Source organism: Klebsiella sp. BIGb0149, assembly GCF_004362605.1.
In the GTDB taxonomy this organism is placed as follows: domain Bacteria; phylum Pseudomonadota; class Gammaproteobacteria; order Enterobacterales; family Enterobacteriaceae; genus Klebsiella; species Klebsiella terrigena.
The window spans coordinates 1-52,388 of record NZ_SNYG01000004.1 but is presented as its reverse complement, the minus strand read 5'-3'; the positions used below and the strand labels follow the sequence as shown (position 1 = coordinate 52,388).

Genomic DNA, 52,388 nt, shown 5'->3' with positions numbered 1-52,388 from the left:
TTATCAAGCTGCTCGGCCATCAGCATTGGCGCAAATTCGATAACGTGGGTTTCAACGCCGAGGTTTTTCAGCGCGCCTGCGGCTTCGAGGCCCAGCAGGCCGCCGCCGATGACGGCGCCGCGTTTGCTGCGGCGGGCGCAGGATTCGATAGCGTTGAGATCTTCAATCGTACGGTAAACGAAGCAGTCCTGAGTTTCCGCGCCTTTAATCGGCGGGATCCACGGATAGGAGCCGGTTGCCATCACCAGTTTGTCGTAAAATACGGTGCGTCCCGCGCTGGAGTGAATGACCTTCTCCTGGCGGTTAATCGTAATCGCGCGCTCGCCGATAAGGACGTTAACGCCGTGCTTCTCGTAAAATCCTTCACGAACCAGCGAAAGTTCTTCCGCGGTATGATGGGAGAAGTAAGATGACAGGTGGACGCGGTCGTAAGCGATACGGGGTTCTTCGCAGAACACGGTAATGTCAAACTCTCCGGCAGGCGCCTTATCAAGAAGCTCTTCGATAAAGCGATGGCCAACCATGCCGTTACCGATAATAGCGATTCTGACTTTGCTCATTTTTGCCTCGATTTCTTTTCTAATACCGCCTACCTTAACGATTCAGCCGGTACACTTATTGATGCAAATCAAATTCAATCCCGCCTACCACTTAATGGGTATTATCATGATTTATTTGGGTTTTTATAAGTTATGGAAAACTCAGGCCTTTCCTTTTTGTTGATTTTATGTACAAAAATGACAGGAGAACGCGGGGGCGAGCTGAGTGAAAATTAAGCAATGTTAACGGGAGCCATCAAGATGACAGCAGCACCACTTTGGTTGATTCAGAACGTGCGCCTGCCTGGCCGCGACGGGCTATGGCAGATAGCAATAGATAAAGGCTGTTTTGGCGATATTACCCCGATGGGCGACGCGCGCGGCGAGAGTCTTGAAGTGCTCAACGCCCGCGGTGGGCTGGCCATTCCGCCGTTTATTGAACCGCATATTCATCTGGATACGACGCAAACTGCCGGTGAGCCGAGCTGGAATCAATCCGGGACGCTGTTCGAGGGTATTGAGCGTTGGGCGGAGCGCAAGGCGCTGCTGAGCCATGAGGACGTCAAAGCCCGGGCGTGGAAAACCCTGAAGTGGCAAATTGCCAACGGCATACAGTTTGTGCGCACGCATGTCGATGTTTCAGACCCGACGCTGACCGCCTTAAAAGCGATGCTGGAAGTGAAGCAGGAGGTAGCCCCGTGGGTAGATTTGCAGATAGTCGCCTTCCCACAGGAGGGGATTTTATCCTACCCCAATGGGGAGGCCCTGCTGGAAGAGGCGCTGCGTCTCGGCGCCGACGTGGTGGGGGCTATTCCCCACTTTGAATTTACCCGCGAGTACGGCGTTGAGTCCCTGCATATCGCCTTTCGCCTGGCGCAGAAGTATCAGCGTCCGCTGGATATCCACTGCGATGAAATCGATGATGAGCAGTCACGCTTTGTCGAAACGGTCGCGGCCCTGGCGTTAAAAGAGGGGATTGGCCCGCGGGTTACGGCCAGCCATACCACCGCCATGCACTCCTATAATGGCGCCTACACCTCGCGGCTGTTTCGCCTGCTGAAGCTCTCGGGAATTAACTTTGTCGCCAACCCGCTGGTGAATATCCACCTGCAGGGGCGCTTCGACGATTACCCCAAGCGGCGCGGTATTACCCGGGTAAAAGAGCTGATAGCCGCAGGGATCAACGTGTGCTTTGGTCACGACGACGTTTTCGACCCGTGGTATCCGCTGGGCACCGGCAATATGCTGCAGGTACTGCATATGGGACTGCACGTCTGTCAGCTGATGGGCTACCAGCAGATTAACGACGGCCTGAAGCTGATTACCGACAACAGCGCCCGCACCTTTGGTCTGAGCGACTACGGCATTAGCACGGGCAATACCGCTAACCTGATTATTCTGCCTGCGGAAAACGGTTTTGAAGCCGTGCGCTGTCAGGTGCCGGTACGCTGGTCGATTCGTCAGGGGCGGGTTATTGCCACCACGCAGCTGGCGCAGACCTGGATACAGACCGATAGAGGCGGGGAGGAGCTGTTCTTTACCCGCAATAGCCCCTCTGCGGATGCAAAGGGGCCAAAGGGCTAGCGTGGCTTAGTGTGACCCCGCCTGCGCGCCGTGCTGGCGGTGGCGGGAGACGAAGCCGAGGATAATGCACATCACGAATACCACGGCATAGAGGCCGTTAGCGGTTTGCAGCGCTGCCTGCGGGCCGCTGGCGGCAACGATAGGACCGGTGACCACGAAGGTCAGCATCGTCCCGATGGTGCCGCAGGTGAGCACAAAGTTAACCAGCTTCGGCGAGGAGACTTTGGTCTGCTGCGAACCCAGGGTAATCAGCGAGGTGTAGATAGCGCTGGAGAAGAAGCCAAGGGTCAGGATAAACCACGGCATATGCTCCGGCGAACCGTTAATAAACAGGTACATCAGCACCGTTGCCAGGCCCGCCAGAACGGTAAGAATGCGCTGCAGGTCGAAGAAACGCAGAATGAAGCTGAATGACCACATACCGATCATGTACGACATCCAGAAATCGCTCACCAGCTTACCCGCGTCGCCAAGGCTCATGCCCAGGCCCTTGGCATACTCCGGCACCCAGGAGATAAAGCCCAGCTGGCCAAGGATATAGCACAGCGCGGCGATGGACAGAAACAGTACGCCGATACCCCATTTCTCTTTGACGACCGGCTGACTGTCCTGCTGTGCTTTATGGCCCAGCACCGGGAATTCACAGCCGAAGGTCAGGACGAAGATGGCGACGTAAACCAGACCAATGCAGACATATACCCAGTACCACTCGATGCTGCGCGCCAGCAGATAGGCGGCAACCATCGGGAAAATCATTCCCGCCATGCTGAAGAAGGAGTCGGTAAATAGCAGGCGCGCGCCGCGCTGGCGGCCTTCATACATATGGGTTATCAGGAAGGTGCCGATCGACATGGTGATCCCGCTGACCAGACCGAGCACAAACATCGACGCGGAGAACAGCGTCAGGCTGTGGCCAAAGATCAGCCCGATTACCGCCAGTACCATCAGGATAAAGCCAAACCGCAGCTGCGTTTTCAGCGGTACGATTTCCATCAGCCAGGCGTTGAGGAAGATAGAGATCAGGATCCCGGCATTGAGGAAAGTGAAGGTGTTGCTCATACTCGAAACGGGCACATGGAAGTAATCGGCGATATTGCCCATCACCATCCCGGTGACGATCACCAGCGCCCCGGTCAGGGCGTAGGAGAAGAAGCTGATCCATGTGAGCTTGATACGATTGCTGTTAGTCATGACTGGCCTGTGAATAGAAATGTAAAGCGCGTTGACTCTGCGCCAGGGCGGACAGATTTTATTCGTTCGGGTGATGTAAGCAAACGTTTATTATGAAATGTAGATCTTTTTGCATAGATTAGTGTGATGCAGATCGCTTTTATAGATTTGGCCGAGCGAAGTGCGCCTCGTTACAACTGTTTCAGCTACGTAAAATTAGGTAAAAGGCTGGCCCAGGATGCAAAGGCTCTTTAGAATCAATGCACTTGCTTTTTTTCAGCTCCGTTAAGGAATCTCGATGCTCAAATCAACTCTGGCGGCGGTGGTTGCCGTTTTCGCTATTTCCGCTTTCTCCCCGGCTATGGCAGCAAAGGGCGATCCTCATGTCTTGCTGACGACTTCTGCGGGAAATATTGAGCTGGAGTTAAATAGCCAGAAAGCACCGATTTCCGTCGATAACTTCCTGAAGTACGTGAACAGCGGCTTCTACAATAACACCACTTTTCACCGCGTAATTCCTGGCTTTATGGTGCAGGGCGGCGGCTTCAGCGAGCAGATGCAGCAAAAGCAGCCGAACCCGCCAATCAAAAACGAAGCGGATAACGGCCTGCGTAACACCCGCGGCACCATCGCGATGGCGCGCACCGCCGATCAGGACAGCGCGACCAGCCAGTTCTTCATCAACATCGCCGACAACGCCTTCCTCGATCACGGACAGCGCGATTTTGGCTACGCGGTGTTTGGTAAAGTCGTCAAAGGAATGGACGTCGCCGACAAGATTTCCCAGGTCCAGACGCATAACGTTGGGCCGTACCAGAATGTACCGTCCAAACCCGTTGTGATCCTCTCCGCGAAGGTTCTGCCTTAATCTCTCCCGCGCGCGGGCGGCCTACGCTCGCGCCGTTGTTTCCGCCTTTCTGCGTGACCCGAAATTGCTGCTTATACTTGTGGCACAGGGGACGACAAGAGAGGCGAGCATGCGTTCACTCACCGATAAGCAGAAATCCCGGCTCTGGGAACAGACTCGAAACGTGAATTTTCAGGCCAGCCGTCGGCTGGAAGGCGCCGCTGTACCTTTGGTGACGCTAAGCGCTGATGAAGCGCTGGCGCGCCTTGCTGAGCTGAGGGGGCGTCATGAGCAGTAAATTTGGCAACGACCGCGATCCCTATCTCTACCCCGTGCTCGACGTATTGCGCAATCTTCCCGGTATTCGCCAGGCCCGGCGGCTCGAGCAGGTCATGCTGGAGATAACCTCCCTACGCGCGGCAACGATTCCCCTGGGGCCGCGCGGGCGCGGGCTGCCCTATCTCTGCGCGATTCACCATCAGCTTTACCAGGATATTTTTGCCTGGGCCGGACGGTTCAGGGAAATTGATATCTATCAGGGAGATACGCCTTTTTGTCATTTCGCCTGGATTGAAAAGGAGGGCAACGCGCTGATGCGGGCTCTGGAAGAGGAGAGCTATCTTAGCGGCCTCGACCGCAGCGCTTTTACTGCGCGCCTTAGCTGGTACTACGGTGAAATCAATGTGCTGCACCCTTTTCGCCTCGGCAGCGGGCTGGCGCAGCGTATTTTCTTTGAGCAGCTGGCGATTCATGCCGGCTTTATCCTCGACTGGCGCGATATCGATCCCGAGGCGTGGAGCCGGGCTAATCAGCTGGGGGCCATGGGCGATCCGCAGCCGCTGGAAGCGATCTTTGCCAAAGTGGTAAGCGAAGCGTGAGGTTCTGAGTAGAATAGCCCGGTTTTGTTTTTTCCGGAGCCGCTATGATCCTGCTTATCGACAACTATGATTCTTTCACCTGGAATTTGTACCAGTATTTTTGCGAGCTGGGAGCCGAAGTGCTGGTTAAGCGTAACGATGAGCTGACGCTGGAGGAGATCGCGGCGCTGGCGCCGGAGAAAATCGTTATCTCACCAGGCCCCTGCACGCCGGATGAATCGGGGATTTCCCTGGCCGTCATCGGGCATTATGCCGGAAAGGTACCGCTGCTGGGCGTGTGCCTGGGGCATCAGGCTATCGCCCAGGTCTTCGGGGCGACCATCGTCCGCGCCGCCAAAGTCATGCACGGAAAAACCTCCCCCATCAGCCACGACGGACGCGGCGTGTTTCAGGGGTTAAACAACCCCCTCACCGTGACCCGCTATCACTCCCTGGTCATTGACCCGGATACCCTGCCTGACTGCTTCGCAGTGACGGCCCGCAGCGAGAGCGGAGAGATTATGGCCATTCGCCATCGTGAGTGGGATCTCGAGGGGGTGCAGTTTCACCCGGAAAGCATCCTTAGCGAGCAGGGGCATCAGCTACTGGCAAACTTCCTCAAGCGGTGATTTGTAGTTGCCATTGACTGATTTTTTATGCATATTTTGTGATTATAATATCACTATCATCATGGCATAACGAAGAAGGATGGCATCACATGGCAACTGAGCAACCGGCAATTACCCGCGCCACGTTCGATGAGGTTATTTTGCCGATTTATGCACCGGCAGAGTTTATTCCGGTAAAAGGTAAAGGTAGCCGCGTATGGGATCAGCAGGGCAAGGAGTACGTTGATTTTGCGGGCGGTATTGCCGTCACCGCGCTCGGTCATTGCCATCCGGCGCTGGTTGCAGCGCTGCATGAGCAGGGGGAAACGCTGTGGCACACCAGCAACGTTTTCACCAACGAACCGGCGCTGCGCCTGGGCCGCAAGCTGGTCGATGCTACCTTCGCCGATCGCGTGGTGTTTATGAACTCCGGCACTGAAGCCAACGAAACCGCCTTCAAGCTGGCGCGTAACTACACGATCACCCGCCATAGTCCCTATAAAACCAAAATTATCGCCTTCCATAACGCTTTCCACGGCCGTTCGCTGTTCACGGTCTCCGTTGGCGGGCAGCCAAAATACTCTGATGGCTTCGGGCCAAAACCGGCGGATATCGTTCACGTGCCGTTCAACGACCTGCACGCGGTGAAGGCGGTAATGGACGATCACACCTGCGCGGTGGTGGTTGAGCCGATTCAGGGCGAAGGCGGCGTGATGGCCGCGACCCCGGAGTTCCTCAAAGGCCTGCGTGAACTTTGCGATCGGCATCAGGCGCTGCTGGTGTTTGATGAAGTGCAGTGCGGAATGGGGCGCACCGGCTCGCTGTTCGCCTATATGCATTACGGCGTGACGCCGGATATCCTGACCAGCGCGAAAGCGCTCGGCGGCGGTTTCCCGATTAGCGCCATGCTGACCACCCATGATATCGCCAGCGCGTTCCATGCCGGCTCCCACGGTTCGACCTACGGGGGAAATCCGCTCGCCTGCGCCGTCGCCGGCGCGGCGTTTGATTTGATTAATACGCCTGAGGTACTGGACGGCGTCAACGCGAAGCGCGAGCGCTTTGTGCAGCATCTGCAGCAGATTGACGCTCGCTTCGATCTGTTTAGCGATATTCGCGGTATGGGGCTGCTGATCGGCGCTGAGCTGAAGCCTCAGCATCACGGCCGGGCGCGTGATTTCCTGTATGCCGCGGCGGAGGCGGGCGTTATGGTGCTCAATGCCGGGCCTGACGTGATGCGCTTTGTGCCTTCGCTGGTCATTGACGAGAGCGATATTGATGAAGGAATGGCGCGCTTCGCACAGGCGGTACAGCGCGTACTTAGCGCTTAGTTGCGCGTAGCCAGATGCCGTGATGCGGGCGCTGACGCCATGCCACCGATGAGATGGTGTGCATGGTGTTCAGATGATCGAGGATCCGCTGCAGGTGCTGCTCCATGGTGCTCAGCGGGCCGCGGGGCACGTCCGCATCCTGCGACTCCATGATATTCACCTCGCCGGCGCTACCCGGCCCGTCGGTATCCAGCCGCTGCTGGCAGCGCTGCAGCGCAATCTCACAGGATTCAAGATAGCGCCGGGCCAGATCCGGCGTCAGCATATTGTGCTCGCGGGCCAGCGTGGTCATGGCGTTGATATGCTCGACAATAAACTGGCTATGGGTGACCCACAGCTTCATATCGTCAAGGTATTGCGAGTTAAAGCCGGGCTCCTGCATCGCCTGATTCAGCGAGTTATACAGCGAGTTGTGCGCCTGGTTGACGCGCATCCGCCGATAGGCCAGCGCCGGCGCCTGGTGATCGTCGCTGAGAATGAGGCGGATGGCTTCCTGGTCCGCCTCCAGCGCGTCGTGGGCGTTTTTACGCAGCAGCCCGCTCTGCCACTGCGGCCACAGCCATACCATTCCGCCGAAGGCAATCAGGCACCCGATAAGCGTATCGATAAGCCTGGCGACAATAAACTGCTCGCCGTTGAGCGTCAGCAGCTGCAGGGTATAAACCGCCGTGACGGTAAAGCCCACCATCGCCCAGCCGTAGCTCTTGCGAATAATCAGATAGCTCAACAGCGTAATAATCAGCATCGCGGTCAGCGTATAGCCCTCCGGGACGTGGAAGTGCAGCGTCAGTCCGGCAATCACCAGGCCGGCAAGGGTCCCCGCCGCGCGGTGGACGATGCGGACCCGCGTCGCGCCGTAGCCGTTCTGGGTGACGAAAAGCACCGTCATCAGGATCCAGTAGGGTTTAGGCAGGTTTAGCGCGCTGCCCATCAGGCTCGCAGCGGTGAGCATCACGCAGATCCGGGCGGCGCTGCGTAAAGCCGGCGATTTGTAAGAGAGATAGTTTTTCAGCGCAGGCAGCAGCGGCAGGCGCCGTTCCTTATCGGCCATCAGGTTACGCGGGTACAGCGGGCGCTGGGTGCGCAGCACCCGGGCAAGGCGGCTGAAGTGCCATGCGCAGAATTGCCCGACCGGGTTGTCGGGGTGCTGAGAGGCAATCTTCTCCAGGGCGCCGATCTGCTTATCCATGTTAAAGCGCTGCGGATAGCGGTGGTACAGGATGTCATCCGCCAGCACCCTTAGCCGGGCGGCGACGGTTTGCGCATTCCAGCGGATTACCGCTTCCGCGTGGCTGCGTTCGACCAGCTTCTGCACCTCTTCCGGCTGATGCAGGCTGACGGAAATATGCTCCTGCAGATCGAGGGCCACCTGAAACGCCCGCAGCAGGCGCTTATGATCGTTACGCTGATTGGCCGCCAGCATATGCATCTGCTGGTAGCACTGGGTGATCAGGTCGACGACCTTTTGCTGACGGGTAAGCAGCGGAGGCAGCGAGGTTGCCGGGTCGATATGCTGGGTCAGCAGGCTGTATTTGGCTTCGCAATAGTTGGCCAGCTCCCGGTAGAGCAGGCTGAGCGATTCGCGCAGCGGCTGCTCGCGCCACAGCCAAAACCAGAACCAGTTGAAAAGCCCGTACCACAGCGTGCCGAGCGCGTAGATCAGCAGCGGCTCCCAGACCGGCATATTGCCGGCGAGGCTCAGGGTAAAGATGGCGGCAATCAGCGAGGCGGGCAGCAGCCTCGCGTGCAGCGAGCTGATTTCTGCCGTGACGCCAAGGAGAAGGGTCAGGCCGCTGAGAATTAAAGGCAGCGGGATATCCTGCTGGAGAAGGAGCTGAACGATCAGGCTGCAGCCTGCAAAGAGCGAGCCGCCGATAATCAGGCGTTTAAAGAAGCGCTTATGCGGCGTATCAAGGCCGGCGACGTTGCAGCATGCGGGAACCAGCGAGAACAGCAGGCCCTGCTGCAGATGGCCGAGAAGGAGGCCAATTGCGACCGGCAAACACAGCACCAGCGTTTGCCGCAGTGCGTAGTTGACTTCCGGGTGGTAAATCAGCCTGCGCCACATAGAGGGAAAACAAAAACGGCGTATTGCGGGAGCAACACGCCGTTTTATCAGCTTAGCGCGTGCCGTAGACGACGATAGTTTTACCGTGTGCGGAGATCAGATTTTGATCTTCCAGCATCTTCAGAATACGGCCAACGGTTTCACGTGAACAGCCGACGATCTGACCGATTTCCTGACGGGTAATTTTGATTTGCATACCGTCCGGGTGGGTCATGGCGTCAGGCTGTTTTGCCAGGTTCAGCAACGTCTGGGCGATACGGCCGGTGACGTCGAGGAAGGCAAGGTTACCGACTTTCTCAGAGGTAACCTGCAGACGGCGGGCCATCTGCGACGAGAGACGCATCAGAATATCCGGGTTTACCTGGATCAGCTGACGGAATTTTTTATAGGAGATTTCGGCCACTTCACATGCGGTTTTCGCACGTACCCAGGCGCTACGCTCCTGGCCTTCTTCGAACAAGCCTAATTCACCGATGAAATCGCCCTGGTTGAGGTAAGAGAGAATCATCTCTTTGCCTTCTTCATCCTTGATGAGCACAGCCACAGAGCCTTTGACGATGTAGTACAACGTTTCTGCTTTTTCACCCTGGTGGATCAGCGTGCTTTTAGATGGGTACTTATGAATGTGGCAATGAGACAAGAACCATTCGAGGGTAGGGTCTGTTTGCGGTTTGCCAAGCACCATGCGCGGTTATCCTCTGTTATAAGCTATCTCCGGGTGCCGACACTACACGGCATCCGGGCATGCAATCGTATTGTTTCCCTATGCCTGGGAAGCTGGCTGGTGATTTTTCTTCAGCCTGTAATGTGAATTCCTCTGCATACATGCAGTACATCAATGTAATACTGTAGCATCCTGACTGTTTTAGCATAGCTTTTGCCGCGTGTCTCCTGGTGTCTCGCTTCAGCATGATGCAGGTCGCCTTCCGTTGCGAGATTTGTTATGTGCGCGTAATCTGTCAGGAAAATTGCAACCTTGGAGTTAAATTTTATGCAAGCTCGTGTGAAATGGGTGGAAGGGTTAACCTTCATCGGTGAGTCGGCCTCCGGCCACCAGATTTTGATGGACGGTAACTCCGGGGATAAAGCGCCGAGCCCGATGGAAATGGTGCTGATGGCCGCCGGCGGCTGTAGTGCCATCGACGTGGTCTCAATTTTGCAGAAAGGACGTCACGATGTGACCAACTGTGAGGTGAAGCTGACCTCAGAGCGTCGGGAAGAGGCGCCGCGCCTGTTTACCCACATCAACCTGCATTTTATCGTCACCGGCCGCGAGCTGAAGGATGCGGCCGTTTCACGGGCGGTGGACCTGTCGGCGGAGAAATACTGCTCGGTGGCGCTGATGCTGCAAAAAGCGGTAAATATCACGCATTCGTACGAGGTTATCGAGGGCTAAGCCGAAAGGCCAGCCCGTCGCCCCGGTTTGCGTCGCGCAGCCGGGGTGTTTACCGGCTTAACCGATCTTTTTCCCCGCCATCAGCCGTTCAACCAGCGGCGCCATGATCAGCTCCATCGCCAGCCCCATTTTGCCGCCCGGTACCACCAGCGTATTGATATGCGAGATAAACGACCCTTGCAGCATCGCCAGCAGCCACGGGAAGTCGATATCCTGCAGGTTGCGGAAGTGGATCACCACAAAGCTTTCATCCAGCGAGGGAATACCTTTCGCGGCGAAGGGGTTCGACGTATCAACGGTGGGAACCCGCTGGAAGTTGATATGGGTACGCGAGAACTGCGGGGTGATGAAATTAATATAATCTTCCATTGAGCGGACGACCGAATCCATCACCGCTTCGCGGGAGTGCCCGCGCTCGCTGGTATCGCGGATGAGCTTCTGGATCCACTCCAGGTTGACGATGGGTACGACGCCCACCAGCAGGTCGACATTGTGCGCCACGTTGTGCTGCGGGGTGACAACGCCGCCGTGCAGCCCTTCGTAAAACAGGACGTCGGTCGGCTCCGGCAGCGGCTGCCAGGGCGTGAAGGTGCCCGGTACCTGATTCCACGGCACGGCCTCGTCATAGGTATGCAGATATTTTCTCGACTGGCCGGTTCCGCTGCGTCCGTATTCGAGAAAGGTGTTTTCCAGCAGGCCGAAGTCGTTCGCTTCCGGACCAAAATAGCTGATGTGCTTCCCCTGATCCCGCGCTTTGCGGATCGCCATGTCCATTTCCGGGCGGGTATAGCGATGGAAGCTATCGCCCTCGACTTCGGCGGCACGCAGGTTCAGCTGGGCGAAGATTTTGCGAAAGGCGAGGCTGGTGGTGGTGGTTCCCGCGCCGCTGGAGCCCGTGACGGCAATCACCGGATGTTTGGCAGACATATCAACTCCCAGATTAAACGATGGTGTGGCGCCGCCTTAGCCGTGGAACTGCTTGCGGGGCATGATGTTGACCGTCTCGTGCAGCTCTGACCACACCAGTACGGCCTCTCCGCTTTTCAACTGCTGTTTTACATCGGCAACCTTATCGGCCAGCGAGCGTTCATGTTCACCATAATCGGTGCCTTCGCGCAACACAAAGGTTTCAATCAGGTTATCCAGCGTTTCGGGATCCAGATCCTGCCAGGGAATAATCATTTTTTTCCTTCCAGCCAGCGCGTTAGCCAGTCCGGGATCCGTCTTTCCAGCCACATCTCCGGCCTGCGCAGCGTGCCGCCGACAAACCCGACGTGCCCGCCCTGTTCGGTCAGCTGGTACTCGACGTTGGCCGGCAGCTGCTCCTGCGGCGGAATGGAATGATGGTCCATGAACGGATCGTCTTTCGCGTGAATGATCAGCGTGGGTTTCGTGATATCGCTCAGGCGCGGCATCGCGCTGCACTGACGATAGTAGTCCAGCGCATCGGCAAAGCCGTGAATTTTGGCGGTGATGGTATCGTCAAACTCGCGAATGCGCCGCATGCCTTTGAGCTGGCGTAAATCAACCGGCAGTGAGCCCGGGTAGGCTTTCAGCTTGCGCGCGGCGTTCGCTTTTAACAGGTTAAGCAGATAGCGCTGGTAGACGCGGGAGAAGCCTTTATCCATATGGTAGCTGCAGGCTTCCAGCATGAACGGAGCCGACACGATGACCGCCGCGTCGAGCGGGACGCTGTCGCCCTCGTTTGCCAGCAGGCAGCCGAGCATATTGCCGCCCAGCGAATAGCCGACGGCGGCGGTAGGCGCGGGACCAAATTCGCGCTGCAGCCAGCGCAGGAACCAGGTGCCGTCTTCCGTCTCTCCGGAGTGGTAGATGCGGTTATTACGGTTAGGCTCGCCGCTACAGCCGCGGAAATGCATCACCACGCCGAGCCAGCCGCGCTGCATTGCCGCGTGGATCAGACCGTGAGCGTAAGGGCTGTGCAGGCTTCCTTCCAGACCGTGAAAAACCACCAGCCGCGGCTTATGGCGGGCTGATTCGGGATCTTCGCTCCAGGCCAAATCGATAAAATCACCGTCGGGGAGTTCAAGGCGCTGCCAGTGTGGAGTAAAGCCCAGTTTGCGGCGGATCAGTCGCGGCAGCATGGTTTGCAGATGACGATTGCCCACGCCGCGCATCGGGTGAAACTCGCGCGAGTCGTCTTCGGGGGGCGTCATTTCTGTAGGGGTGATTTCAACCATAGCACCAGAGCAATTAATAATCTTATAAACACTATACCGCGCATGCAGTGCGCAGGTTAGCCAATATGTGGTCTTGTGGCCAGCCGGTGGAGATTACGCGAAAAAGAGCGGGTGCTATAGGGCCTTTTGCGGCATGAAGAGTGGCCCCGAAAGCTCACTGCCACTGAACCGTCGAGGCCGCGCGCTCGGCCCGCAGGGCTTAGCCTTCCTGCAGCATCTGCTCCAGCTGTTCCTGCGCCTCCAGCCAGGCCATTTCGTACTCTTCCAAACCTGATTTAGCGCTGGCCTGCTGCTGCAGGCAGGCGGTCAGGTCCGCTTTGCGGGATGCGTCATACAGGCTGCTGTCGCCTAATTTCTCTTCCGCCTGCGCGAGCTGGGCGTTGAGCTTATCCATCTCTTTCTCAAGACGGGTAATCTCTTTGCGCAATGGCTGAGTCAGGGTGCGCAGCTCCGCTTCCCGGCGCTTCTGGTCCTTTCGGGACTGGGCGCTGTTGCCGTTATCTTTGATCGCGTCGGACGACTGGCTCTCCTGCTTCTGCGAGTCGCTCAGCCACTGCTGGTAATCTTCCAGATCGCCGTCGAACTGCTCAACCTTGCCGTCGTGGACCAGATAGAGATCGTCGGTGGTCGAACGGATCAGGTGGCGATCGTGCGATACCACCACCAGCGCGCCTTCGAAATCAATCAGCGCTTCGGTTAAAGCCTGGCGCATATCGAGGTCAAGGTGGTTAGTCGGTTCATCGAGCAGCAGAAGATTAGGGCGCTGCCAGACGATCAGCGCCAGCACCAGGCGCGCTTTTTCGCCGCCGGAGAAGCGCTGGGTTGCTTCGTTGACCTTATCGCTCTGGAAACCGAAGCCGCCGAGATAGTCGCGCAGCTTCTGCTCCAGCTCCTGCGGCGCCAGGCGAGCCAGGTGCTGCAGCGGCGATTCATCCGCCCGCAGAAACTCCAGCTGATGCTGAGCGAAGTAGCCCAGCTTAATCCCTTTTGCCAGCCCCACTTCGCCCTGCAGCGGCTGCAGCTCGCCGGCCAGCAGCTTGATGAGCGTCGATTTACCGGCGCCGTTGCGCCCCAGCAGGCCGATGCGCGAGCCGGGAACCAAATTCAGCTTGATCGAGTCGAGGATAATGCGTTCACCGTAGCCAGCGCTGACTTTTTCCATTTTCAGCAGCGGGTTGGGCAGGCTTTCCGGCGCGCGGAAGCTAAAGTGGAACGGGTTATCGACGTGGGCCGGGGCGATAAGCTCCATGCGCTCCAGCATTTTAATGCGGCTCTGGGCCTGCTTCGCCTTGGTGGCCTTGGCGCGGAAGCGATCGATATAGCTTTGCAGATGGGCGACGCGCAGCTGCTGGCTTTCATACATCGACTGCTGCTGCGACAGACGGGTGGCGCGCTGTATTTCGAACGAGCTGTAGTTGCCGGTGTACTCGAACATATTTTGCTGTTCGATATGTATAATTTTATCGACGATAGGATCGAGAAAATCGCGATCGTGCGAGATAAGGATCAGCGTGCCGGTATAGCTTTTGAGCCACTTTTCCAGCCAGATCACCGCATCGAGATCGAGGTGGTTAGTCGGTTCATCCAGCAGCAGCAGGTCGGAGCGGCAAATCAGCGCCTGCGCCAGGTTGAGGCGCATGCGCCAGCCGCCGGAGAAGTCGCTCACCGGGCGCTCCAGCTGTTCGTTGCTGAAGCCCAGGCCGTGCAGCAGGCTCGAGGCGCGTGAGCGGATGGTCCAGGCGTCAATGGCGTCCAGCTTGCCGTGTACCGTCGCAATGGCGTGACCGTCGTTGCGCTCGTTGGCCTGATTTAAATCAGCCTCGAGCTGGCGATATTCCCGATCGCCGTCAATAACATAATCAATGGCCGGCTGCGCCAGAGCAGGGGTTTCCTGATTAACCCACGCCAGCTGCCAGTTGCCCGGAAAGGTCATACTGCCGCCGTCGGCGCTAATCTCGTTTTTCAAAAGCGATAGCAGCGTGGATTTACCGCAGCCGTTTTTGCCCACCAGACCGACCTTTTGGCCAGGATTGATGGTAGCGGTGGCGTTGTCCAGCAGGACGCGTACGCCGCGACGAATTTGTAACGAGGAGAAAACAATCATAAGGCGCCGTATGTTCAGACTATGTTAATTTGTCATTATGATAATGTAATGTGGTAGCAAATAGCTCCACCGGGCCGCAATGGTAGCCCAAAATGAAGACGATACACAAAGTCATTCTGGTTGCGTTGAGGCGCAGCCGTTGTTCAGGCCACTACAAGACGTTGGGAGGGGAATGATGTCTCAGACAGCGAAGGTTTTGCTGCTGTATGCCCACCCAGAATCTCAGGATTCCGTGGCCAACCGGGTTTTGCTTGAACCGGCCTTACAGCTGCCGAACGTCACCGTGCACGATCTTTACGCACACTATCCCGATTTTTTTATCGATATTGCCTGGGAGCAGGATCTCCTGCGTCAGCATGAGGTGATTGTTTTCCAGCATCCGCTCTATACGTGGAGCTGCCCGGCGCTGCTAAAAGAGTGGCTGGACAGAGTGCTGAGCCGCGGTTTTGCCAGCGGCGCCGGGGGAAATCAGCTGGCGGGAAAGTACTGGCGTAGCGTGATCACCACCGGCGAGCCGGAAAGCGCCTACCGTCGCGACGCTAACCGCTATCCAATGAACGATATTCTGCGTCCTTTCGAACTGACTGCCGGCATGTGCCGGATGCACTGGATGAGCCCGATTATTGTCTACTGGGCCCGCCGGCAATCGCCCGCCGATCTGAAAAGCCATGCGCGCGCCTATCGTGACTGGTTGGCCAACCCCATCGCGACAGGAGGAGTAATCAATGGCGGGAGCTGATCTGCTTTTGGCTGGCGTGCTGTTTCTGTTCGCCGCCGTCGTCGCGGTACCGCTGGCCGCCCGGCTGGGCATTGGCGCGGTACTTGGCTATCTGCTCGCCGGGATCGCCATTGGCCCGTGGGGGCTGGGGTTCATCAGCGACGTCGATGAAATTCTTCATTTCTCCGAGCTGGGCGTGGTGTTCCTGATGTTTATCATCGGGCTCGAGCTCAACCCGTCGAAGCTCTGGCGCCTGAGAAGCTCCATCTTTGGCGTTGGCGCGGCCCAGGTTTTGTGCAGCGCGGCAATCCTCGGCGGTCTGCTGATGGTCACCGGATTCACGTGGCAGGCGGCGATTGTCGGCGGGATTGGCTTAGCGATGTCCTCTACGGCGATGGCGCTGCAGCTGATGCGCGAGAAGGGGATGAGCCGCAGTGAGTCCGGACAGCTGGGGTTCTCCGTTCTGCTGTTTCAGGACCTGGCGGTGATCCCCGCGCTGGCGCTGGTGCCGCTGCTGGCCGGCTCCGGCGACGATCGCTTTGATTGGGTGACGATAGGGATGAAGGTGCTGGCCTTTGCCGGCATGCTGATCGGCGGCCGCTTTTTGCTGCGGCCGGTGTTCCGCTTTATCGCTGCCTCCGGCGTGCGGGAGGTTTTTACCGCCGCGACGCTGCTGCTGGTGCTGGGTTCGGCGCTGTTTATGGATGCACTCGGCCTGTCGATGGCGCTGGGGACCTTTATCGCCGGGGTGCTGCTGGCAGAAAGCGAATATCGCCACGAGCTGGAAATCGCCATTGAGCCTTTTAAAGGTCTTCTGCTCGGCCTGTTTTTTATCTCCGTTGGCATGGCGCTGAATCTGGGCGTTCTCTACACCCATCTGCTGTGGGTTGCCGCCAGCGTCGCGGCGCTGGTGATGGTGAAAGCTCTCGTGCTGTACGTTCTGGCGCGGGTGTACGGCCTTCGCAGCTCGGAGCGGATGCAGTTTGCCGGAGTTCTGAGCCAGGGCGGGGAGTTTGCCTTCGTGCTGTTCTCGTTACCGGCTTCGCTGCGGCTGTTCGAAAATGATCAGATGGCGCTGCTGCTGGTCACGGTTACGCTGTCGATGATGACCACGCCGCTGCTGATGACCCTGATTGATTCCGTGCTCTCCCGACGCTTTAACCAGCCGGAGGAAGAGGACGAAGCGCCGTGGGTTGAGGATGATAAACCGCAGGTGATTATCGTCGGCTTCGGCCGCTTTGGTCAGGTTATTGGCCGTCTGCTGATGGCCAACAAAATGCGCATTACCGTGCTTGAGCGCGACATTAGCGCGGTGAACCTGATGCGTAAATATGGCTATAAGGTTTACTTCGGCGATGCGACGCAGCTGGAGCTGCTGCGCTCGGCGGGCGCGGAAGATGCGCAGTCAATCGTGATTACCTGCAACGAGCCGGAAGATACCATGAAGCTGGTTGAGATGTGCCAGCAGCATTTCCCGCATCTGCATATTCTGGCGCGAGCGCGGGGCCGCGTAGAGGCCCATGAGCTGCTGCAGGCCGGCGTGGCGCAGTTCTCGCGCGAAACCTTCTCCAGCGCGCTGGAGCTGGGGCGCAAGGCGCTGGTCAGCGTCGGAATGCATCCGCATCAGGCGCAGCGCGCGCAGCTGCACTTCCGTCGTCTGGATATGCGAATGCTGCGAGAGTTAATGCCGGTACATACTGATACTCTGCAGATATCGCGCGTGCGGGAAGCCCGGCGGGAGCTGGAGGAGATTTTTCAGCGTGAAATGCAGAAAGAGAGCAGACAGCTTGACGGCTGGGATGAGTTTGAATAAAGGGTAAATCATTATGGCAGTGCGTAAACGTTTTATCGCCGGGGCAAAATGCCCGGCGTGCCAGGCCCAGGATTCTCTGGCAATGTGGCGGGAAAATAATGTCGATATTGTTGAGTGTGTTAAGTGCGGACACCAGATGCGCGAGGCGGATAAAGAGGCCCGCGAGCACGTACGTAAAGACGAACAAGTGATCGGCATTTTTCATCCGGACTAGCGTTATCTGTCGCCTTTTTTTAAGCTAGAGGGTACACGGCTGCAGAATTCCGCTACAATCTGCGCCACTATTCTTCCCATGCTCAGGAGATATCATGAAAGTAGCAAAAGACCTGGTGGTCAGCCTGGCCTATCAGGTACGTACAGAAGACGGTGTGTTGGTTGATGAGTCTCCGGTAAGCGCGCCGCTGGACTACCTGCATGGTCACGGTTCCCTGATTTCCGGCCTGGAAACTGCGCTGGATGGTCATGAAGTGGGCGACAAATTTGACGTTGCTGTCGGCGCGAACGATGCGTACGGCCAGTACGACGAAAACCTGGTTCAGCGCGTTCCTAAAGACGTCTTCATGGGCGTTGATGAGCTGCAGGTTGGCATGCGTTTCCTGGCGGAAACCGATCAGGGTCCGGTACCGGTTGAAATTACCGAAGTTGACGACGAGCACGTAGTTGTTGACGGTAACCACATGCTGGCTGGCCAAAACCTGAAGTTCAACGTTGAAGTTGTGGCGATTCGTGAAGCGACGGCTGAAGAGCTGGAACACGGTCACGTGCACGGCGCGAATGGTCACGATCACGACCATGACCACGATCATGACGGATGCTGCGGTGGCCACGGTCACAGCCATGACCACGACCACGGTCACGAACATGGCAAAGGCGGCTGTGGCGGTAACGGCGGCTGCGGCTGTCACTAAGAGCTGTCGTCTTACAAGCCGCAGGCGCGTTGGCTAGCGCTGCCGGCGATAAAAAGCGGGGAAACCCGCTTTTTTTACGCCTTAATAATGTGGAGGCGGCGTCTCTTCAGACTGCGATGCGATATACGATGACTGCGTCGCCTTCAGCTTTTCTACCATCAGACGCATATGTTCACGCATCTTTGCCATTTCGATCTCATGGGCGGTAACGGTCTTGTTGAGGTCTTCAATGGTGATTTCCTGATACGCCAGCCGGCTTTCCAGCTCCGCCAGGCGAGTCTCCAGTTTGCTATCGTGCATGAGTAACCTCTTCTGTCTTATCTCGCGGGCGGATTCTACTGAATTTTCAGCATTCGTGCAGCATCGTAACGCCGGACAGGAAACTAATTCATACAAAAATAGTCTGAAAAGAGGCGATATTCAGGTACGTCCGTATGTAGATTTGTCCTGCAACGTTCTATAGTACATTTTTTGCTTTTTACGCTAACCCTGGGGTGAGATGCCCCGGCCCTGGAGAAATGGATGAAATCACTGTTTAAAGTAACGCTGCTGGCGACCACAATGGCCGTCGCGCTGAATGCACCGCTGACCTTTGCTGCGGATACCGCTGCAAAGACGGCACCTGCAACGGAAAGCAAATCGGCATTTAAAAATGACGATCAGAAATCTGCTTATGCGCTGGGTGCATCGCTGGGACGTTACATGGAAAACTCCCTGAAAGAACAAGAAAAACTGGGCATTAAACTGGATAAAGATCAGCTGATCGCTGGGGTGCAGGACGCATTTGCCGATAAGAGCAAACTCTCCGATCAGGAAATCGAACAGACTCTGCAAGCATTTGAAACTCGTGTGAAAACTGCTGCTCAGCAAAAAATGGAAAAAGATGCATCTGAGAACGATGCTAAAGGCAAAGCCTATCGCGACACCTTCGCTAAAGAGAAGGGCGTGAAAACCTCTAAATCTGGCCTGCTGTATAAAGTCGAGAAAGCCGGTACCGGTGACGCGCCGAAAGACAGCGATACCGTGGTTGTGAACTACAAAGGGACGCTGATCGACGGTAAAGAGTTCGATAACTCCTACACCCGCGGTGAGCCGCTCTCTTTCCGTCTGGACGGCGTGATCCCGGGCTGGACTGAAGGCCTGAAGAACATTAAGAAAGGCGGTAAAATCCAGCTGGTTATCCCACCGGATCTGGCATACGGCAAAACCGGCGTTCCGGGTATCCCGGCTAACTCTACCCTGGTCTTCGACGTAGAGCTGCTGGATATCAAACCGGCTCCGAAAGCGGATGCGAAGCCTGAAGCTGCCGCTGACGCAAAAGCGGATGCAGCGAGCGCAGACGCTAAGAAGTAATGGAATTGACGCCGCCGCCCTCAAAGGCGGCGGCTTTTTTATTTGGGGCAGATATAATTAAAACTGGAAAGTGCCTCAAGCGCTGTATTACTTTAGATAGCTTAATCTTATTAATGACGATGAGCCTGCCCTGACAAGCTACACCTCATCCTTCAAGCTGCCTCTGAGCTGGCTGCATTTGCTGACTCCAGCCTCTTACTGGATTCGGTCCTGGGTATCGATAAGAGATAACCTTGTCTCTTACAAGAGCCAGCCTTCGGCTGGTCAAATTCGCTGCTGACGAATTTGTCTCAGATTTGCCGCCTTGGCGTACCTTGAACGGTTTTGTGTAAAAAATGACAGGCTCCTGAAAAGGAGTGCTTTTTTTCATGTCCAGGTCGCTTTTAACCAACGAAACCAGCGAGCTTGACCTGCTGGATCAACGTCCTTTCGACCAGACCGACTTCGATATCCTAAAATCCTATGAAGCGGTGGTGGACGGGTTAGCGATGCTCATTGGTTCCCACTGTGAAATCGTGCTGCATTCTTTACAGGATCTGAAATGTTCCGCCATTCGCATCGCCAACGGTGAACATACCGGTCGTCAAATCGGCTCGCCAATCACTGACCTGGCGCTGCGTATGCTGCACGATATGACTGGAGCTGATAGCAGCGTTTCCAAATGCTATTTTACTCGCGCTAAAAGCGGAGTGCTGATGAAGTCGGTGACGATTGCGATACGCAACCGTGAGCACCGGGTTATCGGCCTTTTGTGCATTAACATGAACCTCGATGTCCCGTTCTCCCAGATCATGAGCACCTTTATTCCGCCGGAAACGCCGGAAGTGAACTCGCAGGTCAACTTTGCCTCATCGGTTGACGATCTGGTCGCGCAAACCCTCGAGTTTACGATTGAAGAAGTAAATGCCGATCGCAACGTTTCCAATAACGCCAAAAATCGTCAGATCGTCCTGAATCTTTACGAGAAAGGGATCTTTGATATCAAGGATGCTATTAACCAGGTTGCCGATCGCCTGAATATCTCGAAGCACACGGTGTATCTCTATATCCGCCAGTTCAAAAGCGGTGATTTCCAGGGTCTGGATAAGTAATGCGTTTTGCCATTACGGTGACGGGCCCGGCCTACGGTACGCAGCAGGCCAGCAGCGCCTGGCAGTTTGCGCAGGCCGTGCTGGAGGAGGGGCATGAGCTGATTTGCGTCTTTTTCTATCGCGAAGGCGTCTATAACGCGAATCACCTGACCGCTCCCGCCAACGATGAGTTTGACCTCGTGCGGGCATGGCAAAAATTACACGAAGCGCATGCTGTTTCGCTGCATATCTGCGTTGCGGCGGCGCTGAGACGCGGGGTGACGGACGAGCATGAGGCGCAGCAGCTTGGTTTGTCCGCGCATAATCTGCAACCCGGATTCACGCTCAGCGGCCTTGGGGCGCTGGCGGAAGCTGCATTAACCTGCGATCGGATGGTGCAGTTCTGATGAAACGCGTTGCCTTTGTTTTTTCCTCCGCGCCTCATGGCTCCGCGTCTGGCCGGGAAGGCCTGGATGCCCTGCTGGCTACCTCAGCGCTGACCGATGAGCTCGGCGTTTTCTTTATCGGCGACGGCGTGTTTCAGCTGCTGCCGGAGCAGCGGCCAGGGGCCATTCTGGCCCGCGACTATATCGCAACCTTTAAGCTGCTCTCTCTGTATGATATCGAACAGTGCTGGATGTGCGCCGCTTCTGCCCGCGAGCGCGGTCTGTCGCCCTCCACGCAGTGGGTCATAGACGGCGAGTGGCTGGAGCCAGAGGCGCTGCGTGCCCGGCTCGATGATTTCAACGTGATTCTGCGCTTCTGAGGCCACTATGCTCCACACTCTTAGCGTTTCCCCATGGCATACCGATCTGGCAGCGATGCTGCGTCTGGTAAAGGATGGCGACGATCTGCTGCTGCTTTCCGATGGCGTCATCGCGGCAGCCGCCGGCGGGCGCTACCTTGAAATCCTGCTTTCCGCCCCCATAACCATCCATGCGCTGCAGGATGATATTGAAGCCCGCGGCCTGACGGGGCAAATTGCGGGCAGTGTCATCAGGGTTGGCTATACTGATTTCGTCAGACTGGCGCTCAAACACCCTGGACAGTTGGCCTGGTAATGGCAGGATTGTTGTATATTTCTTGACACCTTTTCGGCACCGCCCTAGAATTCTGCGTCCTCATATTATCTGAGGCGATTTATTACATGTTTACGAAGCAAAAGCTAAAACCAGGAGCTATTTAATGGCAACAATTAACCAGCTGGTACGCAAACCACGCGCACGCAAAGTTGCAAAGAGCAACGTGCCTGCACTGGAAGCCTGCCCGCAGAAACGTGGCGTATGTACTCGCGTATATACTACCACTCCTAAAAAACCAAACTCCGCACTGCGTAAAGTATGCCGTGTGCGTTTGACCAACGGTTTTGAAGTGACTTCCTACATCGGTGGTGAAGGTCACAACCTGCAGGAACACTCCGTGATCCTGATCCGTGGCGGTCGTGTAAAAGACCTTCCGGGTGTTCGTTACCACACCGTTCGTGGTGCGCTTGACTGCTCCGGCGTTAAAGACCGTAAGCAATCTCGCTCCAAATATGGCGTGAAACGTCCTAAGGCTTAATGGTTCTCCGTTAAGTAAGGCCAAACTGTTTTACCTTAATGTCAAACTAAACTCTTAGAGTTTTGGACAATCCTGAATTAACAACGGAGTATTCCCATGCCACGTCGTCGCGTCATTGGTCAGCGTAAAATTCTTCCGGATCCTAAGTTCGGATCAGAACTGCTGGCAAAATTTGTAAATATCCTGATGGTAGATGGTAAAAAATCTACTGCAGAAGCTATCGTATACAGCGCGCTGGAGACCCTGGCTCAGCGTTCTGGTAAAAATGAACTGGAAGCTTTCGAAGTCGCTCTCGACAACGTTCGCCCGACTGTAGAAGTTAAGTCCCGCCGCGTTGGTGGTTCTACTTATCAGGTTCCAGTTGAAGTCCGTCCGGTTCGTCGTAATGCCCTGGCAATGCGTTGGATCGTTGAAGCTGCTCGTAAACGTGGTGATAAATCCATGGCTCTGCGTCTGGCGAACGAACTTTCTGATGCTGCAGACAACAAAGGTACTGCAGTTAAGAAACGTGAAGACGTACACCGCATGGCAGAAGCCAACAAGGCGTTCGCTCACTACCGTTGGTAATCCCTTCGGAGTCATAGTCACCAGACGGGCGCTTCAGGTAAGTCGCCCGTTTTGGATAACTTAACTGAACGCCTAAAGAAACAAACGAGGAATCAAATGGCTCGTAAAACACCCATTGAGCGCTACCGTAACATTGGTATCAGCGCTCATATCGATGCCGGTAAGACAACAACTACCGAACGTGTTCTGTTCTACACTGGTGTAAACCACAAAATCGGTGAAGTTCATGATGGCGCAGCCACCATGGACTGGATGGAGCAGGAGCAGGAACGTGGTATTACCATCACGTCCGCTGCGACTACCTGTTTCTGGTCAGGAATGGCTAAACAGTTCGAACCACACCACATCAACATCATCGACACCCCAGGGCACGTTGACTTCACTATCGAAGTAGAACGTTCCATGCGTGTTCTTGATGGTGCGGTAATGGTTTACTGTGCTGTTGGTGGTGTTCAGCCACAGTCTGAAACCGTATGGCGTCAGGCAAACAAATATAAAGTTCCACGTATCGCGTTCGTTAACAAAATGGACCGTATGGGTGCTAACTTCCTGAAAGTTGTTGATCAGATTGAAAAGCGTCTGGGCGCGAATCCGGTCCCTCTGCAGCTGGCTATCGGCGCAGAAGAGAAATTCACCGGTGTTGTTGACCTGGTGAAAATGAAAGCTATCAACTGGAACGAAGCCGATCAGGGCGTGACCTTCGAATACGAAGAGATCCCAGCTGATATGCAGGAACTGGCTGAAGAATGGCGCCAGAAACTGGTTGAAGCCGCTGCTGAAGGTTCTGACGAACTGATGGAGAAATTCTTTGGTGGCGAAGAGCTGACTGAAGAAGAGATCAAAACTTCTCTGCGTAAGCGCGTACTTAACAACGAAATTATCCTGGTTACCTGTGGTTCTGCATTCAAGAACAAAGGTGTTCAGGCGATGCTGGATGCGGTTGTTGAATACCTGCCAGCGCCGACTGATGTTACTGCGATTAACGGTATCCTGGACGACGGTAAAGACACTCCGGCAGTTCGTCACTCTGATGACAACGAGCCGTTTGCTGCGCTGGCGTTCAAAATTGCTACCGACCCGTTTGTTGGTAACCTGACCTTCTTCCGCGTTTACTCTGGCGTTGTTAACTCTGGCGACACCGTGTTCAACCCGGTGAAATCAGCACGTGAACGTCTGGGCCGTATCGTACAGATGCACGCCAACAAACGTGAAGAGATCAAAGAAGTTCGTGCGGGCGACATTGCTGCAGCGATTGGTCTGAAAGAAGTGACTACCGGTGACACCCTGTGTGACCAGGATAATGTGATTATCCTGGAGCGTATGGAGTTCCCGGAGCCGGTAATCTCGATCGCCGTTGAACCGAAAACCAAAGCTGACCAGGAAAAAATGGGTCTGGCTCTGGGCCGTCTGGCTAAAGAAGACCCGTCATTCCGCGTATGGACTGACGAAGAAACTAACCAGACTATTATCGCCGGTATGGGTGAGCTGCACCTCGACATCATCGTTGACCGTATGAAACGTGAATTCAACGTTGAAGCGAACGTCGGTAAACCTCAGGTTGCTTACCGCGAAGCGATTCGCTCTAAAGTTACCGATATCGAAGGTAAACATGCTAAGCAGTCTGGTGGTCGCGGTCAGTATGGTCACGTTGTGATCGACATGTACCCACTGGAGCCGGGCTCAAATCCGAAAGGATACGAGTTCATCAACGACATCAAAGGTGGTGTAATTCCTGGCGAATACATCCCTGCCGTTGATAAAGGTATTCAGGAACAGCTGAAAGCTGGTCCGCTGGCAGGTTACCCGGTAGTTGATCTCGGCGTGCGTCTGCACTTCGGTTCTTACCATGACGTTGACTCCTCCGAGCTGGCGTTTAAACTGGCCGCTTCTATTGCCTTCAAAGATGGCTTTAAGAAAGCGAAACCAGTTCTGCTTGAGCCGATCATGAAGGTTGAAGTAGAGACTCCGGAAGAGAACACTGGTGACGTCATCGGTGACCTTAGCCGTCGTCGTGGTATGCTGCGTGGTCAAGAATCCAACGTTACTGGCGTTGTGATTCACGCTGAAGTTCCGCTGTCTGAAATGTTCGGATATGCAACTCAGCTGCGTTCTCTGACCAAAGGTCGTGCTTCTTACTCCATGGAGTTCCTGAAGTATGATGACGCACCGAACAACGTTGCTCAGGCCGTAATCGAAGCCCGTGGTAAATAAGCCGTAGGGTTAAACCAAAATCCCGTGCTCTCTCCTGAAGGGGAGAGCGCTATAGTAAGGAATATAGCCGTGTCTAAAGAAAAATTTGAACGTACAAAACCGCACGTCAACGTCGGTACTATCGGCCACGTTGACCATGGTAAAACTACTCTGACCGCTGCAATCACTACCGTTCTGGCTAAAACCTACGGTGGTTCTGCTCGTGCATTCGACCAGATCGATAACGCACCGGAAGAAAAAGCTCGTGGTATCACCATCAACACTTCCCACGTTGAATATGACACCCCGACTCGCCACTACGCACACGTAGACTGCCCGGGCCACGCCGACTATGTTAAAAACATGATCACCGGTGCTGCTCAGATGGATGGCGCGATCCTGGTTGTTGCTGCGACTGACGGCCCGATGCCGCAGACTCGTGAGCACATCCTGCTGGGTCGTCAGGTAGGCGTTCCGTACATCATCGTGTTCCTGAACAAATGCGACATGGTTGATGACGAAGAGCTGCTGGAACTGGTAGAGATGGAAGTTCGTGAACTGCTGTCTCAGTACGATTTCCCGGGCGATGACACTCCGATCATCCGTGGTTCTGCTCTGAAAGCGCTGGAAGGCGAAGCAGAGTGGGAAGCTAAGATCGTTGAACTGGCTGGCTACCTGGATTCTTACATCCCGGAACCAGAACGTGCTATCGACAAGCCGTTCCTGCTGCCTATCGAAGACGTATTCTCCATCTCCGGCCGTGGTACTGTTGTTACCGGTCGTGTAGAGCGCGGTATCGTTAAAGTTGGCGAAGAAGTTGAAATCGTTGGTATCAAAGAGACTGCTAAGTCTACCTGTACCGGCGTTGAAATGTTCCGCAAACTGCTGGACGAAGGCCGTGCTGGTGAGAACGTTGGCGTTCTGCTGCGTGGTATCAAACGTGAAGAAATCGAACGTGGTCAGGTACTGGCTAAGCCGGGTTCTATCAAGCCGCACACCAAATTCGAATCTGAAGTTTACATCCTGTCCAAAGATGAAGGCGGCCGTCATACTCCGTTCTTCAAAGGCTACCGTCCGCAGTTCTACTTCCGTACAACTGACGTGACTGGCACCATCGAACTGCCGGAAGGCGTAGAGATGGTAATGCCGGGCGACAACATCAAAATGGTTGTTACCCTGATCCACCCGATCGCGATGGACGACGGTCTGCGTTTCGCAATCCGTGAAGGCGGCCGTACTGTAGGTGCGGGCGTTGTTGCTAAAGTTCTGAGCTAATCCTTTAGTTCTGAATTAAAAAGGGCGCTTCGGCGCCCTTTTTGCTGTCCGCCATTTAGACCCGCTAAGCACGAGAAAGACTAATATAAAAAAGTGCCTTATCGGATCTATTATATAGAGAGACTATTGTAATCATAACTATTCTCATTTACACTTTGTGCATAAATTGAACGGGAGTGAATATGTACGTTTGTCTGTGTAATGGTGTAAACGATAAAAAAATTCGTCAGGCCGTGCGTCAATTTCACCCTCAATCTTTTCAGCAGTTGCGTAAGTTTATTCCCGTTGGAAATCAATGCGGTAAATGCGTCCGCGCCGCACGTGAGATCATGGAAGATGAATTAACACGCATGCCGGAATATAAAGAGATCGCCTGAGACCTCCGGCTTTTCTTTGACATCTATATAGTGCGAACTACGCTTCAATGAGTGGAAGCGGAGGGACTATATAATGAAAGGTGATGTCAAAGTCATAAGTTATCTCAATAAATTATTGGGAAATGAGCTTGTCGCAATAAATCAGTACTTTCTCCATGCCAGGATGTTCAAGAACTGGGGCCTGATGCGCCTCAACGATGTCGAATACCATGAATCGATTGATGAAATGAAGCACGCCGATAAATATATCGAGCGTATTTTGTTTCTTGAAGGACTGCCCAATCTACAGGATCTCGGTAAGCTGGGTATCGGTGAAGACGTTGAGGAGATGCTGCAGTCCGATTTAAGGCTGGAGCTGGAAGGCGCCAAAGATTTACGCGAGGCTATCGCCTATGCCGACAGCGTCCACGACTATGTCAGTCGCGATATGCTGATTGAAATCCTTGCCGATGAGGAAGGCCATATTGACTGGCTGGAAACCGAGCTGGACCTGATCGGCAAAATTGGCCTGCAGAATTATCTCCAGTCACAGATTAAAGTTGCTGACTAAAAGCGTTTGCCATCCACAGTAGAAACCCGCTGCAGCCAAAAAAGGGCCAAACGGCAGCGGGTTGTTCATAACCTCCCGGCGATTCAAGATAACGACGCGCAGTAGCAGCGTGGCGCAGGCGATGAGCGTCGCCATGAATACCAGCTGCGGCAGCGACTGCCAGCCGTGCCAGGCGCCGAGAGCGGCAAGAAATTTCACGTCGCCATAGCCTAACCCCTCATACCCGCGAACCCCTCTGTAAACCCAGTAGACTAAAGCAAAGACCAGATACCCCGCGATGGCACCCCAGACGGCATTTTCCAGGCCCGACGGCATCAGACAAAGATAAAACAGCAGTCCAAGCCAGAGCAGGGGACAGGTCAAACGGTCGGGAAGCAGCCCATACCGCAGGTCGTGCCAGCAGAGCGCCAGAGAAAACCCGCAGTAGAAAAGCAGGAAGGGGAGTGTCATGTACATGCGATATCCCGACGGATGAGTTGTTTACGTCGATTCTGACCAGGCAAGGTATTAACGGCAAAGCGCGATGGCTGGCTTTACGCGCGGCAATCCACGCAGTTTGCTATTTTTCAGCCGACAACAGAGCTTTCTCCAGCAGCCTCGCAAATATAAATGATGATTTTCTACGCAGCCCTTGTGTTGGGGCCGATTTTGCGTATAATGCGCGGGCCTGTCAAAATTGGCAGGCCGGTTCGATATGAACCCTGATAGAGCTTTTAGCTATCAAACAATGTTCCCAATCGGGGAACTATGTAAGAACGGTTACACTCTCCCATCAATCGTAATGGGTATGAGGAGTAATCATTTCGTCTATAAATAATTGGAGCTCTGGTCTCATGCAGAACCAAAGAATCCGTATCCGTCTTAAAGCGTTTGATCATCGTCTGATCGATCAATCAACCGCGGAAATCGTCGAGACTGCTAAGCGCACTGGTGCGCAGGTCCGTGGTCCGATCCCGCTGCCGACCCGCAAAGAGCGCTTTACCGTTCTGATCTCTCCGCACGTCAACAAAGATGCGCGCGATCAGTACGAGATTCGCACTCACAAGCGTCTGGTTGACATCGTTGAGCCAACTGAGAAAACCGTTGATGCTCTGATGCGTCTGGATCTGGCTGCCGGTGTAGACGTGCAGATCAGCCTGGGTTAATCAGGTCATCGAGCGATTGAGAGGTTGAAACAATGATTGGTTTAGTCGGTAAAAAAGTGGGTATGACCCGCATCTTCACTGAAGATGGCGTTTCTATCCCAGTAACCGTAATCGAAGTTGAAGCAAACCGTGTTGCACAGGTTAAAGACCTGGCTAACGACGGTTACCGCGCAATTCAGGTTACCACCGGTGCTAAAAAAGCTAACCGTGTAACCAAGCCGGAAGCTGGTCACTTCGCTAAAGCTGGCGTTGAAGCTGGCCGCGGCCTGTGGGAATTCCGTCTTGCTGACGGCGAAGAATTCACCGTAGGTCAGAGCATTAGCGTTGAACTGTTTGCTGACGTTAAAAAAGTTGACGTAACCGGTACCTCTAAAGGTAAAGGTTTTGCTGGTACCGTTAAGCGCTGGAACTTCCGTACCCAGGATGCTACGCACGGTAACTCCTTGTCTCACCGCGTTCCGGGTTCTATCGGTCAGAACCAGACTCCGGGCAAAGTGTTCAAAGGCAAGAAAATGGCAGGTCAGCTGGGCAACGAACGTGTCACTGTTCAGAGCCTGGACGTAGTACGTGTTGACGCTGAGCGCAACCTGCTGCTGGTTAAAGGCGCGGTCCCGGGTGCTACCGGTAGCGACCTGATCGTTAAACCAGCTGTGAAGGCGTAAGGGGATAGCAATGGAATTAGTATTGAAAGACGCGCAGAGCGCGCTGACTGTTTCCGAAACTACCTTCGGTCGTGATTTCAACGAAGCGCTGGTTCACCAGGTTGTAGTTGCTTATGCAGCTGGTGCTCGTCAGGGTACTCGTGCTCAGAAGACTCGTGCTGAAGTAACTGGTTCAGGCAAAAAGCCGTGGCGCCAGAAAGGTACCGGCCGTGCGCGTTCAGGTTCTATTAAGAGCCCGATCTGGCGTTCCGGTGGCGTAACCTTCGCTGCTCGCCCGCAGGACCACAGTCAAAAAGTTAACAAAAAGATGTACCGCGGCGCGCTGAAAAGCATTCTGTCCGAACTGGTACGTCAGGATCGTCTGATCGTTGTCGAGACGTTCTCTGTAGAAGCGCCTAAAACTAAGCTGCTGGCACAGAAACTGAAAGACATGGCTCTGGAAGATGTGCTGATCATCACCGGTGAGCTGGACGAGAACCTGTTCCTGGCTGCGCGCAACCTGCACAAGGTTGACGTACGCGATGCAACTGGTATCGACCCGGTTAGCCTGATCGCCTTCGACAAAGTCGTAATGACTGCTGATGCTGTTAAGCAAGTTGAGGAGATGCTGGCATGATTCGTGAAGAACGTCTGCTGAAGGTGCTGCGTGCACCGCACGTTTCTGAAAAAGCGTCTGCTGCGATGGAAAAAACAAACACCATCGTTCTCAAAGTTGCTAAAGACGCGACTAAAGCAGAAATCAAAGCTGCTGTGCAGAAACTGTTTGAAGTCGAAGTCGAAGTCGTTAACACCCTGGTAGTTAAAGGGAAAGTTAAACGTCACGGACAGCGTATCGGTCGTCGTAGCGACTGGAAAAAAGCTTACGTCACCCTGAAGGAAGGCCAGAATCTGGACTTCGTTGGCGGCGCTGAGTAAGTCGGAGGAGTAATACAATGGCAGTTGTTAAATGTAAACCGACATCTCCGGGTCGTCGCCACGTTGTTAAAGTGGTTAACCCTGAGCTGCACAAGGGCAAACCTTTTGCTCCGTTGCTGGAAAAAAACAGCAAATCCGGTGGTCGTAACAACAATGGCCGTATCACCACCCGTCATATCGGTGGTGGCCACAAGCAGGCTTACCGTATTGTTGACTTCAAACGCAACAAAGATGGTATCCCGGCAGTTGTTGAGCGTCTTGAGTACGATCCGAACCGTTCCGCGAACATCGCGCTGGTTCTGTACAAAGATGGCGAGCGCCGTTACATCCTGGCCCCTAAAGGCCTGAAAGCTGGCGACCAGATTCAGTCTGGCGTTGATGCTGCAATCAAAGCAGGCAACACCCTGCCGATGCGCAATATCCCGGTTGGTTCTACCGTTCATAACGTAGAAATGAAACCAGGTAAAGGCGGTCAGCTGGCACGTTCCGCTGGTACTTACGTTCAGATCGTTGCTCGTGACGGTGCTTATGTCACCCTGCGTCTGCGTTCTGGTGAAATGCGTAAAGTCGAAGCAGACTGCCGCGCTACTCTGGGCGAAGTTGGCAATGCTGAGCATATGCTGCGCGTTCTGGGTAAAGCAGGTGCTGCACGCTGGCGTGGTATTCGTCCTACCGTTCGCGGTACTGCGATGAACCCAGTCGACCACCCACATGGTGGTGGTGAAGGTCGTAACTTTGGTAAGCACCCGGTTTCCCCGTGGGGCCTGCAGACCAAAGGTAAGAAGACCCGCAGCAACAAGCGTACTGATAAATTCATCGTACGTCGCCGTAGCAAATAATTTTAGAGGATAAGCCATGCCACGTTCTCTCAAGAAAGGTCCTTTTATTGACCTGCACTTGCTGAAGAAGGTAGAGAAAGCGGTGGAAAGCGGAGACAAGAAGCCCCTGCGCACTTGGTCCCGTCGTTCAACGATCTTTCCTAACATGATCGGTTTGACCATCGCTGTCCATAATGGTCGTCAGCACGTTCCAGTATTTGTTTCCGACGAAATGGTTGGTCACAAACTGGGTGAATTCGCACCGACTCGTACTTATCGCGGCCATGCTGCTGATAAAAAAGCGAAGAAGAAATAAGGTAGGAGGAAGAGATGGAAACTTTAGCTCAACATCGCCATGCTCGTTCTTCTGCTCAGAAGGTTCGCCTTGTAGCTGACCTGATTCGCGGTAAGAAAGTGTCGCAGGCCCTGGATATTCTGACCTACACCAACAAGAAAGCTGCTGTACTGGTCAAGAAGGTACTGGAATCTGCCATTGCTAACGCTGAACACAACGATGGCGCTGACATTGACGATCTGAAAGTTACGAAAATTTTCGTAGACGAAGGCCCGAGCATGAAGCGCATTATGCCGCGTGCGAAAGGTCGTGCAGATCGCATCCTGAAGCGCACCAGCCACATCACTGTGGTTGTGTCCGATCGCTGAGACTCTGGAGACTAGCAATGGGTCAGAAAGTACATCCTAATGGTATTCGCCTGGGTATTGTCAAACCATGGAACTCTACCTGGTTCGCGAACACCAAAGAATTCGCTGACAACCTGGACAGCGATTTTAAAGTACGTCAGTTCCTGACTAAGGAACTGGCTAAAGCGTCCGTATCTCGTATCGTTATCGAGCGTCCGGCTAAGAGCATTCGTGTGACTATTCACACCGCTCGCCCGGGCATCGTTATCGGTAAGAAAGGCGAAGACGTAGAAAAACTGCGCAAGGTCGTAGCGGATATCGCTGGCGTTCCTGCACAGATCAACATCGCCGAAGTTCGTAAGCCAGAACTGGACGCTAAATTGGTTGCTGATAGCATCACTTCACAGCTGGAACGTCGCGTTATGTTCCGTCGTGCTATGAAGCGTGCTGTACAGAACGCAATGCGTCTGGGCGCTAAAGGTATCAAAGTTGAAGTTAGCGGCCGTCTGGGCGGCGCGGAAATCGCTCGTACCGAATGGTACCGTGAAGGTCGCGTACCGCTGCACACTCTGCGTGCTGACATCGACTACAACACCTCTGAAGCGCACACCACTTACGGTGTAATCGGCGTTAAGGTATGGATCTTCAAAGGCGAGATCCTGGGTGGTATGGCTGCTGTTGAACAACCGGAACCGGCTGCTCAACCTAAAAAGCAGCAGCGTAAAGGCCGTAAATAAGGAGCGTCGCTGATGTTACAACCAAAGCGTACAAAATTCCGTAAAGTGCACAAAGGCCGCAACCGTGGTCTGGCGCAGGGTACGGATGTTAGCTTCGGCACTTTCGGTCTGAAAGCTGTTGGCCGTGGTCGTCTGACTGCACGTCAGATCGAAGCAGCACGTCGTGCTATGACCCGTGCAGTTAAGCGTCAAGGTAAAATCTGGATCCGTGTTTTCCCGGACAAACCGATTACCGAGAAGCCGCTGGAAGTTCGTATGGGTAAAGGTAAAGGTAACGTGGAGTACTGGGTTGCCTTGATTCAGCCGGGTAAAGTCCTGTATGAAATGGACGGTGTTCCGGAAGAGCTGGCCCGTGAAGCCTTCGGCCTGGCAGCAGCGAAACTGCCTATCAAAACCACCTTTGTAACTAAGACGGTGATGTAATGAAAGCAAAAGAGCTGCGTGAAAAAAGCGTTGAAGAGCTGAACGCTGAGCTGCTGAACCTGCTGCGTGAGCAGTTCAACCTGCGTATGCAGGCTGCAAGTGGCCAGCTGCAACAGACTCATCTGCTGAAGCAAGTGCGTCGTGATGTTGCACGCGTTAAGACTTTACTGACTCAGAAGGCGGGTGCGTAATGACCGATAAAATCCGTACTCTGCAAGGTCGTGTAATTAGCAACAAAATGGAGAAATCCATCGTTGTTGCTATCGAACGTGTGGTGAAACACCCGGTATACGGTAAGTTCATCAAGCGTACGACCAAACTGCACGTACATGACGAGAACAACGAATGCGGTATCGGTGACGTGGTCGAAATCCACGAATGCCGTCCGCTGTCCAAGACAAAGTCCTGGACGCTGGTTCGCGTCGTAGAGAAAGCGGTTCTGTAATAGGGCCGTATTCTCAACGGATAAACGGCTCAGCGATGAGCCGTTTATTTTTTCTACCCATATCCGATTTCCGGTGTTATAATGCCGCGCCCTCGATATGGGGATATTTAACGGCTCGATTTTGGGTCTCAGTAGTAGTTGACATTAGCGGAGCACTAAAATGATCCAAGAACAGACTATGCTGAACGTCGCCGACAACTCCGGTGCACGTCGCGTAATGTGTATCAAGGTTCTGGGTGGCTCGCACCGTCGCTACGCAGGCGTAGGCGACATCATTAAGATCACCATCAAGGAAGCAATTCCGCGTGGTAAGGTCAAAAAAGGTGATGTGCTGAAGGCGGTAGTGGTGCGCACCAAGAAGGGTGTTCGTCGCCCGGACGGTTCTGTCATTCGCTTCGATGGTAATGCATGCGTTATTCTCAACAATAACAGCGAGCAGCCCATCGGTACGCGTATTTTTGGGCCGGTAACTCGTGAGCTTCGTACCGAGAAGTTCATGAAAATTATCTCTCTGGCACCAGAAGTACTCTAAGGAGCGAATCATGGCAGCGAAAATCCGTCGTGATGACGAAGTTATCGTGTTAACCGGTAAAGATAAAGGTAAACGCGGTAAAGTTAAGAATGTCTTGTCTTCCGGCAAGCTCATTGTTGAAGGTATCAACCTGGTTAAGAAACATCAGAAGCCGGTTCCGGCCCTGAACCAACCAGGTGGCATCGTTGAAAAAGAAGCTGCAATTCAGGTTTCTAACGTTGCACTCTTCAATGCGGCAACCGGCAAGGCTGACCGTGTAGGCTTTAGATTCGAAGACGGCAAAAAAGTCCGTTTCTTCAAGTCTAACAGCGAAACTATCAAGTAATTTGGAGTAGTACGATGGCGAAACTGCATGATTACTACAAAGACGAAGTAGTTGGTAAACTCATGACTGAGTTTAACTACAATTCTGTCATGCAAGTCCCTCGGGTCGAGAAGATCACCCTGAACATGGGTGTTGGTGAAGCGATCGCTGACAAGAAACTGCTGGATAACGCAGCAGCGGATCTGACAGCAATCTCCGGTCAAAAGCCGTTGATCACCAAAGCACGCAAATCAGTTGCAGGCTTCAAAATCCGTCAGGGCTATCCGATCGGCTGTAAAGTAACCCTGCGTGGCGAACGCATGTGGGAGTTCTTTGAGCGCCTGATCACTATTGCTGTACCGCGTATCCGTGACTTCCGTGGCCTGTCCGCTAAGTCATTCGATGGTCGTGGTAACTACAGCATGGGTGTCCGTGAGCAGATCATCTTCCCAGAAATCGACTACGATAAAGTCGACCGCGTTCGTGGTTTGGATATTACCATTACCACTACTGCGAAATCTGATGAAGAAGGCCGCGCTCTTCTGGCTGCCTTTGACTTCCCGTTCCGCAAGTAAGGTAGGGTTACTTAATGGCTAAGCAATCAATGAAAGCACGCGAAGTAAAGCGCGTGGCTTTAGCTGATAAATTCTTCGCTAAACGCGCTGAACTGAAAGCTATCATCTCTGATGTGAACGCAACCGACGAAGATCGTTGGAATGCTGTTCTCAAGCTGCAGACTCTGCCGCGTGATTCCAGCCCGTCTCGTCAGCGTAACCGCTGCCGTCAAACAGGTCGTCCGCATGGTTTCCTGCGGAAGTTCGGGTTGAGCCGTATTAAGGTCCGTGAAGCCGCTATGCGCGGTGAAATCCCGGGTCTGAAAAAGGCTAGCTGGTAATTGTCACCAATTGAATCACGGGAGTAAAGACAGATGAGCATGCAAGATCCGATCGCGGATATGCTGACCCGTATCCGTAACGGTCAGGCCGCGAATAAAGCTGCGGTCACCATGCCTTCCTCCAAGCTGAAAGTGGCAATTGCCAACGTGCTGAAGGAAGAAGGCTTTATTGAAGATTTTAAAGTTGAAGGCGACATCAAGCCGGAACTGGAACTGACTCTTAAGTATTTCCAGGGTAAAGCTGTTGTAGAAAGCATTCAGCGTGTCAGCCGCCCAGGTCTGCGCATCTACAAACGTAAAGATGAGCTGCCTAAAGTTATGGCGGGTCTGGGTATCGCAGTTATTTCTACCTCTAAAGGTGTTATGACTGATCGTGCAGCGCGCCAAGCTGGTCTTGGTGGCGAAATTATCTGCTACGTAGCCTAATCGGAGGAAAAAATGTCTCGTGTTGCTAAAGCACCGGTCGTTGTTCCTGCCGGCGTTGATGTAAAAATCAACGGTCAGGTTATTACGATCAAAGGTAAGAATGGCGAGCTGACTCGTACTCTCAACGATGCTGTTGAAGTTAAACATGCAGATAATGCACTGACTTTCGGTCCGCGTGATGGTTTCGCAGACGGTTGGGCTCAGGCTGGTACCGCGCGTGCCCTGCTTAACTCAGTAGTTATCGGTGTTACCGAAGGCTTCACTAAAAAGCTTCAGCTGGTTGGTGTAGGTTATCGTGCAGCGGTTAAAGGGGATGTAGTAAACCTGGCTTTAGGTTTCTCTCATCCTGTTGAACACAAGCTGCCGGCCGGTATCACTGCAGAATGTCCGACTCAAACTGAAATCGTGCTGAAAGGCGCTGATAAGCAGGTGATCGGTCAGGTTGCAGCAGATCTGCGCGCCTACCGTCGTCCTGAGCCTTATAAAGGCAAGGGTGTTCGTTACGCCGACGAAGTCGTGCGTACCAAAGAGGCTAAGAAGAAGTAAGGTAACACTATGGATAAGAAATCTGCTCGTATCCGTCGTGCGACCCGCGCACGCCGCAAGCTCCAGGAGCTGGGTGCAACTCGCCTGGTGGTACATCGTACCCCGCGTCATATTTACGCACAGGTAATTGCACCGAACGGTTCTGAAGTTCTGGTAGCTGCTTCTACTGTAGAAAAAGCTATCGCTGAACAACTGAAGTACACCGGTAACAAAGACGCGGCTGCAGCTGTGGGTAAAGCTGTCGCTGAACGCGCTCTGGAAAAAGGCATCAAAGATGTTTCCTTTGACCGTTCCGGGTTCCAATATCATGGTCGTGTCCAGGCACTGGCAGATGCTGCCCGTGAAGCTGGCCTTCAGTTCTAAGGTAGAGGTGTAAGATGGCTCACATCGAAAAACAAGCTGGCGAACTGCAGGAAAAGCTGATCGCGGTTAACCGCGTATCTAAAACCGTTAAAGGTGGTCGTATTTTCTCCTTCACAGCTCTGACTGTAGTTGGTGACGGTAACGGTCGCGTAGGTTTTGGTTACGGTAAAGCGCGTGAAGTTCCAGCAGCGATCCAGAAAGCGATGGAAAAAGCCCGTCGCAATATGATTAACGTCGCGCTGAACCACGGCACCCTGCAGCACCCGGTTAAAGGTGTTCACACGGGTTCTCGTGTATTCATGCAGCCAGCTTCCGAAGGTACCGGTATCATCGCCGGTGGTGCAATGCGCGCCGTTCTGGAAGTTGCTGGAGTTCATAACGTTCTGGCCAAAGCATATGGTTCCACCAACCCGATTAACGTGGTTCGTGCAACTATTGATGGTCTGGAAAATATGAATTCTCCAGAAATGGTCGCTGCCAAGCGTGGTAAATCCGTTGAAGAAATTCTGGGGAAATAAACCATGGCAAAGACTATTAAAATTACTCAAACCCGCAGTGCAATCGGTCGTCTGCCGAAACACAAGGCAACGCTGCTTGGCCTGGGTCTGCGTCGTATTGGTCACACCGTAGAACGCGAGGATACTCCTGCTGTTCGTGGTATGGTCAACGCGGTTTCCTTTATGGTTAAAGTTGAGGAGTAAGAGATGCGTTTAAATACTCTGTCTCCGGCCGAAGGCTCTAAAAAGGCGGGTAAGCGCCTGGGTCGTGGTATCGGTTCTGGCCTCGGTAAGACCGGTGGTCGTGGTCACAAAGGTCAGAACTCTCGTTCTGGCGGTGGCGTACGTCGCGGTTTCGAGGGCGGTCAGATGCCTCTGTACCGTCGTCTGCCGAAATTCGGCTTCACTTCTCGTAAAGCAATGATCACTGCAGAGATTCGTCTCTCCGATCTGGCTCACGTAGAAGGCGATGTAGTCGACCTGAACACGCTGAAAGCAGCTAACATTATCGGTATTCAGATTGAGTTCGCGAAAGTGATTCTTTCTGGCGAGGTAGCTCGTCCGGTAACTGTTCGAGGCCTGCGCGTGACTAAAGGTGCTCGTGCTGCTATCGAAGCTGCTGGCGGTAAAATTGAGGAATAAGTAGCAGATGGCTAAGCAACCGGGATTAGATTTTCAAAGTGCCAAAGGTGGACTTGGCGAACTGAAACGCAGACTTTTGTTTGTTATCGGTGCGCTGATTGTATTCCGTATTGGTTCTTTTATTCCGATCCCTGGTATCGATGCCGCTGTACTTGCCAAACTGCTTGAGCAACAGCGAGGCACTATCATTGAAATGTTTAACATGTTCTCTGGTGGTGCCCTCAGCCGTGCTTCTATCTTTGCCCTGGGCATCATGCCGTATATTTCGGCATCGATCATTGTCCAACTGTTGACGGTTGTTTATCAGCCGTTAGCAGAGATGAAGAAAGAAGGGGAGTCTGGTCGTCGTAAGATCAGCCAGTACACCCGCTACGGTACTCTGGTGCTGGCGATATTCCAGTCGATCGGTATTGCTACCGGTCTACCGAATATGCCTGGTATGCAGGGCCTGGTGATGAATCCGGGCTTTGCATTCTATTTCACCGCTGTTGTAAGTCTGGTCACAGGAACTATGTTCCTGATGTGGCTCGGCGAACAGATTACTGAACGTGGTATCGGTAACGGTATCTCGATCATTATCTTCGCTGGTATCGTTGCGGGTCTCCCGCCGGCCATCGCCCATACTATCGAGCAAGCGCGTCAAGGCGACCTGCACTTCCTCCTGTTGCTATTGGTTGCAGTATTAGTGTTTGCCGTGACCTTCTTTGTTGTATTCGTTGAACGTGGTCAACGCCGCATTGTGGTGAACTACGCGAAGCGTCAACAGGGTCGTCGCGTCTATGCTGCACAGAGCACACATTTGCCGCTGAAAGTGAATATGGCGGGTGTAATCCCTGCAATCTTCGCTTCCAGTATTATTCTGTTCCCTGCGACCATCGCGTCATGGTTCGGGGGCGGTACCGGTTGGAACTGGCTGACAACAATTTCGCTGTATTTGCAGCCTGGGCAACCGCTTTATGTGTTACTCTATGCGTCTGCAATCATATTCTTCTGTTTCTTCTACACGGCTTTGGTTTTCAACCCGCGTGAAACAGCAGATAACCTGAAGAAGTCCGGTGCATTTGTACCAGGAATTCGTCCGGGAGAGCAAACGGCGAAGTATATCGATAAAGTAATGACTCGCCTGACTTTGGTCGGTGCACTGTATATTACCTTTATCTGCCTGATCCCGGAGTTCATGCGTGATGCAATGAAGGTGCCGTTCTACTTCGGTGGAACCTCGCTGCTAATTGTTGTCGTCGTGATTATGGACTTTATGGCTCAAGTGCAAACTCTGATGATGTCGAGTCAGTACGAGTCTGCATTGAAGAAGGCGAACCTGAAAGGCTACGGCCGATAACTGGTCGCCTGAGAAGTTACGGAGAGTAAAAATGAAAGTTCGTGCTTCCGTCAAGAAATTATGCCGTAACTGCAAAATCGTTAAGCGTGATGGTGTCATCCGTGTGATTTGCAGTGCCGAGCCAAAGCATAAACAGCGCCAAGGCTGATTTATTCGCATATTTTTCTTGCAAAGTTGGATTGAGCTGGCTAGATTAGCCAGCCAATCTTTTGTATGTCTGTGCGTTTCCATTTGAGTATCCTGAAAACGGGCTTTTCAGCATGGTGCGTACATATTAAATAGTAGGAGTGCATAGTGGCCCGTATAGCAGGCATTAACATTCCTGATCACAAACATACCGTAATCGCATTGACTGCTATTTTCGGTATCGGCAAGACCCGCTCTAAAGCCATCTGTGCTGACACGGGTATCGCTGAAAATGTTAAGATCAGTGAGCTGTCTGAAGAACAAATTGAAGTTCTGCGTGAAGCAGTAGGTAAATTTGTCGTTGAAGGTGATCTGCGCCGTGAAATCACCCTGAGCATCAAGCGTCTGATGGACCTTGGTTGCTATCGTGGTTTACGCCATCGTCGTGGTCTTCCGGTTCGCGGTCAGCGTACTAAGACCAACGCACGTACCCGTAAGGGTCCGCGTAAACCGATCAAGAAATAATCGGGGTGATTGAATAATGGCAAAGGCACCAGTTCGTGCACGTAAGCGTGTAAGAAAACAAGTCTCTGATGGCGTGGCTCATGTCCATGCGTCTTTTAACAACACCATCGTTACCATCACTGATCGTCAGGGTAACGCACTGGGTTGGGCAACAGCCGGTGGTTCCGGTTTCCGTGGTTCGCGTAAATCAACTCCGTTTGCAGCTCAGGTTGCAGCAGAGCGTTGCGCTGAAGCCGTAAAAGAATACGGCATCAAGAATCTGGAAGTTATGGTCAAAGGTCCGGGTCCGGGTCGCGAATCTACTATTCGTGCTCTGAACGCCGCTGGTTTCCGCATCACTAATATTACTGATGTGACTCCGATCCCTCATAACGGTTGTCGTCCGCCGAAAAAACGTCGCGTATAACGCGCTCGTTTCTAGGATTGTTGGAGAAAGAAAATGGCAAGATATTTGGGTCCTAAGCTCAAGCTGAGCCGTCGTGAGGGCACAGACCTGTTCCTTAAGTCTGGCGTTCGCGCGATCGATACCAAGTGTAAAATTGAACAAGCTCCTGGCCAGCACGGTGCGCGTAAACCGCGTCTGTCTGACTATGGTGTGCAGTTGCGTGAAAAGCAAAAAGTTCGCCGTATGTACGGTGTGCTGGAGCGTCAGTTCCGTAACTATTATAAAGAAGCAGCACGTCTGAAAGGCAACACCGGTGAAAACCTGTTGGCTCTGCTGGAAGGTCGTCTGGACAACGTTGTATACCGTATGGGCTTCGGCGCAACTCGTGCTGAATCACGTCAGCTGGTTAGCCACAAAGCTATCATGGTAAACGGTCGTGTTGTTAACATCGCTTCTTATCAGGTTAAAGCGAACGACGTCGTCAGCATTCGTGAGAAAGCGAAAAAGCAATCTCGCGTGAAAGCCGCTCTGGAGCTGGCTGAGCAGCGTGAAAAGCCAACCTGGCTGGAAGTTGATGCTGGCAAGATGGAAGGTACGTTCAAGCGTCAGCCGGAACGTTCTGATCTGTCTGCGGACATTAACGAACACCTGATCGTCGAGCTTTACTCCAAGTAAAGCTTAGTACCAAAGAGAGGACACAATGCAGGGTTCTGTGACAGAGTTTCTAAAACCGCGCCTGGTCGATATCGAGCAAGTGAGTTCGACGCACGCCAAGGTGACCCTTGAGCCTTTAGAGCGTGGCTTTGGCCATACTCTGGGTAACGCACTGCGCCGTATTCTGCTCTCATCGATGCCGGGTTGCGCGGTGACCGAGGTTGAGATTGATGGTGTACTTCATGAGTACAGCACCAAAGAAGGCGTTCAGGAAGATATCCTTGAAATCCTGCTCAACCTGAAAGGGCTGGCGGTGAGAGTTCAGGGTAAAGATGAAGTTATCCTTACTTTGAATAAATCTGGCATTGGCCCTGTGACCGCAGCCGACATCACCCATGATGGTGATGTCGAAATCGTCAAGCCGCAACATGTGATCTGCCACCTGACCGATGAGAACGCTGCTATTAGCATGCGTATCAAAGTTCAGCGCGGTCGTGGTTATGTGCCGGCTTCTGCCCGAATTCATTCGGAAGAAGATGAGCGCCCAATCGGCCGTCTGCTGGTCGACGCATGCTACAGCCCCGTAGAGCGTATTGCCTACAATGTTGAAGCAGCGCGTGTAGAACAGCGTACCGACCTGGACAAGCTGGTCATCGAAATGGAAACCAACGGCACAATCGATCCTGAAGAGGCGATTCGTCGTGCGGCAACCATCCTGGCAGAACAACTTGAAGCTTTCGTTGACTTACGTGATGTACGTCAGCCGGAAGTGAAAGAAGAGAAACCAGAATTCGATCCGATCCTGCTGCGCCCTGTTGACGATCTCGAATTGACTGTCCGCTCTGCTAACTGCCTGAAGGCAGAAGCTATCCACTATATCGGTGATCTGGTACAGCGTACCGAGGTTGAGTTGCTGAAAACGCCGAACCTGGGTAAAAAATCTCTTACCGAGATTAAAGACGTGCTGGCTTCACGTGGTCTGTCTCTGGGCATGCGCCTGGAAAACTGGCCACCGGCAAGCATTGCTGACGAGTAACCGGATCACAGGTTAAGGTTTTACTGAGAAGGATAAGGTCATGCGCCATCGTAAGAGTGGTCGTCAACTGAACCGCAACAGCAGCCATCGCCAGGCTATGTTCCGTAACATGGCTGGTTCGCTGGTTCGTCATGAAATCATCAAGACGACCCTGCCGAAAGCGAAAGAACTGCGTCGCGTAGTTGAGCCGCTGATTACTCTTGCCAAGACTGATAGCGTAGCTAATCGTCGTCTGGCATTCGCCCGTACTCGTGATAACGAGATCGTGGCAAAACTGTTTAACGAGCTGGGCCCGCGTTTCGCGAGCCGCGCCGGTGGTTACACTCGCATTCTGAAGTGTGGCTTCCGTGCAGGCGACAACGCGCCGATGGCATACATCGAGCTGGTTGATCGTGCTGAGCCGAAAGCAGAAGCTGCTGCAGAGTAATCTGTAGTAACGTAAAAAAACCCGCCTCGGCGGGTTTTTTTATATCCTCAACATCTCTGCTTCATTACACTATCTGTATTCTTTTTGTTCATCCCCGGAGCCGTATGATGTGGTTGCTGGATCAGTGGGCAGAACGCCATATCCTTGACGCACAAAATAAAGGTGATTTCGATAATCTTCCCGGCCGCGGTGAACCGCTGACCCTGGACGACGATCTGCATGTGCCACCTGAGCTACGCGTCAGCTACCGTTTACTCAAGAACGCCGGCTGTTTACCTCCTGAACTGGAACATCGTAGAGAAGCCGTTGAGCTGGTTGATTTGCTTAACGTCGTTCGTCAGGATGACCCACAGCATGCCGAACTGAGTCGTAGGCTTGCTTTGCTCGAGCTAAAGCTACGCCAGGCCGGGCTCAACACAGATTTTCTGCGCGGTGAGTATTCTGCCAGGCTGCAAAACAAAATGAGTGAGGAGTAAGTATGTATCGTATCGGTGAGCTCGCGAAGCTGGCGGATGTCACACCCGACACCATTCGCTACTACGAAAAGCAGCAGATGATGGTCCACGATGTTCGTACTGAGGGAGGATTTCGCCTTTATACCGACAATGACCTTCAGCGGCTACGTTTTATCCGCTACGCGCGGCAGCTGGGCTTCACGCTCGAATCGATCCGCGAGCTGCTGTCGATCCGCATCGATCCTGAACACCATACCTGCCAGGAATCAAAAGGGATCGTACAGGCGCGCCTGAGCGAAGTTGAATCGCGTATTAAGGAATTACAGACGATGCGACGATCCTTACAGAGGCTTAACGATGCATGTTGCGGTAGCGCTCACAGCAGCGTCTACTGCTCCATTCTTGAAGCGCTTGAGCAGGGGGCCAGCAGCGGTAATGCAGGACGTTGATTTTTTGCGTGCGGAGATCTACACTCGCGTCGATCTCATTCACTATCAGGAGTTACTATGAGTCGCTATCAGCACACTAAAGGGCAAATAAAAGATAACGCCATCGAGGCACTGCTTCATGACCCGCTATTCAGGCAACGCGTTGAGAAAAACAAGAAAGGGAAAGGAAGCTATCAGCGAAAAGAAAAATATGCAGTACGGGGTGACCGGGAGGCCAGTGGCAAGAAAGTGAATCACTTTTTTACCACTGGCTTTCTGCTTTCTGTAGCCTGATTACGAGCGGTTGTTCTGCTCTTTTAACAGGTCACGAATTTCACTCAGCAGCACTTCTTCTTTAGTCGGTGCCGGCGGAGCTGCAGGGGCCTCTTCTTTTTTACGGTTCAGATTATTCATCAGTTTAATTGCCATAAAGATGGCAAACGCTACGATGACGAAGTCAAAAACGTTCTGAATAAACACGCCATAATGCATTACAACGGCCGGGATATCTCCCTGAGCATCGCGTAGCGTGACGGCAAAAGATTTAAAATCGATCCCACCAATAAGTAAGCCAAGCGGTGGCATAATAATATCGGCAACCAGCGACGATACAATTTTACCGAACGCTGCACCAATGATGACACCCACTGCCAGATCGACTACATTCCCGCGCATCGCGAAGTCGCGAAACTCTTTTAAAATACTCATTTCATTCTCCTTGAACCAGCTGACAGAGATAAGTTTATCAAATGTATTTCCATTTTCCATTATTGTTGAATAATTGCATAAAAATATTATCCATTGATAAACAAAGGTTAATGGATATGGGCGCGATACCGGCGCCCAAATAAATTACAGGAAGAAAGGACTTGGCTGGAACAGCCGTTCGACATCAGAGATAAATTTTTTGTCGGTCAGAAACATAATTACATGATCGCCCTGCTCAATACGTAAATTATTATTGGCGATCATCACGTCATTTCCGCGAACCACGGCGCCAATGATCGTCCCCGGGGGAAGCTTGATCTCATCGATCGATCGACCCACGACGCGCGAGGTGCTTTCATCTCCGTGGGCGACGGCTTCGATCGCTTCAGCTACGCCGCGGCGCAGGGAAGAGACGCCCACGATATCGGCTTTACGGACATGACTGAGCAGCGCGGAAATGGTCGCCTGCTGCGGGGAGATGGCGATATCGATAACGCTGCCCTGAACCAGATCGACGTAGGCTTTTCGCTGAATAAGCACCATGACCTTTTTGGCACCCATCCGCTTGGCCAGCATTGCGGACATGATGTTGGCTTCGTCATCATTGGTAACGGCAATGAAGAGGTCGACTTGATCGATATGCTCTTCTGCGAGGAGCTCCTGATCCGAGGCGTCACCATAAAAGACGATGGTGTTTTGGAGCTTTTCCGCCAGCTCGGCGGCGCGCTGCTGATCGCGTTCAATTAACTTGACGCTGTAGTCTTTTTCCAGCCGATGGGCCAGACCCGCACCGATATTTCCGCCGCCAACCAGCATGATGCGCTTGTAGGGTTTCTCCAGGCGCTGGAGCTCGCTCATCACGGCACGAATATGCTGGGATGCGGCAATAAAGAATACTTCATCACCGGCTTCAACAATGGTGGAACCCTGGGGGCGAATAGGGCGATCGTGGCGGAAAATAGCCGCTACACGTGTGTCGATATGCGGCATGTGTTCGCGCATTGTTGAGAGCGCGTTGCCTACCAACGGACCACCGTAGTAGGCTTTAACAACCGCCAGACTTACTTTCCCTTCGGCAAAGTTTACGACCTGCAGCGCGCCTGGATACTCAATCAGGCGATAAATATTGTCGATAACAAGCTGTTCCGGCGCGATCAAATGGTCAATCGGCACGGCTTCAGAGTGGAAAAGCTTATCGGCGTCACGCACGTAGTCCGGAGAACGAATACGGGCAATGCGATTAGGTGTATTAAACAGGGAATAGGCGACCTGGCAGGCCACCATATTGGTTTCATCAGAACTGGTGACGGCAACCAGCATGTCGGCATCATCCGCTCCAGCTTCGCGCAGTACGCGTGGATGAGAGCCATGCCCCTGAACAACACGCAGGTCAAACTTATCCTGCAGACTGCGCAGGCGGTCACCGTTGGTATCAACCAGGGTAATATCGTTGTTCTCTCCGACGAGGTTTTCCGCGAGAGTTCCGCCAACCTGTCCGGCGCCCAGAATAATAATCTTCATCAGCAGTGATCCATTATTTCCGATGTTTGATCAGCTTAGCGTAAAAGAACCCGTCACCCTCTTCCGCACCGGGCAGATTTTGCTGTCCTGGCTGCTCAGGTGTGCCGGTAATGCTAAGTTCTGCATCAGGCGTGCGTGCCAGGAATGCCGCAATTTGCTGGCTATTTTCTTCCGGCAGAATTGAGCAGGTCGCATAGACCAGGGTGCCGCCGGGTTTTAAATGCTCCCAGATGGCGTCAAGAATCTCAGCCTGAAGCTGCGCCAGCTCCGCGATATCGCGGTCACGACGCAGCCATTTAATATCAGGATGACGGCGAATGACGCCAGTTGCCGAGCAGGGCGCATCAAGCAGAATACGATCGAATTTTTCATCATCGCACCACTGCGCTGGATATCTACCATCACCCTGTTTTACCTGGGCTTTCATTCCCAGACGCTTCAGGTTGTCATAGACACGGGACAGGCGTTGCTCATCGATATCGACAGCCATTACGCTGGCCTGCGGGGCGACTTCCAGGATATGGGTTGTTTTCCCGCCAGGCGCGGCGCAAAGGTCGAGGATCTTTTCGCCATTTTCCGGGGTCAGGTAGCGCATACAGCCTTGAGCGGAAGCATCCTGAACGGTGACCCAGCCTTGCTCAAAGCCGGGCAAAGCCTGTACAGGCGCCGGCGTCGCCAGACGAACGGCGTCCGGATAGTCGGGGTGAGGAAAACCCTGCATGCCTGCCTCTTCAAGGAGCGCCAGCCACTCATCGCGTGAGTGGTGATTGCGATTAACGCGTAGCCACATCGGCGGACGCTGGTTGTTGGCATCCGCAATGGCCTGCCACTGCTGTGGCCAGGCTTTTTGAATCCGTTTGATTAACCATGCGGGATGTAGGAAGCGGCTCTCGCTTTTGGCGAATTCGCCAAGCAATTCTTCCTGCTGACGCTGGAACTGGCGCAGTACGCCGTTGATCAGCCCTTTGAGCTGCGGGCGTTTAATGGCTACCGCGCCCTCAACCGTTTCTGCCAGCGCCGCATGGGCGGGAATACGGGTGTGCAGCAGTTGATAAAAGCCGACCATAATTAAATAGTGAACGGTGCGCTGTTTTCCCGTCATCGGGCGAGCCATCAGCTTATTGATCAGCCATTCCATCTGACTGAGAGTGCGCAGGACACCAAAGCACAGCTCCTGCAGCAGCGCTTTATCTTTTTCACCGACTTTCTGCTGCAAAGGCGGCAGCACGTTGCTTAACGACTGGCCCTTCTCGACAACCTGTTCAACGGCCTGAGCCGCCAGACTACGTAAATTAAGATTTTTTTTCATAACCGTAAAAATAAAAAGGCCCGGTAGATCCGGGCTTTAGAAGGGACTACCGTCAGGAAAGACGGTTACCTGGGATAAACCACTCCCGGCGAGAATTTAGCAAATCCTGGGCGCTCATCGCTTTTTTACCTGCCGGCTGCAGGGATTCCAGATTCAGAATGCCATTGCCGGTTGCCACCTGAATACCCTGCTTACTGACAGCCACAATGGTGCCAGGCTCAGCGGTACTGGCTTCGGCAATGGCCGACGCCTGCCAAACCTTCACCGGCTGATCGTCAATTTCCAGCCAGCTCATCGGCCACGGATTGAAGGCGCGGATACAGCGTTCGAGCTGTTCGGCTGAAAGTGACCAGTCGATACGAGCTTCTTCTTTGCTGAGCTTCTCAGCGTAGGTGGCTAAGGCTTCATCCTGGACTTCTGGTTGAGTGGCTGCGTTAGCTACCTGAGTCAGCGTATCCAGCAGCCCCTGCGGGCCGAGGTTTGCAAGCTTGTCATACAGGCTGGCGCTGGTATCTTTTGCGGTTATTGGACAGGATAGCTTATACAGCATATCGCCGGTATCGAGACCGACGTCCATCTGCATAATCGTTACGCCTGTTTCCGTATCGCCGGCCCATAATGAACGCTGAATAGGGGCGGCACCGCGCCAGCGAGGCAGCAGAGAACCATGGACGTTAATACAGCCAAGGCGCGGCATATCCAGAACCGCTTTGGGCAGAATCAGTCCGTAGGCGACAACCACCATAACATCGGCATTAAGCGAGGAGACCAGCTCCTGGTTTTCCTGTGGACGCAGGGATGCGGGCTGGAATACCGGCAAATTGTTGGCTTCAGCCAGAACTTTTACCGGGCTCGGCATAAGCTTTTTACCGCGGCCAGCGGGGCGATCGGGCTGAGTAAAAACGCCAACGATCTGGTGCTCAGACGACAACAGCGCGTCAAGATGACGCGCTGCAAAATCGGGTGTACCCGCAAAAATAATACGTAGTGATTGTGACACGTTAATCCTTGTCCTCAGGCACGCGTACGCAAACGATCCAGTTTTTCAACTTTCTGACGAATGCGCTGTTGTTTGAGCGGCGACAGATAATCGATGAACAGTTTGCCTACCAGATGATCCATTTCATGCTGAATACAGATAGCCAGCAGGCCGTCAGCATCCAGTTCGAACGGCTTGCCTTCACGATCCAGGGCACGGATTTTCACGGTTTCGGCACGTGGTACCAGCGCACGCTGTTCCGGAATGGACAGACAGCCTTCTTCAATACCGGTTTCACCGTCTTTTTCCAGCAGCTCAGGGTTAATTAACACCAGCTGACCTTCACGGTTCTCCGACACATCAATAACAATAATGCGCTGATGGATATCAACCTGCGTTGCCGCCAGGCCAATACCCTCTTCCGCGTACATTGTCTCGAACATATCATCGACGATACGCTGAATTTCTGCATTGACTTCTTTTACCGGCTCGGCGACTTTGCGAAGGCGCTCGTCCGGAATATGTAACACTTGCAAAACTGCCATAAAGATCCAGAGTCGTATTCAGGAGTTGATAAGATTATTACCTCTATTCTAGACAAAACCCCTTCTAATTGACAGTCTCACTGTCCAATCGCAAGGATTGTTAAAGCCGCTTATGGCAGGGGAGTATGGATGGCGCCCGCAGAGATTTGGCTCCGCCTGATGAGGGTAAACGGTCTGTATGGTGAGACGATGGTGACCGTCGCTCGCCGGATAGGAACCGCGGCCGGGCTTGATAGTGAAGCTTTATGTCTCTGCGGTCTGAGCGTGGCGCAGGCGAGGCAATTTTTGACCTTTGGCCAGCGGGATATCGACGCCGCTCAGGAGTGGCTGGAGCAGCCAGAGCACCATCTGCTCTCGGCCGCCAGTCCTCTCTATCCACCGCAGCTGCGCGCAACCGCTGATTATCCCGGCGCGCTTTTGGTTAAAGGTGACCTCGCTATTTTGCAGAGCCGGCAGCTAGCGGTTGTCGGTAGCCGCGCGCACTCCTGGTACGGCGAACGCTGGGGGAGAGTGTTCAGCGAAGCCCTGGCGCGCTATGGCATCACGATTACCAGCGGGCTGGCGATTGGTATAGACGGCGTTGCCCATCGCGGCGCCCTTGCCGCGAATGGAAAAAGCATTGCGGTGCTCGGGAATGGGTTAGGGGATATTTACCCGCGTCGGCACGCCGCTTTAGCAAGGCAGATTGTCGATAGCGGAGGGGCGCTGCTGTCTGAGTTTCCTCTCGCCACACCGCCATTACCTGGAAATTTCCCTCGCCGTAACCGGATTATCAGCGGCTTAAGTATTGGGGTATTGGTTGTGGAGGCCGCATTGAGAAGCGGCTCGTTGGTTACCGTCCGCTGTGCACTTGAACAGGGAAGGGAGGTTTTTGCGCTTCCTGGGCCGATAGGCAGCCCAGGCTCAGAGGGCCCGCATTGGCTCATCAAGCAGGGCGCAGTCCCCGTTACGGCGCCCGAGGATATCGTCGAATACTGGCAGCATGAGCTGCTATGGCTGCGCGAGACGCCGTACTACATAAATAATTGCACGGATCGGCCACCCGTAGCATTGCCATTTCCTGAGCTCCTGGCTAACGTAGGAGATGAGGTAACACCTGTTGACGTTGTCGCTGAACGTGCCGGCCAATCTGTACCAGTGACCGTAGCTCAGCTACTTGAACTGGAGTTAGCAGGCTGGATCGCAGCTGTACCCGGCGGCTATGTCCGATTAAGGAGGGCAAGCCATGTTCGACGTACTCATGTATTTGTTTGAGACTTACATCCATAACGAAGCAGAAATGCGCGTAGACCAGGATAAGCTGACCCGGGATCTCACCGACGCAGGTTTTGAACGGGAAGATATTTATAACGCGCTGATGTGGCTCGAGAAACTGGCTGATTATCAGGAAGGCCTTGTCGCGCCCATGCAGCTGGCTTCTGACCCACTCTCTTTACGGATTTATACCGAAGAAGAGTGTCAGCGTCTGGATGCTAGTTGCCGAGGATTCTTATTATTCCTCGAGCAAATTCAGGTGTTGAACCTCGAAACGCGAGAAATGGTAATAGAACGCGTTCTGGCGCTGGATACGGCAGAGTTTGAACTGGAAGACCTTAAATGGGTGATCCTGATGGTGCTGTTTAATATTCCAGGCTGTGAAAATGCCTACCAGCAGATGGAAGAATTACTCTTCGAAGTAAATGAAGGTATGCTGCATTAATCTTTTTGCAGCAACGTCGAGTATTTATGACCAAATCAGCACTGTTTCAGGTGCGTAAAAATGAGCCCTGTCCACAGTGCGGGGCTGAACTGGTAATCCGCTCCGGGAAGCATGGACCGTTTCTTGGCTGTTCGCACTATCCGGACTGTAACTACGTCCGTCCCCTGAAAAGTCAGGCGGACGGACATATCGTTAAAGTGCTGGAGGGGCAGGAGTGTCCATCCTGCGGCGCCGTGATGGTGCTGCGTCAGGGACGCTTCGGTATGTTTATTGGTTGCAGCAGCTATCCGCAATGCCAGCATACTGAACTCATTGATAAGCCCGATGAGACGGCTATCGCGTGCCCGCAGTGTGGTCAGGGACATTTGGTTCAACGCCGCTCTCGTTTTGGCAAAACTTTTCACTCCTGCGATCGTTACCCCGATTGCCAGTTCGTCATTAACTTCAAACCGATAGCGGGCGAGTGTCCTGAATGCCACTATCCGCTATTAATCGAAAAGAAAACGGCGCAGGGCGTTAAATGCTTTTGTGCCAGTAAACAATGTGGAAAGCCGATATCGGCGGAACAAATCAGTGAATAATAACCTGCAATCAGAAACCGTCGCCCATGCAGTGGCGGTTCTGAATAACGAACACGTCATCGCCTATCCCACAGAAGCCGTTTTTGGCGTTGGCTGCGATCCCGACAGCGAAACGGCCGTCATGCGCCTGCTGGACCTCAAGCAGCGGCCGGTCGAGAAAGGCCTGATTCTTATCGCCGCCCGCTTTGAACAGCTACTTCCTTATATAGATGACTCTCAGCTTAGTGAGGCGCAGCTGGCGACAATTTTTAGCTGCTGGCCTGGACCGGTGACGTTCGTCTTCCCGGCGCGTAAAACAACTCCGCGCTGGTTGACCGGGCGTTTTGACTCTCTGGCGGTACGCGTTACCGATCACCCGCTGGTGGTTGAGCTATGTGAAGCCTATGGAAAACCGCTGGTCTCGACCAGTGCGAATTTATCCGGCCAGCCTCCCTGTCGCACCACGGCTGAAGTTCACGCCCAGTTTGGCGCCGATTTTCCGGTGGTTAATGGGTTAACCGGCGGTCGTCAGAATCCGTCTGAAATTCGCGACGCCCTGACGGGCGAACTCTTCCGCCAGGGGTAAGTGATGGAAAGCTACGCAGTCTTTGGAAATCCTATCGCTCACAGCAAATCGCCCGCTATTCATCAGCTTTTTGCGCAGCAGCTGCAGATTGCACATCCGTACGGACGTATTCTGGCGCCACGAGATGAATTTATCAGTACCCTGAATGCTTTCTTTAATGAAGGGGGGCGAGGCGCCAACGTTACCGTTCCGTTTAAAGAGGAAGCGTTCGCTCGCGCCGATGAGCTTACCGAGCGAGCGGCGCTGGCCGGGGCCGTGAATACCCTCAAACGTCTGGAAGATGGCCGTTTGCTGGGGGATAACACCGATGGCATTGGGCTATTGAGCGATCTGGAGCGGCTCGGTTTTATTAAACCAGGCTTTCGTGTCCTGCTTATCGGGGCGGGAGGCGCATCGCGCGGCGTGCTGTTACCGCTTCTGTCCCTCGATTGCGCCGTGACGATTGTCAATCGCACCAGCTCCCGCGCGCATGAACTGGCGGCGCTCTTTTCTCATACCGGTAGTATTCGTGCGCTGGAAATGGATACGCTGGCTGAATATGAGTTTGATCTCATCATTAATGCGACCTCCAGCGGTATTGGCGGGGAGGTCCCGGCGATACCCTCTGCGTTAATTAATACGCACGTTCATTGCTACGACATGTTTTATCAGCAGGGCAATACGCCGTTTCTGACCTGGTGCCAGCAGCATGGTGCAAAAAAGTGTGCTGACGGTTTAGGTATGCTGGTGGCTCAGGCCGCCCATGCCGTATTACTCTGGCATGGCGTACTGCCAGACATTACTCCGGTGATTCAAACCCTGCATAAGGAATTGAATCCGTGAATCAGGCGATTCAGTTTCCTGATAGGGAGGAGTGGGATGCTGAAAAACAGTGCATTACATTCCCCGCGTTGGTTCATGGTATGCAGCTGACCTGCGCAATGGGAAGCGTAACGCTAGAAAAACGCTTTGGTGGAAAAGAGCCAGCGCAGTGGCTGGCTGCATTTCGCGAACATCGCTGGGATCTGGAAGAAGAAGCGGATGAGATGATCCGTGACCAGCAGGAAGACGTTCAGGGCTGGATTTGGTTTTCCTGATCCAGGTAATCGTTCTTCCATTTCACGTAGTTGTTTGCTGAATAGATCAGTCCCGCTATTTCCGCCTCCGTCAGGGGGCGGATTTGTTTCACCGGGTTGCCAAAGTAAAGATAGCCGCCTGCCAGCCGCTTATTCTGCGGTACCAGACTACCGGCACCAATCATGACGTCATCCTCTATTACTACACCATCCAGCAAAATTGAACCCATCCCCACCAGTACCCGATTACCGATAGTGCAGCCGTGTAGCATGACTTTATGGCCGATGGTGACATCTTCCCCAACGATCAGGGGATTACCCTGCGGGTTATAGGAGGATTTATGGGTGACATGCAGCACGCTACCGTCCTGGATATTGGTGCGAGGGCCGATTTGCACATAGTTAACGTCTCCGCGAATGGCAACCAGTGGCCAGATGCTGACATCATCAGCCATCCTGACATCGCCGATCGCTACGCTGGTGGCATCGATCATCACGCGCAGGCCTGTTTGTGGGAATAAATCTTTATAGGGACGTAAATTTGCGGACATGCTTACCTCGATAATTCAGGGTTGTGCGAAGACTTTGGTGGCTTTCTCTGCCGCCTGCAACCCTTTATTGTGGTAAAAACTGAGCAGATCGAACAATAACGCTGCGAAAAGGGCGAAAAAGCATCATCCGGAAAAAAAGATCGATAAAAGACTTGTGCAATAAAATGGGATCCCTATAATGCGCTCCCACTGACACGGCGGATGTGAATCACTTCACAGCAACTAGCCGGTTCGGTTGAAGAGAAAAATCCTGAATTAAAGGGTTGACTCTGAAAGAGGAAAGCGTATTATACGCCACCTCGCAACGGTGAGCGAAAGCCGCGTTGCACTGCTCTTTAACAATTTATCAGACAATCTGTGTGGGCACTCAAAGTGACATGGATTCTTAACGTCCTCGGACGAAAAATGAATACCAAGTCTCT

At 53.6% G+C, this 52,388-nt stretch carries 75 protein-coding genes (1 of these 75 running past the window's edge); 59 read left to right on the top strand and 16 right to left on the bottom strand.

Features of this window, described 5'->3' with window-relative positions; all coding sequences use genetic code 11:
• Window positions 1-560: the 5' portion of a nitrite reductase large subunit NirB gene (gene nirB / locus EDF75_RS15240; RefSeq protein WP_133600032.1), read on the bottom strand. It extends 1,984 nt beyond the left edge of the window; the window shows 560 of its 2,544 coding nt (coding positions 1-560); it begins with the start codon at window positions 558-560; its stop codon lies off the left edge, out of view.
• Between the two features lie 240 nt (window positions 561-800).
• Between nirB and EDF75_RS15235 the strand changes: the two genes are divergently transcribed.
• Window positions 801-2,123 (top strand): cytosine deaminase, encoded by a 1,323-nt coding sequence (locus tag EDF75_RS15235; RefSeq protein WP_133600031.1) that lies wholly within the window; start codon window positions 801-803, stop codon window positions 2,121-2,123.
• A 6-nt stretch (window positions 2,124-2,129) separates the two neighbouring features.
• On the opposite strand, the gene tsgA is transcribed toward EDF75_RS15235, so the two are convergent.
• On the bottom strand, window positions 2,130-3,314 hold the full coding sequence (gene tsgA, locus EDF75_RS15230; protein ID WP_123709748.1) for an MFS transporter TsgA: 1,185 nt from the start codon (window positions 3,312-3,314) through the stop codon (window positions 2,130-2,132).
• 277 nt (window positions 3,315-3,591) lie between these two features.
• On the opposite strand from tsgA, the gene ppiA reads away from it, so the two are divergent.
• The 5 genes from ppiA to argD all read left to right on the top strand — a co-directional run bounded on the left by ppiA (window position 3,592) and on the right by argD (window position 6,936).
• The gene (gene ppiA / locus EDF75_RS15225) at window positions 3,592-4,161 is read left to right on the top strand and encodes a peptidylprolyl isomerase A (RefSeq protein WP_045854052.1); all 570 of its coding nucleotides are present in this window, start codon (window positions 3,592-3,594) and stop codon (window positions 4,159-4,161) included.
• Window positions 4,162-4,270: 109 nt separating this feature from the next.
• Window positions 4,271-4,438 (top strand): YhfG family protein, encoded by a 168-nt coding sequence (locus tag EDF75_RS15220; RefSeq protein ID WP_123709749.1) that lies wholly within the window; start codon window positions 4,271-4,273, stop codon window positions 4,436-4,438.
• Entirely contained in the window at window positions 4,428-5,018 is a 591-nt protein-coding gene (locus tag EDF75_RS15215; RefSeq protein WP_133600030.1) for a putative adenosine monophosphate-protein transferase Fic, read from the top strand. The genes EDF75_RS15220 and EDF75_RS15215 overlap by 11 nt, the downstream gene beginning before the upstream one ends.
• Before the next feature lie 44 nt (window positions 5,019-5,062).
• Window positions 5,063-5,626, top strand: a complete 564-nt coding sequence (gene pabA, locus EDF75_RS15210; RefSeq protein ID WP_133600029.1) for an aminodeoxychorismate synthase component 2 — start codon at window positions 5,063-5,065, stop codon at window positions 5,624-5,626.
• Window positions 5,627-5,715: 89 nt separating this feature from the next.
• Window positions 5,716-6,936 carry a bifunctional acetylornithine/succinyldiaminopimelate transaminase gene (argD, locus tag EDF75_RS15205; protein ID WP_133600028.1) on the top strand — a complete coding sequence of 407 codons (1,221 nt, stop codon included), beginning with the start codon at window positions 5,716-5,718 and terminating at the stop codon, window positions 6,934-6,936.
• Here the strand turns inward: argD and EDF75_RS15200 are convergent.
• Together EDF75_RS15200 and crp are read right to left on the bottom strand one after the other, a co-directional pair.
• On the bottom strand, window positions 6,926-9,004 hold the full coding sequence (locus tag EDF75_RS15200; protein ID WP_133600027.1) for a YccS/YhfK family putative transporter: 2,079 nt from the start codon (window positions 9,002-9,004) through the stop codon (window positions 6,926-6,928). The genes argD and EDF75_RS15200 overlap by 11 nt on opposite strands.
• A 52-nt stretch (window positions 9,005-9,056) precedes the next feature.
• Complete coding sequence (crp, locus tag EDF75_RS15195; protein WP_000242758.1) at window positions 9,057-9,689, bottom strand: cAMP-activated global transcriptional regulator CRP; 633 nt, start codon at window positions 9,687-9,689, stop codon at window positions 9,057-9,059.
• Window positions 9,690-9,995: 306 nt separating this feature from the next.
• On the opposite strand from crp, the gene EDF75_RS15190 reads away from it, so the two are divergent.
• Entirely contained in the window at window positions 9,996-10,400 is a 405-nt protein-coding gene (locus EDF75_RS15190; RefSeq protein ID WP_133600026.1) for an OsmC family protein, read from the top strand.
• A 57-nt stretch (window positions 10,401-10,457) separates the two neighbouring features.
• On the opposite strand, the gene EDF75_RS15185 is transcribed toward EDF75_RS15190, so the two are convergent.
• The 4 genes from EDF75_RS15185 to EDF75_RS15170 all read right to left on the bottom strand — a co-directional run bounded on the left by EDF75_RS15185 (window position 10,458) and on the right by EDF75_RS15170 (window position 14,705).
• A complete protein-coding gene (locus EDF75_RS15185) occupies window positions 10,458-11,327 on the bottom strand; it encodes a phosphoribulokinase (RefSeq protein WP_041142985.1) in 870 nt (289 codons plus the stop codon).
• 36 nt (window positions 11,328-11,363) lie between these two features.
• On the bottom strand, window positions 11,364-11,582 hold the full coding sequence (locus EDF75_RS15180; RefSeq protein ID WP_041142984.1) for a YheU family protein: 219 nt from the start codon (window positions 11,580-11,582) through the stop codon (window positions 11,364-11,366).
• Complete coding sequence (locus EDF75_RS15175; protein WP_463666787.1) at window positions 11,579-12,538, bottom strand: hydrolase; 960 nt, start codon at window positions 12,536-12,538, stop codon at window positions 11,579-11,581. Before EDF75_RS15175 ends, EDF75_RS15180 begins: the two co-directional genes overlap by 4 nt.
• A gap of 262 nt (window positions 12,539-12,800) precedes the next feature.
• Window positions 12,801-14,705, bottom strand: a complete 1,905-nt coding sequence (locus EDF75_RS15170; RefSeq protein ID WP_133600025.1) for an ABC transporter ATP-binding protein — start codon at window positions 14,703-14,705, stop codon at window positions 12,801-12,803.
• Window positions 14,706-14,877: 172 nt separating this feature from the next.
• Here EDF75_RS15170 and kefG point away from each other — a divergent pair, with 172 nt between their 5' ends.
• The 4 genes from kefG to slyD all read left to right on the top strand — a co-directional run bounded on the left by kefG (window position 14,878) and on the right by slyD (window position 18,144).
• Window positions 14,878-15,444, top strand: coding sequence for a glutathione-regulated potassium-efflux system ancillary protein KefG (kefG, locus tag EDF75_RS15165; RefSeq protein WP_133600024.1), 567 nt, complete (start codon window positions 14,878-14,880; stop codon window positions 15,442-15,444).
• On the top strand, window positions 15,431-17,236 hold the full coding sequence (gene kefB / locus EDF75_RS15160; protein WP_133600023.1) for a glutathione-regulated potassium-efflux system protein KefB: 1,806 nt from the start codon (window positions 15,431-15,433) through the stop codon (window positions 17,234-17,236). The genes kefG and kefB overlap by 14 nt, the downstream gene beginning before the upstream one ends.
• 13 nt (window positions 17,237-17,249) lie before the next feature.
• On the top strand, window positions 17,250-17,450 hold the full coding sequence (locus EDF75_RS15155; RefSeq protein WP_013364433.1) for a YheV family putative zinc ribbon protein: 201 nt from the start codon (window positions 17,250-17,252) through the stop codon (window positions 17,448-17,450).
• Window positions 17,451-17,544: 94 nt separating this feature from the next.
• Complete coding sequence (slyD, locus tag EDF75_RS15150) at window positions 17,545-18,144, top strand: peptidylprolyl isomerase (RefSeq protein ID WP_041142979.1); 600 nt, start codon at window positions 17,545-17,547, stop codon at window positions 18,142-18,144.
• An 81-nt stretch (window positions 18,145-18,225) separates the two neighbouring features.
• On the opposite strand, the gene EDF75_RS15145 is transcribed toward slyD, so the two are convergent.
• Entirely contained in the window at window positions 18,226-18,444 is a 219-nt protein-coding gene (locus EDF75_RS15145) for a protein SlyX (RefSeq protein ID WP_041142978.1), read from the bottom strand.
• 222 nt (window positions 18,445-18,666) lie between these two features.
• Here EDF75_RS15145 and fkpA point away from each other — a divergent pair, with 222 nt between their 5' ends.
• The 11 genes from fkpA (at window position 18,667) to bfr (ending at window position 27,086) form a co-directional block, all read left to right on the top strand.
• On the top strand, window positions 18,667-19,497 hold the full coding sequence (gene fkpA / locus EDF75_RS15140) for an FKBP-type peptidyl-prolyl cis-trans isomerase (protein ID WP_041142977.1): 831 nt from the start codon (window positions 18,667-18,669) through the stop codon (window positions 19,495-19,497).
• Between the two features lie 368 nt (window positions 19,498-19,865).
• Window positions 19,866-20,588, top strand: a complete 723-nt coding sequence (locus EDF75_RS15135) for a helix-turn-helix transcriptional regulator (RefSeq protein ID WP_004868391.1) — start codon at window positions 19,866-19,868, stop codon at window positions 20,586-20,588.
• Window positions 20,588-20,974 carry a sulfurtransferase complex subunit TusD gene (gene tusD, locus EDF75_RS15130; RefSeq protein ID WP_133600022.1) on the top strand — a complete coding sequence of 129 codons (387 nt, stop codon included), beginning with the start codon at window positions 20,588-20,590 and terminating at the stop codon, window positions 20,972-20,974. The genes EDF75_RS15135 and tusD overlap by 1 nt, the downstream gene beginning before the upstream one ends.
• Window positions 20,974-21,333: a sulfurtransferase complex subunit TusC gene (gene tusC / locus EDF75_RS15125; protein WP_041142975.1), complete on the top strand. Its 360-nt coding sequence runs from the start codon at window positions 20,974-20,976 to the stop codon at window positions 21,331-21,333. The genes tusD and tusC overlap by 1 nt, the downstream gene beginning before the upstream one ends.
• 7 nt (window positions 21,334-21,340) lie before the next feature.
• Window positions 21,341-21,628 carry a sulfurtransferase complex subunit TusB gene (tusB, locus tag EDF75_RS15120; RefSeq protein WP_133600021.1) on the top strand — a complete coding sequence of 96 codons (288 nt, stop codon included), beginning with the start codon at window positions 21,341-21,343 and terminating at the stop codon, window positions 21,626-21,628.
• A 124-nt stretch (window positions 21,629-21,752) separates the two neighbouring features.
• Window positions 21,753-22,127, top strand: a complete 375-nt coding sequence (gene rpsL, locus EDF75_RS15115; RefSeq protein WP_045854063.1) for a 30S ribosomal protein S12 — start codon at window positions 21,753-21,755, stop codon at window positions 22,125-22,127.
• Window positions 22,128-22,223: 96 nt separating this feature from the next.
• The gene (gene rpsG, locus EDF75_RS15110; protein ID WP_004106370.1) at window positions 22,224-22,694 is read left to right on the top strand and encodes a 30S ribosomal protein S7; all 471 of its coding nucleotides are present in this window, start codon (window positions 22,224-22,226) and stop codon (window positions 22,692-22,694) included.
• 96 nt (window positions 22,695-22,790) lie between these two features.
• On the top strand, window positions 22,791-24,905 hold the full coding sequence (gene fusA, locus EDF75_RS15105; protein WP_041142973.1) for an elongation factor G: 2,115 nt from the start codon (window positions 22,791-22,793) through the stop codon (window positions 24,903-24,905).
• Between the two features lie 69 nt (window positions 24,906-24,974).
• Complete coding sequence (gene tuf / locus EDF75_RS15100) at window positions 24,975-26,159, top strand: elongation factor Tu (RefSeq protein ID WP_045854065.1); 1,185 nt, start codon at window positions 24,975-24,977, stop codon at window positions 26,157-26,159.
• Window positions 26,160-26,341: 182 nt separating this feature from the next.
• A complete protein-coding gene (bfd, locus tag EDF75_RS15095; RefSeq protein WP_071844856.1) occupies window positions 26,342-26,536 on the top strand; it encodes a bacterioferritin-associated ferredoxin in 195 nt (64 codons plus the stop codon).
• 73 nt (window positions 26,537-26,609) lie between these two features.
• Complete coding sequence (gene bfr, locus EDF75_RS15090) at window positions 26,610-27,086, top strand: bacterioferritin (protein WP_041142971.1); 477 nt, start codon at window positions 26,610-26,612, stop codon at window positions 27,084-27,086.
• Here the strand turns inward: bfr and EDF75_RS15085 are convergent.
• Window positions 27,063-27,542 (bottom strand): prepilin peptidase, encoded by a 480-nt coding sequence (locus EDF75_RS15085; protein ID WP_133600020.1) that lies wholly within the window; start codon window positions 27,540-27,542, stop codon window positions 27,063-27,065. The genes bfr and EDF75_RS15085 overlap by 24 nt on opposite strands.
• Window positions 27,543-27,919: 377 nt before the next feature.
• Between EDF75_RS15085 and rpsJ the strand changes: the two genes are divergently transcribed.
• The 31 genes from rpsJ (at window position 27,920) to EDF75_RS14930 (ending at window position 42,747) form a co-directional block, all read left to right on the top strand.
• Window positions 27,920-28,231 carry a 30S ribosomal protein S10 gene (gene rpsJ, locus EDF75_RS15080; protein WP_001181005.1) on the top strand — a complete coding sequence of 104 codons (312 nt, stop codon included), beginning with the start codon at window positions 27,920-27,922 and terminating at the stop codon, window positions 28,229-28,231.
• Window positions 28,232-28,263: 32 nt separating this feature from the next.
• Window positions 28,264-28,893, top strand: coding sequence for a 50S ribosomal protein L3 (gene rplC / locus EDF75_RS15075; protein ID WP_004868374.1), 630 nt, complete (start codon window positions 28,264-28,266; stop codon window positions 28,891-28,893).
• A 10-nt stretch (window positions 28,894-28,903) separates the two neighbouring features.
• Window positions 28,904-29,509 (top strand): 50S ribosomal protein L4, encoded by a 606-nt coding sequence (gene rplD / locus EDF75_RS15070; protein ID WP_015960716.1) that lies wholly within the window; start codon window positions 28,904-28,906, stop codon window positions 29,507-29,509.
• A complete protein-coding gene (gene rplW / locus EDF75_RS15065) occupies window positions 29,506-29,808 on the top strand; it encodes a 50S ribosomal protein L23 (protein WP_004868363.1) in 303 nt (100 codons plus the stop codon). Before rplD ends, rplW begins: the two co-directional genes overlap by 4 nt.
• Before the next feature lie 17 nt (window positions 29,809-29,825).
• Complete coding sequence (gene rplB / locus EDF75_RS15060; RefSeq protein WP_041142969.1) at window positions 29,826-30,647, top strand: 50S ribosomal protein L2; 822 nt, start codon at window positions 29,826-29,828, stop codon at window positions 30,645-30,647.
• A 16-nt stretch (window positions 30,648-30,663) separates the two neighbouring features.
• Window positions 30,664-30,942: a 30S ribosomal protein S19 gene (rpsS, locus tag EDF75_RS15055; protein WP_001138115.1), complete on the top strand. Its 279-nt coding sequence runs from the start codon at window positions 30,664-30,666 to the stop codon at window positions 30,940-30,942.
• A 14-nt stretch (window positions 30,943-30,956) separates the two neighbouring features.
• Entirely contained in the window at window positions 30,957-31,289 is a 333-nt protein-coding gene (rplV, locus tag EDF75_RS15050; protein ID WP_000448832.1) for a 50S ribosomal protein L22, read from the top strand.
• Window positions 31,290-31,306: 17 nt separating this feature from the next.
• Window positions 31,307-32,005: a 30S ribosomal protein S3 gene (rpsC, locus tag EDF75_RS15045; RefSeq protein ID WP_002919766.1), complete on the top strand. Its 699-nt coding sequence runs from the start codon at window positions 31,307-31,309 to the stop codon at window positions 32,003-32,005.
• A 12-nt stretch (window positions 32,006-32,017) separates the two neighbouring features.
• On the top strand, window positions 32,018-32,428 hold the full coding sequence (gene rplP, locus EDF75_RS15040; RefSeq protein WP_002919759.1) for a 50S ribosomal protein L16: 411 nt from the start codon (window positions 32,018-32,020) through the stop codon (window positions 32,426-32,428).
• Window positions 32,428-32,619, top strand: coding sequence for a 50S ribosomal protein L29 (gene rpmC / locus EDF75_RS15035; RefSeq protein ID WP_002919754.1), 192 nt, complete (start codon window positions 32,428-32,430; stop codon window positions 32,617-32,619). The genes rplP and rpmC overlap by 1 nt, the downstream gene beginning before the upstream one ends.
• Complete coding sequence (gene rpsQ, locus EDF75_RS15030) at window positions 32,619-32,873, top strand: 30S ribosomal protein S17 (protein WP_041142968.1); 255 nt, start codon at window positions 32,619-32,621, stop codon at window positions 32,871-32,873. The genes rpmC and rpsQ overlap by 1 nt, the downstream gene beginning before the upstream one ends.
• Window positions 32,874-33,033: 160 nt before the next feature.
• The gene (gene rplN, locus EDF75_RS15025; protein WP_002919748.1) at window positions 33,034-33,405 is read left to right on the top strand and encodes a 50S ribosomal protein L14; all 372 of its coding nucleotides are present in this window, start codon (window positions 33,034-33,036) and stop codon (window positions 33,403-33,405) included.
• A 10-nt stretch (window positions 33,406-33,415) separates the two neighbouring features.
• Window positions 33,416-33,730 carry a 50S ribosomal protein L24 gene (rplX, locus tag EDF75_RS15020; RefSeq protein WP_041142967.1) on the top strand — a complete coding sequence of 105 codons (315 nt, stop codon included), beginning with the start codon at window positions 33,416-33,418 and terminating at the stop codon, window positions 33,728-33,730.
• Window positions 33,731-33,744: 14 nt separating this feature from the next.
• Window positions 33,745-34,284 (top strand): 50S ribosomal protein L5, encoded by a 540-nt coding sequence (rplE, locus tag EDF75_RS15015; protein WP_041142966.1) that lies wholly within the window; start codon window positions 33,745-33,747, stop codon window positions 34,282-34,284.
• Between the two features lie 14 nt (window positions 34,285-34,298).
• Window positions 34,299-34,604: a 30S ribosomal protein S14 gene (gene rpsN / locus EDF75_RS15010; RefSeq protein WP_002919667.1), complete on the top strand. Its 306-nt coding sequence runs from the start codon at window positions 34,299-34,301 to the stop codon at window positions 34,602-34,604.
• Between the two features lie 33 nt (window positions 34,605-34,637).
• Complete coding sequence (gene rpsH, locus EDF75_RS15005; RefSeq protein WP_004106343.1) at window positions 34,638-35,030, top strand: 30S ribosomal protein S8; 393 nt, start codon at window positions 34,638-34,640, stop codon at window positions 35,028-35,030.
• Between the two features lie 12 nt (window positions 35,031-35,042).
• Window positions 35,043-35,576 carry a 50S ribosomal protein L6 gene (gene rplF / locus EDF75_RS15000; protein WP_041142965.1) on the top strand — a complete coding sequence of 178 codons (534 nt, stop codon included), beginning with the start codon at window positions 35,043-35,045 and terminating at the stop codon, window positions 35,574-35,576.
• Window positions 35,577-35,585: 9 nt separating this feature from the next.
• Entirely contained in the window at window positions 35,586-35,939 is a 354-nt protein-coding gene (gene rplR, locus EDF75_RS14995; protein ID WP_000358960.1) for a 50S ribosomal protein L18, read from the top strand.
• Between the two features lie 14 nt (window positions 35,940-35,953).
• Entirely contained in the window at window positions 35,954-36,457 is a 504-nt protein-coding gene (rpsE, locus tag EDF75_RS14990) for a 30S ribosomal protein S5 (protein ID WP_004106339.1), read from the top strand.
• 3 nt (window positions 36,458-36,460) lie between these two features.
• Window positions 36,461-36,640, top strand: coding sequence for a 50S ribosomal protein L30 (rpmD, locus tag EDF75_RS14985; protein ID WP_001140434.1), 180 nt, complete (start codon window positions 36,461-36,463; stop codon window positions 36,638-36,640).
• 3 nt (window positions 36,641-36,643) lie between these two features.
• Entirely contained in the window at window positions 36,644-37,078 is a 435-nt protein-coding gene (gene rplO / locus EDF75_RS14980; protein WP_041142964.1) for a 50S ribosomal protein L15, read from the top strand.
• A 7-nt stretch (window positions 37,079-37,085) separates the two neighbouring features.
• On the top strand, window positions 37,086-38,417 hold the full coding sequence (gene secY, locus EDF75_RS14975; protein ID WP_041142963.1) for a preprotein translocase subunit SecY: 1,332 nt from the start codon (window positions 37,086-37,088) through the stop codon (window positions 38,415-38,417).
• 31 nt (window positions 38,418-38,448) lie between these two features.
• Window positions 38,449-38,565, top strand: coding sequence for a 50S ribosomal protein L36 (rpmJ, locus tag EDF75_RS14970; RefSeq protein WP_000868187.1), 117 nt, complete (start codon window positions 38,449-38,451; stop codon window positions 38,563-38,565).
• Window positions 38,566-38,711: 146 nt separating this feature from the next.
• Entirely contained in the window at window positions 38,712-39,068 is a 357-nt protein-coding gene (gene rpsM / locus EDF75_RS14965; protein WP_041142962.1) for a 30S ribosomal protein S13, read from the top strand.
• A gap of 16 nt (window positions 39,069-39,084) precedes the next feature.
• The gene (gene rpsK / locus EDF75_RS14960; RefSeq protein WP_004138423.1) at window positions 39,085-39,474 is read left to right on the top strand and encodes a 30S ribosomal protein S11; all 390 of its coding nucleotides are present in this window, start codon (window positions 39,085-39,087) and stop codon (window positions 39,472-39,474) included.
• Between the two features lie 33 nt (window positions 39,475-39,507).
• A complete protein-coding gene (gene rpsD / locus EDF75_RS14955) occupies window positions 39,508-40,128 on the top strand; it encodes a 30S ribosomal protein S4 (RefSeq protein ID WP_004868345.1) in 621 nt (206 codons plus the stop codon).
• A 25-nt stretch (window positions 40,129-40,153) separates the two neighbouring features.
• A complete protein-coding gene (locus EDF75_RS14950) occupies window positions 40,154-41,143 on the top strand; it encodes a DNA-directed RNA polymerase subunit alpha (protein WP_002919219.1) in 990 nt (329 codons plus the stop codon).
• A 40-nt stretch (window positions 41,144-41,183) separates the two neighbouring features.
• Window positions 41,184-41,570 carry a 50S ribosomal protein L17 gene (rplQ, locus tag EDF75_RS14945; protein ID WP_002919206.1) on the top strand — a complete coding sequence of 129 codons (387 nt, stop codon included), beginning with the start codon at window positions 41,184-41,186 and terminating at the stop codon, window positions 41,568-41,570.
• Window positions 41,571-41,677: 107 nt separating this feature from the next.
• A complete protein-coding gene (locus EDF75_RS14940) occupies window positions 41,678-42,046 on the top strand; it encodes a DnaJ family domain-containing protein (RefSeq protein ID WP_132512816.1) in 369 nt (122 codons plus the stop codon).
• A gap of 2 nt (window positions 42,047-42,048) precedes the next feature.
• The gene (gene zntR / locus EDF75_RS14935) at window positions 42,049-42,474 is read left to right on the top strand and encodes a Zn(2+)-responsive transcriptional regulator (RefSeq protein ID WP_133600019.1); all 426 of its coding nucleotides are present in this window, start codon (window positions 42,049-42,051) and stop codon (window positions 42,472-42,474) included.
• A gap of 57 nt (window positions 42,475-42,531) precedes the next feature.
• Window positions 42,532-42,747 carry an alternative ribosome-rescue factor A gene (locus tag EDF75_RS14930; protein ID WP_041142959.1) on the top strand — a complete coding sequence of 72 codons (216 nt, stop codon included), beginning with the start codon at window positions 42,532-42,534 and terminating at the stop codon, window positions 42,745-42,747.
• Here the strand turns inward: EDF75_RS14930 and mscL are convergent, their stop codons facing one another.
• The 5 genes from mscL to def all read right to left on the bottom strand — a co-directional run bounded on the left by mscL (window position 42,748) and on the right by def (window position 47,515).
• Window positions 42,748-43,161, bottom strand: coding sequence for a large-conductance mechanosensitive channel protein MscL (gene mscL / locus EDF75_RS14925; RefSeq protein WP_041142958.1), 414 nt, complete (start codon window positions 43,159-43,161; stop codon window positions 42,748-42,750).
• A gap of 144 nt (window positions 43,162-43,305) precedes the next feature.
• Complete coding sequence (trkA, locus tag EDF75_RS14920) at window positions 43,306-44,682, bottom strand: Trk system potassium transporter TrkA (protein ID WP_041142957.1); 1,377 nt, start codon at window positions 44,680-44,682, stop codon at window positions 43,306-43,308.
• Window positions 44,683-44,695: 13 nt separating this feature from the next.
• Entirely contained in the window at window positions 44,696-45,991 is a 1,296-nt protein-coding gene (gene rsmB / locus EDF75_RS14915) for a 16S rRNA (cytosine(967)-C(5))-methyltransferase RsmB (RefSeq protein WP_133600018.1), read from the bottom strand.
• A gap of 52 nt (window positions 45,992-46,043) precedes the next feature.
• Window positions 46,044-46,991 carry a methionyl-tRNA formyltransferase gene (gene fmt, locus EDF75_RS14910; RefSeq protein ID WP_133600017.1) on the bottom strand — a complete coding sequence of 316 codons (948 nt, stop codon included), beginning with the start codon at window positions 46,989-46,991 and terminating at the stop codon, window positions 46,044-46,046.
• 14 nt (window positions 46,992-47,005) lie between these two features.
• Complete coding sequence (def, locus tag EDF75_RS14905; protein WP_041142954.1) at window positions 47,006-47,515, bottom strand: peptide deformylase; 510 nt, start codon at window positions 47,513-47,515, stop codon at window positions 47,006-47,008.
• A 129-nt stretch (window positions 47,516-47,644) separates the two neighbouring features.
• Between def and dprA the strand changes: the two genes are divergently transcribed.
• From dprA to EDF75_RS14875, 6 genes are read left to right on the top strand one after another with little or no spacing between them, the layout of a single operon-like run.
• Window positions 47,645-48,769: a DNA-protecting protein DprA gene (gene dprA / locus EDF75_RS14900; RefSeq protein ID WP_133600016.1), complete on the top strand. Its 1,125-nt coding sequence runs from the start codon at window positions 47,645-47,647 to the stop codon at window positions 48,767-48,769.
• Window positions 48,741-49,214: a DUF494 family protein Smg gene (gene smg, locus EDF75_RS14895; protein WP_041142952.1), complete on the top strand. Its 474-nt coding sequence runs from the start codon at window positions 48,741-48,743 to the stop codon at window positions 49,212-49,214. Before dprA ends, smg begins: the two co-directional genes overlap by 29 nt.
• 26 nt (window positions 49,215-49,240) lie before the next feature.
• Window positions 49,241-49,795, top strand: a complete 555-nt coding sequence (locus EDF75_RS14890) for a DNA topoisomerase family protein (RefSeq protein ID WP_071844854.1) — start codon at window positions 49,241-49,243, stop codon at window positions 49,793-49,795.
• Window positions 49,788-50,360 (top strand): L-threonylcarbamoyladenylate synthase type 1 TsaC, encoded by a 573-nt coding sequence (gene tsaC / locus EDF75_RS14885; protein ID WP_123709764.1) that lies wholly within the window; start codon window positions 49,788-49,790, stop codon window positions 50,358-50,360. Before EDF75_RS14890 ends, tsaC begins: the two co-directional genes overlap by 8 nt.
• A gap of 3 nt (window positions 50,361-50,363) precedes the next feature.
• Window positions 50,364-51,182 carry a shikimate dehydrogenase gene (gene aroE / locus EDF75_RS14880; protein WP_133600015.1) on the top strand — a complete coding sequence of 273 codons (819 nt, stop codon included), beginning with the start codon at window positions 50,364-50,366 and terminating at the stop codon, window positions 51,180-51,182.
• Window positions 51,179-51,436, top strand: a complete 258-nt coding sequence (locus EDF75_RS14875; protein ID WP_133600014.1) for a DUF1488 family protein — start codon at window positions 51,179-51,181, stop codon at window positions 51,434-51,436. The genes aroE and EDF75_RS14875 overlap by 4 nt, the downstream gene beginning before the upstream one ends.
• Here EDF75_RS14875 and EDF75_RS14870 read toward each other — a convergent pair.
• Complete coding sequence (locus EDF75_RS14870) at window positions 51,412-51,966, bottom strand: gamma carbonic anhydrase family protein (protein ID WP_133600013.1); 555 nt, start codon at window positions 51,964-51,966, stop codon at window positions 51,412-51,414. The genes EDF75_RS14875 and EDF75_RS14870 overlap by 25 nt on opposite strands.
• Window positions 51,967-52,388: the final 422 nt, after the last annotated feature.

Coding starts and splice junctions, on each gene's coding strand:
- EDF75_RS15235 (WP_133600031.1), top strand. CDS start 801: ATGACAGCAGCACCACTTTGGTTGATTCAGAACGTGCGCCTGCCTGGC.
- tsgA (WP_123709748.1), bottom strand. CDS start 3,314: ATGACTAACAGCAATCGTATCAAGCTCACATGGATCAGCTTCTTCTCC.
- ppiA (WP_045854052.1), top strand. CDS start 3,592: ATGCTCAAATCAACTCTGGCGGCGGTGGTTGCCGTTTTCGCTATTTCC.
- EDF75_RS15220 (WP_123709749.1), top strand. CDS start 4,271: ATGCGTTCACTCACCGATAAGCAGAAATCCCGGCTCTGGGAACAGACT.
- EDF75_RS15215 (WP_133600030.1), top strand. CDS start 4,428: ATGAGCAGTAAATTTGGCAACGACCGCGATCCCTATCTCTACCCCGTG.
- pabA (WP_133600029.1), top strand. CDS start 5,063: ATGATCCTGCTTATCGACAACTATGATTCTTTCACCTGGAATTTGTAC.
- argD (WP_133600028.1), top strand. CDS start 5,716: ATGGCAACTGAGCAACCGGCAATTACCCGCGCCACGTTCGATGAGGTT.
- EDF75_RS15200 (WP_133600027.1), bottom strand. CDS start 9,004: ATGTGGCGCAGGCTGATTTACCACCCGGAAGTCAACTACGCACTGCGG.
- crp (WP_000242758.1), bottom strand. CDS start 9,689: ATGGTGCTTGGCAAACCGCAAACAGACCCTACCCTCGAATGGTTCTTG.
- EDF75_RS15190 (WP_133600026.1), top strand. CDS start 9,996: ATGCAAGCTCGTGTGAAATGGGTGGAAGGGTTAACCTTCATCGGTGAG.
- EDF75_RS15185 (WP_041142985.1), bottom strand. CDS start 11,327: ATGTCTGCCAAACATCCGGTGATTGCCGTCACGGGCTCCAGCGGCGCG.
- EDF75_RS15180 (WP_041142984.1), bottom strand. CDS start 11,582: ATGATTATTCCCTGGCAGGATCTGGATCCCGAAACGCTGGATAACCTG.
- EDF75_RS15175 (WP_463666787.1), bottom strand. CDS start 12,538: ATGCGCGGCGTGGGCAATCGTCATCTGCAAACCATGCTGCCGCGACTG.
- EDF75_RS15170 (WP_133600025.1), bottom strand. CDS start 14,705: ATGATTGTTTTCTCCTCGTTACAAATTCGTCGCGGCGTACGCGTCCTG.
- kefG (WP_133600024.1), top strand. CDS start 14,878: ATGATGTCTCAGACAGCGAAGGTTTTGCTGCTGTATGCCCACCCAGAA.
- kefB (WP_133600023.1), top strand. CDS start 15,431: ATGGCGGGAGCTGATCTGCTTTTGGCTGGCGTGCTGTTTCTGTTCGCC.
- EDF75_RS15155 (WP_013364433.1), top strand. CDS start 17,250: ATGGCAGTGCGTAAACGTTTTATCGCCGGGGCAAAATGCCCGGCGTGC.
- slyD (WP_041142979.1), top strand. CDS start 17,545: ATGAAAGTAGCAAAAGACCTGGTGGTCAGCCTGGCCTATCAGGTACGT.
- EDF75_RS15145 (WP_041142978.1), bottom strand. CDS start 18,444: ATGCACGATAGCAAACTGGAGACTCGCCTGGCGGAGCTGGAAAGCCGG.
- fkpA (WP_041142977.1), top strand. CDS start 18,667: ATGAAATCACTGTTTAAAGTAACGCTGCTGGCGACCACAATGGCCGTC.
- EDF75_RS15135 (WP_004868391.1), top strand. CDS start 19,866: ATGTCCAGGTCGCTTTTAACCAACGAAACCAGCGAGCTTGACCTGCTG.
- tusD (WP_133600022.1), top strand. CDS start 20,588: ATGCGTTTTGCCATTACGGTGACGGGCCCGGCCTACGGTACGCAGCAG.
- tusC (WP_041142975.1), top strand. CDS start 20,974: ATGAAACGCGTTGCCTTTGTTTTTTCCTCCGCGCCTCATGGCTCCGCG.
- tusB (WP_133600021.1), top strand. CDS start 21,341: ATGCTCCACACTCTTAGCGTTTCCCCATGGCATACCGATCTGGCAGCG.
- rpsL (WP_045854063.1), top strand. CDS start 21,753: ATGGCAACAATTAACCAGCTGGTACGCAAACCACGCGCACGCAAAGTT.
- rpsG (WP_004106370.1), top strand. CDS start 22,224: ATGCCACGTCGTCGCGTCATTGGTCAGCGTAAAATTCTTCCGGATCCT.
- fusA (WP_041142973.1), top strand. CDS start 22,791: ATGGCTCGTAAAACACCCATTGAGCGCTACCGTAACATTGGTATCAGC.
- bfd (WP_071844856.1), top strand. CDS start 26,342: ATGTACGTTTGTCTGTGTAATGGTGTAAACGATAAAAAAATTCGTCAG.
- bfr (WP_041142971.1), top strand. CDS start 26,610: ATGAAAGGTGATGTCAAAGTCATAAGTTATCTCAATAAATTATTGGGA.
- EDF75_RS15085 (WP_133600020.1), bottom strand. CDS start 27,542: ATGTACATGACACTCCCCTTCCTGCTTTTCTACTGCGGGTTTTCTCTG.
- rpsJ (WP_001181005.1), top strand. CDS start 27,920: ATGCAGAACCAAAGAATCCGTATCCGTCTTAAAGCGTTTGATCATCGT.
- rplC (WP_004868374.1), top strand. CDS start 28,264: ATGATTGGTTTAGTCGGTAAAAAAGTGGGTATGACCCGCATCTTCACT.
- rplD (WP_015960716.1), top strand. CDS start 28,904: ATGGAATTAGTATTGAAAGACGCGCAGAGCGCGCTGACTGTTTCCGAA.
- rplW (WP_004868363.1), top strand. CDS start 29,506: ATGATTCGTGAAGAACGTCTGCTGAAGGTGCTGCGTGCACCGCACGTT.
- rplB (WP_041142969.1), top strand. CDS start 29,826: ATGGCAGTTGTTAAATGTAAACCGACATCTCCGGGTCGTCGCCACGTT.
- rpsS (WP_001138115.1), top strand. CDS start 30,664: ATGCCACGTTCTCTCAAGAAAGGTCCTTTTATTGACCTGCACTTGCTG.
- rplV (WP_000448832.1), top strand. CDS start 30,957: ATGGAAACTTTAGCTCAACATCGCCATGCTCGTTCTTCTGCTCAGAAG.
- rpsC (WP_002919766.1), top strand. CDS start 31,307: ATGGGTCAGAAAGTACATCCTAATGGTATTCGCCTGGGTATTGTCAAA.
- rplP (WP_002919759.1), top strand. CDS start 32,018: ATGTTACAACCAAAGCGTACAAAATTCCGTAAAGTGCACAAAGGCCGC.
- rpmC (WP_002919754.1), top strand. CDS start 32,428: ATGAAAGCAAAAGAGCTGCGTGAAAAAAGCGTTGAAGAGCTGAACGCT.
- rpsQ (WP_041142968.1), top strand. CDS start 32,619: ATGACCGATAAAATCCGTACTCTGCAAGGTCGTGTAATTAGCAACAAA.
- rplN (WP_002919748.1), top strand. CDS start 33,034: ATGATCCAAGAACAGACTATGCTGAACGTCGCCGACAACTCCGGTGCA.
- rplX (WP_041142967.1), top strand. CDS start 33,416: ATGGCAGCGAAAATCCGTCGTGATGACGAAGTTATCGTGTTAACCGGT.
- rplE (WP_041142966.1), top strand. CDS start 33,745: ATGGCGAAACTGCATGATTACTACAAAGACGAAGTAGTTGGTAAACTC.
- rpsN (WP_002919667.1), top strand. CDS start 34,299: ATGGCTAAGCAATCAATGAAAGCACGCGAAGTAAAGCGCGTGGCTTTA.
- rpsH (WP_004106343.1), top strand. CDS start 34,638: ATGAGCATGCAAGATCCGATCGCGGATATGCTGACCCGTATCCGTAAC.
- rplF (WP_041142965.1), top strand. CDS start 35,043: ATGTCTCGTGTTGCTAAAGCACCGGTCGTTGTTCCTGCCGGCGTTGAT.
- rplR (WP_000358960.1), top strand. CDS start 35,586: ATGGATAAGAAATCTGCTCGTATCCGTCGTGCGACCCGCGCACGCCGC.
- rpsE (WP_004106339.1), top strand. CDS start 35,954: ATGGCTCACATCGAAAAACAAGCTGGCGAACTGCAGGAAAAGCTGATC.
- rpmD (WP_001140434.1), top strand. CDS start 36,461: ATGGCAAAGACTATTAAAATTACTCAAACCCGCAGTGCAATCGGTCGT.
- rplO (WP_041142964.1), top strand. CDS start 36,644: ATGCGTTTAAATACTCTGTCTCCGGCCGAAGGCTCTAAAAAGGCGGGT.
- secY (WP_041142963.1), top strand. CDS start 37,086: ATGGCTAAGCAACCGGGATTAGATTTTCAAAGTGCCAAAGGTGGACTT.
- rpmJ (WP_000868187.1), top strand. CDS start 38,449: ATGAAAGTTCGTGCTTCCGTCAAGAAATTATGCCGTAACTGCAAAATC.
- rpsK (WP_004138423.1), top strand. CDS start 39,085: ATGGCAAAGGCACCAGTTCGTGCACGTAAGCGTGTAAGAAAACAAGTC.
- rpsD (WP_004868345.1), top strand. CDS start 39,508: ATGGCAAGATATTTGGGTCCTAAGCTCAAGCTGAGCCGTCGTGAGGGC.
- EDF75_RS14950 (WP_002919219.1), top strand. CDS start 40,154: ATGCAGGGTTCTGTGACAGAGTTTCTAAAACCGCGCCTGGTCGATATC.
- rplQ (WP_002919206.1), top strand. CDS start 41,184: ATGCGCCATCGTAAGAGTGGTCGTCAACTGAACCGCAACAGCAGCCAT.
- EDF75_RS14940 (WP_132512816.1), top strand. CDS start 41,678: ATGTGGTTGCTGGATCAGTGGGCAGAACGCCATATCCTTGACGCACAA.
- zntR (WP_133600019.1), top strand. CDS start 42,049: ATGTATCGTATCGGTGAGCTCGCGAAGCTGGCGGATGTCACACCCGAC.
- EDF75_RS14930 (WP_041142959.1), top strand. CDS start 42,532: ATGAGTCGCTATCAGCACACTAAAGGGCAAATAAAAGATAACGCCATC.
- mscL (WP_041142958.1), bottom strand. CDS start 43,161: ATGAGTATTTTAAAAGAGTTTCGCGACTTCGCGATGCGCGGGAATGTA.
- trkA (WP_041142957.1), bottom strand. CDS start 44,682: ATGAAGATTATTATTCTGGGCGCCGGACAGGTTGGCGGAACTCTCGCG.
- rsmB (WP_133600018.1), bottom strand. CDS start 45,991: ATGAAAAAAAATCTTAATTTACGTAGTCTGGCGGCTCAGGCCGTTGAA.
- def (WP_041142954.1), bottom strand. CDS start 47,515: ATGGCAGTTTTGCAAGTGTTACATATTCCGGACGAGCGCCTTCGCAAA.
- dprA (WP_133600016.1), top strand. CDS start 47,645: ATGGCGCCCGCAGAGATTTGGCTCCGCCTGATGAGGGTAAACGGTCTG.
- smg (WP_041142952.1), top strand. CDS start 48,741: ATGTTCGACGTACTCATGTATTTGTTTGAGACTTACATCCATAACGAA.
- EDF75_RS14890 (WP_071844854.1), top strand. CDS start 49,241: ATGACCAAATCAGCACTGTTTCAGGTGCGTAAAAATGAGCCCTGTCCA.
- aroE (WP_133600015.1), top strand. CDS start 50,364: ATGGAAAGCTACGCAGTCTTTGGAAATCCTATCGCTCACAGCAAATCG.
- EDF75_RS14870 (WP_133600013.1), bottom strand. CDS start 51,966: ATGTCCGCAAATTTACGTCCCTATAAAGATTTATTCCCACAAACAGGC.